Genomic DNA, 57,671 nt, shown 5'->3' on the forward strand with positions numbered 1-57,671 from the left:
GGGATTTTAACTGGCCGGTATCAGGGTCAAACAAAATCACTGTGGATTGGTGGTTAGTCAGGTCTTTTTGCACATTACCCGGCCAGTATCCCCCTGATTTTAAGCCAAGCACCATACCGTCACGGTCGAAGCCCGATTTAAAACCATAGAGGGCATCCGCATGACCAATGGCTTCACGTATTACCGGAAAGTTGTAGGCGGTATTTTTCGCCATTGCAGAAAATACGTTTTCTACTGCGGTAAAGGCATCTGCTCTACCCATAACTTCTTGGCAAACCGCTTCTGAAACAACTGATACGCCCTTGTTAACGGGTAAAGAGTTTTTCTGTGAATGGTTTTCTTTTGAATCACTCATAATTAATGTCCTAAAAAAGGGAAAACTCTCAGCAGAAGCTGAGAACATCTATACCCGTTACCATTCAAGCACTCTGAAACATGCAGCTTGATGGTTACGGGTATGTAACTATATAAAACTGTTATTAGTAAGCTTTACCACGAGCAGAAACTGGCCATAAGGTTTCTACTTTTCCATTACGTACACCAACATAATAATCGTGAACGTTACACGTTGGATCACAATGTCCAGGGACGAGCTTTAGCTTTTCATTAATTTTTAGTACGCCGTTAGCATCTGAAATAACACCATGTTCATCAGAACACTTGATGTATTCAACATCATCACGACCAAAGATGTACGGTAAACCACTATCTACTGATTGCGCTTTAAGACCTGCATCACAAATAGCTTTGTCAGCTTTGGTGTGGCTCATAACAGATGTTAAGATAAATAATGAGTTTTCAAATTCTGAAATTCGCTCACCTTTTTCATCATGAATGCGTTGGTAATCAGCATCCATAAAAGCGTAAGAACCACACTGTAATTCATTGAAAACACCTGAATTACCTTCAAAGTAATATGAGCCTGTACCGCCACCACCAACGATGTCACACTCAAGCCCTTCTGCTTTAAGCATGTCGATTGTTCGAGCAACCATTCCAACAGCGATGTCAATCTTCTCTTTACGTTCTTGGTAGCTTTCCATGTGCTGCATAGCGCCTTGGTAAGCTTGAATACCAGAAAAAGTTAAACCTGGTGTTGCAGCAATCGCTTTAGCGATATCAACAACGGGCTGGCCTTCACTTACACCACAACGACCCGCGCCACAGTCAATTTCAACTAAACATTCAATTTGCGTATCATGTTTATTAACCGCAGCTGCTAATTCAGCAACATTCTCAAGATCATCAACACAAACCAAAGTACGAGCGCCAAGTTTAGGTAAACGTGCTAAACGATCAATTTTTGCTGGTTCACGTACTTGGTTAGATACTAAAACATCTTTAATGCCGCCACGTGCAAAGACTTCGGCTTCTGATACTTTTTGACAACATACACCACAGCTATCACCCAGCTTTTCTTGTAAAAATGCTATATCAACAGACTTATGCATTTTGCCATGCACACGATGACGAACACCCATCTCTTTAGCGAATTGTCCCATCTTGGTGATGTTACGCTCTAACGCGTCTAAATCGACAATCAAACAAGGTGTTTGAATGTCCGCTTCATCCATACCCGGAAGGGCCGGAACGTCATAACCTACTTCTAAATCATTTACTTTTGTCATCTTCTTCTCCAAAATTTTAATTAGTATTTAGATAATTTTTAGATCGAGCTTTTGTATAATTTTTAATTTGAACCAAAGTTTTAATTTTTTTGACGGCTGAACTTATTGGCTTATTTATTCATCCAAGGCAATTTGTCTAAATCGACATTACCGCCAGTAAGAATTACCCCGATACGCTTGCCTTTAAATACCTCGGGATTTTTCAAAATAATCGCGAGTGTTACCGCGCTGCTTGGCTCCACTACAATTTTCATGCGGATCCAAATAAGCTTCATTGCCGCGACAATTTCATCTTCGGTTGCCGTTAAAATATCGGTGACATGGTTTTTAACAAAATGCCAAGTCAGATCTTTAAGTGGAACTTTTAGACCATCGGCAACTGTCTCTGGAGCATCGTCAGCAATGATATGACCCGCTTTAAATGAGCGCGCAGCATCATCTGCATTCAAAGGCTCTGCCGCATAAATTTTGATTGTCGGATTAGTAGTAGAGAGTGTTAAGCAAGTACCTGATATCATGCCGCCGCCGCCAATTGGCGCTACCACAGCATCTAAATTAAGTACCTGATTAACGAGCTCTTTTGCACAAGTGGCTTGGCCAGCGATAACGCGTGGGTCGTTGTAAGGATGAACAAAGTCTGCACCTGACTCAGCAACAACGTCAGCAAAGACGGCTTCGCGTGAACTAGTAGAAGGCTCACATTCAACAATGACTCCGCCATAGCCAATTACGGCATCTTTCTTAGCTTGCGGCGCTGTACGCGGCATCACTACGGTAACGGGTATGCCACGTCGTCCAGCGGCATAAGATAACGATAATGCATGGTTACCTGATGAATGTGTAGCCACACCAATTTTTGCTTCAGCGTCAGTTAAACCAAAAACAGCATTACAGGCTCCGCGCACTTTAAAAGCGGCTGCCTTTTGCAAGTTTTCACATTTAAAAAATAACTCAGCACCTGTTAATTCATTAAGGAAACGTGAGGTTAATACTGGGGTTTCGTGAATATAGGGTTTAATACGTTCGTGGGCTACGAGTACATCCTCGTAGCTTGGAATATTCATGGTTTGGTTAGGTGAACTGCTCATAGGTGCCTCTTAATATCTCTTGCGGTATTAACCGTCATATTAGTCATGGCTTTAGCCGTGACATTAATCGTGTGGTAATACCAACCTCACTAACTTAGTGATCATTTCTACTGGTTAAATAGCCAACTACTTCGTTATTTATTTAACAATTAGAACAACTAGTTATTGCAATAAATGCCTTATATTTCGCCATTTTTCCTGCGTATAAAATAGATCACATAATTAATGAAACTGGTATAAGTCGTATTTATCTATATGAGTCTTAAGGTGACTCGTAATTTGTAGCTGATGTTTATTTTCTTAGTCATTTTTTGCTTCTATTTCACCTTATGGAAAACAACTAGTTCAGGCAAACAAGATGAATTCCACCATGTGAAACAATGACTTTGTATACCGAGTAATGCCTTCCACACCACTGATAAATAAGGGGGTATATGAATATCGAGTTCAGTGCAATTTACATATTCCACTATGTGAAATCGACGAACTCGCATTAATGATGGCTTTTGTCGGTTTAAGCTATATATTTAAATCAAAACCAACATAAAGTTGACACAAGAGTCAAGAAAGGGGATGTTATAACAATCCAATTAATTAATAATTCAAATTTAATGAGCGTAAACCTTCAAAAGCAACAATGTTATTGGGTGTTTAGAGCATTTAAAAAGATCACTTAGTTAGTTTGATATTCGATAAATTTTTAAACTGAGCGGCAATATTATGACTAAAGTTAAACCCGAATCTCGCATTCAAGTAATAGATAGAGCAGCCACATTACTCGATGCTATTTCACGCTATACCATGCCGGTAACACTAAAAGCGCTTAGTGCCGATACTAATTTAGCGCCATCTACTGCTTTTCGAATATTACATTCTCTTATCGATAATCACTTTGTTGATCGAGACAATTCAGGTAAGTACCAGTTAAGTGGTCGACTCATTAGACTCAGTAATTATCAATCTCAACACGTAGATTTTCGCAAAGTGGCATTACCTTATATGGAAAAACTACGAGATAAGTTTGGTGAAACGATTAACCTCACCACGCGTGAAGGCGATGTGATCATTTACGTAGAAAAAGCCATTCCCAATAGAATGATGCATGTTCAACAAATTATTGGTAGCCGAGCGCCGCTTCATGTAACAGGCGTTGGTAAAATGATGTTAGGCATGGAAGGCAGCGAAGGAATTAGTGGCTATGCCCATCGCACAAATTTGCCAACCTATACTCGTAAAACATTTTCAGACATAGAAAGCTTAGAGCGCGAGTGTATGCACTGTGTTGAGCAAGGATTTGCCTACGATAACGAAGAAGCCGAAATAGGTGTAGGTTGTATTGGCGTGCTGTTATATGACAGATACGGTGAAGTTGTTGCTGGGTTATCGGTGTCAGCACCAATAGATAGACGTAAAGATGAATGGGTCAAACACTTAGTCAAAGCAGGTAAGTCAATTTCCATTGAACTTGGCTTTGTTAAAAACCAACAGCCAATTAAAGAAACCAGTTAAGCAAAGTTTACAACAGCAAGGGTATTTTCTCACCGCCAATATTTTATCTCTGCGGCATACCCACCCCCCATCACAACGGAGCTTGGGGTAATACCCAAACTACTGCAAACAGCATGGTTCAGTTGGAATTAGAAACGTTTTAGGCAAGGCATTGGTTGAAGAGAATGGTTGTTCCCTTCTCAAAATTAATAACGCAGCCAAAAATGTTTCTAAACCAACCCTGTGGGGATTTCTGAGCAATTCATGAACCTCGTTGCATCCGTTTTTAAGGGAATGACCATTAATAAAAAGATGCGCCTTGCTCATGAGTTGCTCACTATCCTGAACGAGCATTTTGAAGTGGCTTGGGTATAAACCAGATTTAAAATTAAAGAGTGGAAACTATGTTAACAATAAATAGACTAAACCAAACGGAAGCAAAAACGATAATTGACGGCGCGGTGAATAAAGCCAATGAACTTGGCGTGCCTATGTGCATTGCCGTGGTAGATGAGTCAGGTAATTTAATTGCCTTTGAACGCATGGATGGCGGTAAAGTACACAGTATTACCATTTCACAAGATAAAGCCTTTACCGCGGCATCAGCGCGTAAGGGTACCCATGAATTTAATAAAGCCTGCATTCCAGGACATAAAAATAATTTATTTGGCATTCATACCGCTCTAGGTGGCCGTATGTGCATTGTTGGCGGTGGTTTGCCCATCACCTTTAATGGCAGCGTTGTTGGTGGTATTGGCGTGAGTTCAGGTTCACCCGAGCAAGATTTAGGCTGCGCGCAAGCCGGTGTTGATAGTTTTAGTAAAACCTATGGCTAACTAATCAAGCGAAAGTGAGTGTTACACTTTGAGGTATATTCATCTCAGTATGACTCACTTTTGCCTATTTCAAAACTCACACACTACCTCGGTAAAACCCAACCTGATGACAACCAACGTTACCCCTTGCCAGATTAAATTTTGTTTTTACCACCGAACTACCCTACTATTTAGTCTTAATACCTCAGTTTAACAATCACTTCGGAAATATATTAGTGCTACGTCCTTCAAATAAAATCAAAATAATTATCGCTACAATACTGCTCGTTATCATTGCATCGGTTATTTACAGTGTTACTCAACAGGAGCCTGAGCTCCCTAAAATGACAGTACAAGAGAAAAAAGCAAGATTTAGAGCGTTAATCATTCCTGCTGTTAACATTGTTTACACGAAACTAATGGCTAGATATGAAGAGATTAAAACAACACTTGATGCCGGTAAAACGAGTGCTGAGATTGAAAAATTAAAAGTAGAATACAAAGCCACTACCAATGAAAAATTGCTCATGGCACTTAAACCTCACCCTAAAAGTATTGCCATCGCACAAGCGGCAATAGAAAGTTCTTGGGCTACCTCACGCTTTTTTAGAGTCGCTAATAATATCTTTGGTGTTTGGTCTTTTGACAAAAATGAACCTAGGGTTGCTGCTTTAAAAATGCGTGGCGACAAAACTATTTGGGTAAAGAAATACAATTCTATTGAAGATGCTATAGTCGATTACTATCGCACGGTGGGACGTAGCAGCGCTTTTGCTGAGTTTAGAGAAGCTAGAATGCAAACAAACGACCCTTTTATACTGGTTACTAAATTGGATCGTTATTCTGAAAAAGGTAGTCTTTATGGTGAAGAGCTTACTTCAATTATCAAGTTCAATAAATTTAATAAGTATGACGCTGACTAAATCAAGCTAACTACTAAAAAATTCAGTTTATACGCCATAAGCTGACTTTTTTAGTAGTAACGGCCGCTTCAATTAGGTTTCACTAAAGCATAAATCGAACGTAATTGGCGTGTTGAGAGCACCCAACCAGCGGCTTACTTTGAGACGAAATAGGACATCATAGTCAATATATATTAAACTCAATAGCACTAGCCCCTTGGAGGTAGTAATAACTGGTACTTTTTATTCATTATTCGCGATAAAATTTAGCCCTAGTGTTATTACATATTATTTGAAGCGCACCTAACCCCATTTAATCCTTAGGCTAAAAATGAACAATAGTTATTACGTTAAGACCTTATTCTCATTACTATTTTTTTCCAGCACATTATGGTCCAAACCGTCTCACCCTACAGATAAAGTCGTTATACCAACAAATAACTGGTCAAGCCAGCGGGTATTGTCAAACGTTGTTGGTCAGTTAATTGAAAATTTAGGTACCCCGGTAGAGTACATAAACATTAGTGCTGACCGACAATGGGGAGCACTGAAACGTGGAGTTATTCATTTTCAAATAGAAGTATGGGAACCGTCAATGGGGCAAGAGTTCAATAAGCTTGTCGCTAACGGTGATATTATTGATTTAGGAACACATGAAGCCAAAGTAGTAGAAGATTGGTGGTACCCAAAATATGTGGAAGATTTATGTCCTGAATTACCCCAGTGGCAAGCTTTAAATAAATGTAGAGCACTTTTTAAGGGGTCGAAAACAACGGAAAAAGGTATATATTTTGGTGGCCCATGGAATTATGGTGATGCTGATATTATTCGAGCGTTAGGGCTAAAGTTTGCCATTGAACGTTTACCTGATGAATCAGCATTGTGGGAAGCACTTACCCTTGCGATTGAAAAAAAGCGCCCTATCCTCTTGTTAAATTGGAGCCCTAATTGGACCGACAATTATATCGAAGGTGAATTTGTCAATTTTCCTCTGTATACAGAACAGTGTGAAAATATACCCGAGTGGGGACTCAATAAAAAATTAGTTAAAGACTGTGGCAACCGCAGAGGCGGATGGTTAAAAAAAGCAGCGGCGCCAAATTTAAAACAAAAATTTCCTTGTGTATATCACTTAATTCAAAACATTAGTTTTACCAACCGTATGATTACCGATGCATCTTCTTTAGCGGTTATAACAAGGCTTTCAGATCAGGACGCCGCTAATGAATGGTCAAAGAAATATGCTAAAGATATCAAAAAGTGGTCATCGTTAGAGTGTCAGCAATAAACCTCAAAACACATTATTACTGCACGCATAACTACTGCATACACTGTGTTGCTTCCTTAAGATTAAACTTGGCATAAGTCAGCAATAAAATGCCACACGCAACGATAAACGCAGTTAAATATAAAGCGTGATTATAAGTCTGAAACTGTTCGATCAATGCAACGCTATATAATGGTGCGATAATTTGCCCCACCCCGTAAGCCGCTGTTAATGCCCCCATGATAAAGACTGGGTTTTTCTTTGATAGTTGACCGCCAAAATTCATAAACAAAGCAACTAAACCAATAAATGTGGCACCAAAAAGGATACCACTAATAAGATTCATAATTATATTGTTAGAAAATATCGGGATTAAAATCCCGATAATCTGCAACAGCATGGCGACCATCATAATATTAATACTGCCAAAGCGATGTGCTAATCGCATCCATATAATACAAGAGGGGATTCCGGCAATACCTGCGACTAACCATACCCAGCCACCATAACCTGACAAACCATCTAATGAGTTCACTATGTCAGGCAAAAAGGTTGATTGTACGACCATACCAACACCCTCGGTAAAGTAGGCCAAAATAAGAATGATGACCATAGGTGAAAAGAGTGATTTATCAAATTTATGTTTAATTACGTCATTGGTAGGTTGTTTTTCAAAGCGTAAAATATAAGCGGAATAACATGAAAAGAAGCCGCCAAGAATAGCCAATATAAGCCATGCATCTTTCCAGTCTCCACCATAACTAAAGACACCCCGCATCACTAGGTCCGTAATGACGATTGAAAAGCCCAAACCGCTAAAGTGTATGCCCATTGCTTTAGTTTTATTGGTCGATTGTAGCTTCAGCATGACAATAGCAGATCCTACAACAAGCGCCATTGCAGCACCAAAACCAGCCAAGAATCGGGCAATAACCCACACTATATCGTTTTCAGTAATACCTAAAACAAAAGAACAAATGACACAAAGCACTAACCCTAATCGGAAATATTTTACCTTGGTGTATATATCTTTAATAAAAATAGAAAAAACTGATCCGCTTAAATAACCGAAGTAATTTATTGAGGCAAGCACACCAGCAAAAGCTATGTTGATCGAGTCTTCCAACATTGCCGGCAAAAGTGAAGTAAAAACAAAACGAGCGACACCAACACCCACAACAAGAGCTAATATACCTGCCAATAAAATTGCATTATTACTCTCTCGGTTGAAGTGCGCCATTTTGCTCCATAAAGATGTTCCTTGCGATATGTTGCAGTGTATAACCAACTGAGATAAATAAGTAAATCACCAATGATGATGAGTAACATATAAAATGTAGATGTGAGTTCAACTGAGTTGTAAAAATAATAACGGAGGATTACTTTTTGCTAGGAAAATTAGTATCATTCTCCAAGCCAAATATATTTAGCCTTTTTAACAATTCGATCAAATTCTGCTTGATTAATTTTTCCTGTGATTAAGTCATCTTGAGCAGGCCAAGCAACTTTCATGTACTCATACTCAATGGCAGCAAGAATGTAACCTAATTTTTGCTCGCTAATAGCACCATTTTTATAGTGCTGCATGGCAATTTTTTTATTCCATGCTTGATCTTTAGGTGGTTTTGGCAAGGTAAAGTCTTTTTCTAACAGAGACTTGTCAGAAAGAGCATAACCTTGTTCAATAGAGTCTTTAGCACACTGATACAGCATATAATCAATGGTGTCTTGCATGCCATAAAAGTGCCAATCAACGCCAGCATAGCATTCGCCAATCACTTTACCGTTATCATCCATTATTTCAATTTGACGGCCTGAACAGCTGATAAGAAATAGTGCTGACAGTGTTATTAGTAAAATTTTAAGAGTCATCAGCGCCTTTATAAAATATTATCGATTAATCGGTGAGTTGCCATAATATATGGAGTTATTGTAATAGTGCTTTATCTAAAATTGCCAACGAAGAGTTTCAGCTATTAATTGTCCTGACAGTGATAAAAATGACATTGTCGCTTTTATTCAATCCCTCAACGTATTAAAACCCTACTATATGAATCATACAAGTAGATAGTAGGTAATAAACAATGTTTAAAATTAAAACAATTGAATCGCTAAGCGACTTAACGCAATTAAAAAAAGCGTATTTTGATAGCTCGATTGTGCCACTCGATGGCATGTGGCATTTTGGTTTCGCTCCTATGGCTAAACACTTTGGCTTTTATGTAAATAAAAACCTAGTAGGATTCTGTTGCGTTAATGATGACGGATACCTGCTGCAATATTATCTTCAGCCGGAGTTCCAACTGTGTTCTCAGGAATTATTTACATTAATTTCGCAGCAAAATAGTTCCGTAATAGGTGAAGTTAAAGGCGCATTTGTTAGCACCGCAGAGCTAAATTATCAGGCTTTATGTTTAGATAACTCAGCGACATTTAAAGTGAATTCTTTGATGTACCAGCACAACACAAAGTTGGCTGATAGAAATCTTGAGATGATTGATATGCAAATAGCTGGTACTGAGCAATTAACAGCGTTTGTTACCTTTGCAGCAGCCAATATCGGTGCTCCCGAGCAATGGCTAACGCAATACTACGGCAATTTAATTGAGCGCAAAGAACTTTTTGGTTATTGGCATAAAGGGAAATTATTAGCTGCAGGAGAATGTCGTTTATTCGATCAATATCAAACTGAATACGCTGACTTAGGCATGATTGTCGCACAATCTAACCGTGGACAAGGTATCGCTAAAAAAGTTTTAACCTTTCTAACTAAACATGCCGCTACCCAAGGATTAACATCTATTTGTTCCACCGAAAGCAATAATGTGGCCGCTCAAAAAGCCATTGCCCACGCCGGCTTTACCTCGGCTCATCGTATAGTACAGTTTGAGTTCAAGCACGCATAAAAATAACTATATTTATAATATACCCGTTACCATCCAAAGTGCAGGATTTCAGTGGGAATTAAAATGACTTTAGGCAGGGCAAATAATTTAAACATAGTCATTCTATGGTTTGATTATTTAACGCCGTATAAAGTCAATTTAACACCATCGAAGAAGCGCTTGAGCAACATCACTTAATCGTTGCTGTGATTCACAATGGAATAACCATTATTTCATCACAGCGCCTTGCATTGAAATTGCCCAAGCACTCTGAAACCTGTATCTTGATTGGTGACGGGTATAGTTAGCATAAAGTGGTTGCGTTATATTGATCAAAAAAACTATCAAGGTGTGTGATGATACATTGGTTGAAAGTCCCTAATAATCCAGAACTTGCTAAATATATAGCCTGTTATTGGTTTCTTGATAAATTGCCTAATGCTGAAGGTCATAATGATTATCCGAAGCTTAACCCTGACCCAGCATCACATTTAATTTTGGCGCTGCCACAGCAAAACTTTCGATACAAGAGTGATAATGGTGTTACTCAAATGGATGGTTGTCACTGGTTACACCCTCATGGGAAAACCTATGAATTAGATCATGCTAAGGCTGTTGCCTGTATTGGCATTAAATTCCATGTCGGCGCACTATATTCATTACCCACTTTTATGGACTTGCAAGAACAGACACCGCAAGCAGTGGTCGATACTGTTGAAGCGATTTCTGTTGAGAACATTAATTTTGCACAGAGCAATTTTGATGACCATAAGTTAAGCGATAATAATCAACTAAATGAACATGATTTAGTTATTCTGGCACGAAATTCCCCTGATGACTGCGCTAAAATGCTGGACAAGCTATGCCTGCCTTGGCTTTTAAAAAACCACGAGGATAATCATAGTGAACTGACAAGGAAGGTACTACCACTGTTGGCTAAAGCTGCAATTAATTCATTAGGAGATACCCTCTTTTGTTCACAACGCACCTTAGAGCGTAGTTTTTTAAAAGTTTCAGGGGTAACGCTTAAGCAATGCCAATCAATGAATAGGCTAGAAGCTATTTTGGAATTTCTCTATCAACGTGAACAAAGTGATATTGACTGGGTAGATATTGCTTATCAGTTTGGTTTTAGTGATCAACCTCACCTAATTCGATATTTAAAAAAACAACTCGGATTAACGCCCCAAGACTATGCCCTACAACGGGGTTTTACCATTGATGTTTATGGTGGCGTTGATTCACTGTAGCGCTATTATTTTATACCATCATTTGTCCTGTTCAAACGTTCAGCTCAGATCACCATGTGATCGAAAAGTTATGTTGAGCAGTAGTATTTCCTAGTGCCTCCAGTGTTTTCACTTCACTTAACAGTAGTTGCTCGGTTTTAATATCATCACTAATTTGTAGATATTCTTGCTTTTCGACAAGTTTAATATCTGTTGCTATGCCATGGTAAATTTTATTGTCTTTGCTCGTCACCTTGATTAGGCTTCGACGCATACAGACAATTTCAAAATAGTCATGAGCATCACAACTTATATTGTTTGCCATTGAATACTATCTCCTTTACTTAAGACTTAACTAGCTGTTAGATAAATTATACCAATCAGATTAATTAATGGCGCAATTTATTATAAGGACAAATAGTCAAGAACACTGCACTTGGTTGTGCAATAGCTGGTTAGTCGGATTGGTATTATAAGCGAATAATACTATGCCCCTGATTAGCGATATTATCTTGCACCTCAAGGTCAGCAAGTTCACTATGGCAAAAATTGCAACGGCTTTGCTTAATATTATCTATTTTCACGCCTAAACTTGCGAGATACTGTTTGGCATATTGCTCTACTTCCTTAATATTTTCATTATTCACCAAAACATCAAAATGGATATATTGACCAGAATCCGTCATTACATGGGTATCAAAAACATGTATTTGCATACTCACTACTCCTACAAAGTTATTGGCTTTTGCCCGGTAAGCTTAAATCACCAGATGCGACATCAAATACATCACTAACACACAACAAAGGCGCATGTACTTGCTGATTTATTTTTAAACCTGCGGTGACACCATCAAAAGAAAAGCTTTCTGGAAAACCTAGTGAAGATAGAGGTACTCGCACTAAGACTTCAGATTTCGCTAAGCTAAAATCAAATCCAGGACTGTCAATAAAGATAGGTAAATTTGGCCAAGTCAGTGGTAATTTAGGTGAGCTACCTTGAGCAATGTCTTTAACTTTTAAAGCGCCTTCACCACAGGCATTATCTGGCACAAGAACTACCCAGTGGCTATGCCATTTATCTCCGTCATTGGTTTTATTGCCATCACCATCTTCATCATATAAAGGAGTGTCATCGAAGTCAGGATGTACAGTTAACGCTAAAGAGAGAATGCCTTGATCCGCTTCAAAGCCTACAGCAGAGCTATTAAGTGACGTTGGCCATACATAACTATAGACCTCGGCGCCGGCTAACTGACCCTTTTTTTCGGGCTGTTTATTACCAACTTTACCGGTTACCGCTTGTTGGAATATTAAATGACTGCCTTGGGTAATTACCTTGGCATGAACAATGTCAAACTCAGTAGCAATGGCCGAAGATATCGGTGCTTGAATATGACCGCTGTGCTTATTGTGAGCATAGGTAGTTGTTGTCAACAGCACGGTGCTCAAGGTTGCTGCGATAAATAGCTGTGAAGTTTTCATGATTAATCCTTTGAGTTAATTAAACGATAGTAATAAGTGCTTAATGCTTAACTTGGCTTATCTCCACCAAAATAGTTTCGATTCGATACCAATATATTTAAGCATAATAAAACTCTACTTGTCAAATATGTTTTGACTCGATACTATTAGAGAATGAATGATGAACTATTTAATTTAATCGAGCGTTTAGCCAATTTATTACGGCAAGAAACGCGACTTGAAGGGCAAAGCTTAGGGTTACAACCTATACAGCAAGAGGCTTTGTATTACCTATCGACTTGTAACCGTTACTCAGATACCACCTTAGCGGTCACTGAGTTTTTAGGGTTAACCAAAGGCACGGTATCACAATCGTTAAAAATTCTGGAAAGCAAAAGCTTAATTGCTAAAGTAAAAGACAATAAAGATAAACGCATTACCCATTTAAAAGTAACTGAAACCGGTCGCGAGTTTTTAATGAAAACTTGCCCTCCACAAAAGTTTACTGATGCTATTGCCGGTTTGTCTGTTGATGAGGAGTTTGAAACCAAAACATTACTTAAAAAAGTATTAAGTAACTATCAACTCGCTACTGGTCGAACTGCCTTTGGGGTCTGCAAGCATTGTAAATTTAATCGCAAGACCAGTGACGGCATTTTATGTGATTTAACCAAAGAAGCTTTAAGCAGCGATGACATCATGCTTATCTGCAGAGAATATGTCGTTTAAGCATGGTCTAACAGTCTAAAATTCCAGTTTTCTACTTCATTGTTTGCTAAGCGTTGCACAATTTTTTCCATCCAACTATCAGATAAGGTGCTTTGTTTTTTTAATGCCAACAGCTTTTGATTATTGAGTGGGTCACCAAAAAATGTCTCACACACCTCAGTAATTGTCATTGCATTATCAACTCGGGCGATTAATTCCAACGGTTCATCGACACTGACCATGCCCGGCTGAATAACGCGATATAACCAGCCACTGCGACTAACATCCTGCATATCGACCGATAAGTTATCGATGCCCCAACGTTTATTTAGCTTAAAACAAGGAGAACGAGGCTGACTGACTTCGATAATCGCTTCTCCCCATTGATAACGGTCGCCTAAATATACAGTCTGTTCTGTCATACCTGTTGAACTAATATTTTCGCCCATGCCCGCAGCTTGCCAAGTATTATCTGTATTATATTTCTCTTGCCAATAGGCATAATGCTCAGCTGGATATTGATGTAACGCACGCTCAAGCCCACCATGATGAAGTTTATCAGCACACTCATCACCTGCTAATCCATCGAATGATAAATACAGACTAGTGTTTACCGGCTGCTTGTCTATCGCGGTTTCAATACCGTAACGCTCCGCCACTTTTCCGCAATAAATATTCGTTAGATAGTGTTTATTTTTCATGCGCTAACCTTTGGTTAAATTATGCTTTTCGTGGCAATTTTTGTACTGCTGAATAATAGAAAAATAAACACGCCAAAAACCATAAATCTTTAATAAGAAAATGCCCCGTCGTTGATAATAAGGTCTCACTTGATAATGAACCAGAAAAACTTATTAAAAAGGTCTGAGTTACCACAAAAACCATACCAGACATCAAAATTGCTGGCACAGTCAATTTCGGCGAATATATCGCTAAGATTAACATAACCACTGCAATTAAATCATACACGCCAATGATATTTGACGTTGTTTGTATGCTGAAAATATTATACAACCAGCCCATAAAAGGAGAGCTTTTTACTAACCCTTCTATACCTTGTGCTTCGAGTAAAGTGAACTTCATACCACCAATCCACAGTAAAACGAGTAACACCGGCAAGATGCTAATCCAGGCTGTGATCAGAGGAGAAAACGTGCGTTTTACTAGCAACATTCCTATTGATAATAAGGCGAAATACTTAATAACCCCTTGGCCAGAGCCAATAACAGGAAATCCGCCCATAGAAGCTATCCACATAGAATCACTTAACAAAGAACCTAAAGGCACTATGCTTATTGCGATCAGTAAATATCCTAATATAGATCGAAAGTTAGGTTGTTTTATAGATAAGAACGCCAATACCGCACTCGAAATAAAAGCGAAAGCGGCAATCGAATTAAATACTTGGGCGGGTAATATATCGGAAATGAGATAAAAATCTGTCGTTAAGGTTATATGCTTATGGGAACCCAACAGTAATATACTTAGCCCTAACAGTGCAGTAGAAATACCAATTAAGAGTAAAGTAGCGTTAAGGTGTAGCGTCTTCATATAGATCCTGAGCGTATTAAAATAATAAGTGCCAATAAGACCTGATTAACTGATTTTTATTTCGTTTCATATGAAAGGATTAATTCATCCATAAATCCAAACAATAAAGCATTCATAGCCAAGCTGCTGCTGGACCTAATAATCTCAGGTTTTTGTATATAGTTATGGTGACCGATTCTTTCAAATTCATCGTGAGAGACCGTAATTAAATCCGCCAGCGATGCAGCGGTGAATTCTAAGTGGCATTGAAAACCATAAACTAACGGTGAATACTCAACGATCTGTCTCGGACAGCCGGCACTTGTTGCCAACACTTTACTCGTTGGCGTTAAACCCGGCATGTCGTTATGCCAATGACCTACAATTTCAGTCGCATTAAAATGTGATAAATGTGGATGCTGTCTACCCGACTCAGTTAACGCTATAGGGAAGTAACCTATTTCTTTGTTGGGGCTTTGTTCGAATTTAGCCCCTAATGACTCACCAATGAGCTGAGCGCCCAAACAAATACCTAACACTGCTTTATCACTTTCAATACAGCTATGGATAAAAGATACCTCTTCACTTGCGTTAAAATAAGGAGATTCTTCTACTGTCGTTGCAGGGCATTGTGGTCCACCTAAAACTATTAACAAGTCAATAGCATTACTCTCTTCAGGTAATGCTTCTCCCAGATAAACTTTACTACTAGTGACGCTATAATTTCGCTCTTCTGCCCAGCTTAAAAGTGCCCCTGGTCCTTCATATGCTTCATGGATAATAAAGTGTACTTTCATCATTTGATCTCTCTAATAACGCTTGAATTAATATTGCTAACTGACGTCTTATGCTAGCATTGCTTCTACAATCTCAATATCTACATTAAGACAGTAAACAATGACAATCCGCCAAACAAAAGAAGCTAATCTGTTAATTAGTGAACGCGCTGATTTTCAAGTAACGGCAAAAATAGAACAAATGGCGAAAGGTTACATTGATAGATGGCACCAACACCCATGGCACCAAATTGCATTTCCGTTTGAAGGCATATTGCAAACCAAAGTTGCAGACAGTCAGTTTGTCATTCCTCATAGTGGTATGTTGTTTATTCCTGCCAATACACCCCATGAATCCTTTGTCGTGACGGATACAAAATTTATCGGCATTTACCTCAATCCTCGATTTCATAATCATTTCCCACTAATAGCTAAAGCCATATCTGTAACGCCGTTTCTAAGAGAATTAGTCCTACATATCAATCATAGTGTCAGTAACTCGATCGTTTCAGAGGAGGAATTATCTAAATTAGTGGCTGTACTGATTGATCAAATATCGAGTGGAGAGTCATACCAAATGAAACTATTACTGCCGAGTGATAGACGGTTGATGATTATTTTCAAAGCATTGATGGCAGATCCACAACTCAATACAAAGTTATCGGACTGGGCCAAGCAGGTGGGCGCATCAGAAAGAACGCTCTCAAGATTATTCACCAAAGAATTAGGTATGACATTTCCTCTTTGGCGCCAGCACCTGAGATTAGTTTCATCGTTGAACTTACTGGAAACTAACCTTTCTGTGCAAGAAATTGCATTTAAAGTTGGCTATAACGCTGACTCATCATTTATTTATGCATTTAAAAAATTATTCCAACAAACACCGCAACAATATCGTCATAGTGGCTTTAAGCTTAGTTCTAGAATAAACGATAAATAGTACTAGCTTGATAGTATTGACTCATCCAATCAGACTCACTAAGGGATCTTTTTAAATGGGCAGTTAATTAGTGTAATTGGTATTATTCTGCCATTAAAGCATCCCATCAACCCTCAATGGATTGATCAAGCCTGAGCAATAAGTTTGCAAAAAAAAGCATCGAATATTCGATGCCTGTCTATATGGATATTAGAGTATTACCAATGCTAGAAGTAGTAACCTATCTGAATATTAAGTTGGTGTTCCCATTCAGTTGAATCGCCTACAAGCGTACCATTATTAAAAGGTTGGTTTGTACCAGCAACATAATCAACCCAGCCAAAAATTGGCCCTGCAGTTACCCCTACCCCAAAAACATTCATCTGAGTATCTTCTTTAAAATTTCCAGATTTATCAGTCATTACAGTGTAATCATTATAGAAAGTGAGATTATCAAATGCGCCAAAATCGACATCATAAGAATACGCGAGGTTTATGTTATATATGGTCGCCGAGGTAGGCATACTATCGTTATAAGCATAAGCCCCAACAGTAACAAAATCATCACCATTGTCTAAATCATAATCGTAATCGGTATATTGAAGCATCAAGGTAAAGTTATTCATGTTGCTTTTTAGATGTAGTGCATAGGCAGTACGGTCGCCAAGCGAATCAGTGGCGCCTTCAAGCTCCCCTGTTAAAAAAGAGCCACCAACTTCGGTTTTAACAACGTCGTTATCAAAGGTGTAGGTGTATCTAAGATTAATAGTATTACTTTCACTCAGACCCACAGTAGGTGCAGCAAAAGGGTCTATGATAGCGCCGTTTTCATCAAGGTCAGTTAAACCAACAACATCAAAACTGTAACGGGCATTGGTACCACTACCACCTGCTTCATCATTAAGAAAATAAGCAAGACGAATATCGTGATTGTCGAATTTACCGATAAATTTTAAACCTGCATCGTAGTCATCTTCCAGACCGGCATAAAAAGCATCACTAAAGAAGAAGCTATTCGAGTTATAGTCTAAGTTACCAAAAGGTACCTTGGTGACACCTATTTGCCCCTCCCAGTTCTCATTAAACTGATATGCAGCATAAGCATGATGAACTACATCCATATACGTATACCAACGATATTCAGCTGATAATCTAATATCTCCAATGGTACCGTTGAGGTCAAGGCGAAAGAGAGAAAAATCTAAATCTCCCCCTCGATCTTTATTTGAGTCGCTGTAGTTGTAATTCACGCGAACCGCACCGCCGATTTTTATGTCGGGTGTCAATGACGATATTTTCTTTTGGTCCTCTGTGTCCTGCTTCTCTAATTTGGCAATTTTCTTTTCAAGTTGCTCTATGCGTTGCTCTGAAGTATCAGCCCAAACCGCCGTTGAGCTGGTAAGTAAACAACCAAGTAATACGCTATTGTAAATTTTCATGTATTCTCTCCAATTAGTTAGTCTTTATTTTTTTATAGTTTTTTTTATGTTTTACTTAACAGCTAATAATTAGCTGTTAAGTGCTTGTCAACTGAGAGTCCATTCGAAATTAATGGAACTAGAATTAGCCCACTAATTGTTGATAAAGTTCAGGATCTGTTGCCCCCTCGGTACCAATAACTAATACTTTACTTTGAGCATCTAAATTCAATGCTTTGGCAAAAGTATCCTGCGCACGTGCATTGATAGCAGCGGCTAATCCTGGTACGGCAGACTCTCCCGCTTCAATTGCAGGGTCTCCTTTATACCCTTTGGCTAATAAGCTCATCGTGTCGGCAATAGCGTCCTCACTCAGCGTCATAAAATCATCGGCGCCGTTTGATAATATTTGCCAAGCTAATAAAGATACTTCACCGCAAGCGAGTCCTGCCATTAAGGTATCGAGATCGCCCTTAACCACCACAGGTTCACCGGCTTTAGCACTAAGCTGCAAACAGTTAGCCTGCTCTGGTTCTACCACGACAAATCTTGGACGGCGATCGCCCCAAAGATCCCAGAAATAGCCTGCTACTGCTGAGGCCAGTCCGCCGACGCCACCTTGGACAAAAACATGGGTAGGTATCTCACCATCAAGCTGTTCCACCGTTTCAGCCAGCATCACGGTATATCCTAAGGCAACGTCTTTCGGCACTTCCATATAACCTTCGTAACTGGTATCGGAAACGATGATCCGGCCATGAGCCTTAGCATCTGCACCAGCCTGACGAACAGACTCGTCGTAGTTGCCGGTAATACGAATAACTTCAGCGTCAAAGGCTTCCATGGCGACTTTTCTCCCTTCAGAGACATCGCGATGAATATAAATAATGCAGCCGCAACCAAACATTTGTGCTCCCCACGCCACTGATCGTCCATGGTTACCATCAGTTGCACAGGTAACAACGATTTCTGCAACGTCTTCTTTCAAACGTCCTTCTAACAAATCTGCAATGCTTGGGCGTTTGCCTAAACGTTGCTCTAATAAATTTTGCAGCTGGCAAGCAACGGCATATGCACCGCCAAGCGCCTTAAAACTTTTGAGGCCAAATCGTTCTGATTCATCTTTGTACCAAATAGCGGCCAAACCAGCGTCTGTTGCCATATCAGATAATGAATGTAATGGCGTAGTTGAATAAGCTGGCCATGTTTTTATGTTGGCAATCACATCAACAGATTTTTCGACGCTTAAAACGTCTCGCTGTGCGTCCGAATATTGGTTTTCCCTATGTGCTGCAGGGTTAGCAAAATGGGTTAGCCTACTATTTTGTTTTAACATATTTATAAATGCCTCTAGTTGTCAGATGATTTTTCGAACGACCTAAAATCTAGTAAAATGAATAACCAGATTGAACTGGATTAAACAAGATCGATCACAATTAGCCTTATTGGTATTTCTAAATAAACCAGACTATTAAGTACGGTATTGCGATGAATTAACCTTTAATGTCCATAGCAAAGTAACTATGACAATAAGTTTACCTATAGCCGTTGCGGACATTCTTTCAAATTGACAATGTGGGTGAGGAATTACATTTAAATAAGGGGGGTTGATGAGTTTTATCTGCAACGAACTTTATGAAAATAGGTGCGTTCCACTCTACAGTGCTACCAGAGTGGCTTACGATGAATTAGTGGGTAACCGTTGTAAGGAAATATATGGCCAGTTTTATAGCCCACTTATTTAGTTATAATATGTGGGCTATAAAATGGAGGAAGAAAGTCAACGCCGTATCAATGCAGTAGTACTGATCGTTAGGCCTCTTTAGTGGTTAATATCGTTTGTGCTTTCAAACGCACAACATAGCAATACAAGAGCAATGCAACTAAGACAATAACACTACCTAATAAGGTTATGTTACTTGGCGTTTCACCCAACCCCAGCCACACCCATATTGGCGCAATAATCGACTCTAACAATAAAAACAAACTGACTTCCGTAGCACTGATATAACGTGGCGCAATTTGTAATAAAACAAACCCAATAGGCATAGCAATCGCCGCAGAAAGAAACATAGCACCTATTTCGTCAGGTCTCGCCGCCACTACACTGGTATTGAACCAGCCAAGTGCAATAATAAATAAGCCACCAAAAATAAGTCCCGGTGTAATATCCAGTGAAGCGTATCGTCGTGCCCAGTTAAAGTTTATTGCCATAAAAATGGCACACCCCATAGCCATCATGTTACCAAATAAACTATTGCCGTCATCACCATCGCTGACAATAATAGCCATACCGAGTAAAGTCATTGTAATCGTAAGTCCAACAGGTAAACTAATTCGTTCGCCTAACCATAACCAGGCGATCAATGCTGCAAAAACGGGCGCGGTACTGATAATCATCATTGCTGTTGCTGCGCCAGTTTGTTGCAATGCCTGCGTATAACAGTAAGTATTCATCGCGAAGAAAAAGCCAGTGATAATGCCGGGCCATCCCGCATTAATGAGTGCACGCACTGCGTTGCTGCGATGACGAACCAATACGATAAAAGAAAAACCAAGTGAAAAAAATATGCCACGCCACAATAATACTTCACTATGTTCGATGGTGACCCAACGCAAAATTAACGCGTCAGGCGTCAATAACAATACACCTAATAAGCTATAGAGCATCCCTGTCATTTGCTTAGATTGATTTTGTTTACTTTTCACATTAATCCTTTATTAATCAAATGATTGTGGTATTTGATAATATTTCTATTAATACAAAGAAAATAGGCTCTGCAAAGCAGAGCCTATTAAAAGAGACACCTCAGTTTAACGCGTAATAATAGGGAGTTTTTCCCATGCGCGTTTATGTAACATTTCACAACCTTTTTCGGTGATCAGTATATTCTCTTCGTGAACCATCACTTTGCCCGGCGCAAATGTCATGCCAGGCTCTAATGTTAATACCATTCCAGGTTGTAAAATAACATCACCACCTTTCACATTAGACGGCCATTCTGTTAACTGCATGCCAAGGCCATGTCCCATTCGGCCAACATCGTTACCCAGTGAGCCAGCGGCTTCTAGTACCGACCACATAGCTTTCCAAACATCACCAGTTGAGCGCCCTGGTGCAGCAATATCAAGACCGGCTTCAGTCGAAGCATATACTGCTTCATAAGCATCATGGGTGGCTCTATCAACGTCACCAAAAGCAAAATTACGGTCAAAATCACTAAAGTAACCATCAAAATTGGCGCCGGTATCGATGATCAATAAATCACCTTGATCGAGTCGTCGGTCAGTTGGCCCCATAATAATATTGTCGTATCCGCCTTGTCCCGAGGCCGAAATCAAGTAAGGACAAGCATCCGCACCTAAACGTAACATCTCTAAATGCATCGCTTTACAAGCTTGACGTTCAGTCATACCCGCATGTAAGTTCTCAAGCAAAAAGTCAAAACCCGCTGCCGTAACATCACAAACAAAACGAATTTTATCGACTTCCGCAACGGACTTTATGCTGCGTAGTTTACGGACAATCTCGCTAACATCGACCATATCGTGTTGATTTAAGCTCGCCTGCAATGTTTGATAATTGGCAATCGGCATACGTAAATGTGTTTCAGGGCCAAGCATCGCACCTATGCATCTTGTTTGCTTAGATACTTCAGCTAAGGTATCAGCGAGTAAGCTAACACCGTCATCTTCAGGGCGTGGCGATGGCCAGGTTCGAACATCATCAATCCAAGTATCATCAAAACCGGCGGCGCCTATCCCTGGAACTACAGCAATAGGTTGCCCTTTTGCAGGAATGACTAAAAACCAAGGTCGTGTTGGGCTTTGCCAAAACTGTGAAGCAAAACCACTGAAATAGCGAAATTCATGCTCCGTAGAAAAAAATACGGCATCGATACCCTGCACAGACATTTGTTGCTGCAACTTGCCAGTACGTTGTTCAAACTCACTACGTTCGAACCCTCTTGATGGGGCGATAAATTCATTTTTCATTTTATTACTCACTTTTATATTTTCTATTTTATTAGTAGCTTAGGCGTTATTTGGCAAAAGCTTGGTCACGTAAGAATAAGGCTATTTCCGGGAAATAGATTAACAAAGCCGACATCATAAAGAGGATCAAAATAAAGGGTAAGGTCCCTCGTATTACTTCCAAATACGGCTTATTAAAGATTGCTATCGCGGTAAAAATGTCACAACCAAAAGGTGGTGTTGCCGAGCCAACGGCCATTTGAAGGGTGATCATCACACCTACCAATACAGGGTCAAGCCCAACCGCGGTGACTATAGGTACAAAAATAGGGGTCAAAATAACCAAGACCACTAACGAGTCAACAAACATACAACCAACAAAAAAGGATAGGGCTATTACGAACAATACATATTCTTTAGAGGCACCCTCTAAGTCTAGTGGCGCTAAGAGTTCCATCGGAATTTGTTCAAATGAGATATACCATGAAAAGGCCTGTCCCATACCAACAAGAATAAAAACTACCGCTGTGATCAAGCCAGTGCTTAACGCCGCATCAATAACATCTTTATACTTTAACTCTCGATAAATAAAACACTCGAGGATAATCGCATAGAGCACAGAGAATGAGGCCGCTTCAGTCGGCGTTACCGCCCCAGAGTATATTCCTCCGACAATCAATGTCGGGAAACCAAGTGGTAACAGTGACTTTTTGATGGCGACTAGCTTCTCTGCCATGGTTGATTTTTTTACCAGCGTAATGCTATCGCCTTGGTAAACGGTATAAAAATAACAATACGCAGAAAACATGACCGCAAGTAAAACTCCCGGACCGATCCCCGCAATAAACAACTCACCAACACTGGTATTTGCTAGTGTTCCGTACAAGATCAAACCTATGCTCGGTGGGATCAAAAAGGCAATATCGCTGGCATTGATGATTAAAGCCATGACGAAACTATCTTTATAGCCCGCTTGGAGCAATTTAGGACGCATGATCTGGCCGACAGATACAACCGTTGCTTGGGTTGAACCTGAAACAGATCCAAACAAAGTACAACTAATACAAGCGGTTATTGGTAGGCCGCCACGTAGATGGCCAACGAATGATTCAATTAAACCTAAAAGATTGTGCGCGGTATGTCCCCGAGTCATTATGTCTGCAGCTAGAATAAACATAGGCACAGCAATTAAGGCATTTGGTGATATGCCAGTAACCATCTGCTGTATTATCACACCAGTGTCTATGCTAGAAAAATGGACCAGACCAATAAGTGCTCCCACCGATAATGGCACTACCATAGGGAAACTTAGAAACAGCAATACAATCATCACAAAAACTAAAGTAAAGGTAATGACATACACATCGAGTTCACCAGTAATGATGTTAGAAAAAAACTCAAAAACAGCACTCATGATGGTTCACCTTTTTCAACAACTTCACGTGAGATATAAATTTCTTTATGGGTTATATTCAAAAAGAAGGCGATCAAATACTGCAAACCTGCGATGCCTAACCCTAAGGGTATTATTGAATAAATAATATAAACGGGGAATTGTAGCGCTGGGCTTAAACGATTGAGATCCTTTAATTCGATGACGTAAAAGATTGCCTTGTAGGCAAGATAAAACATCAATAGGCCAGTGGTGATTGATATCAATGTGGTAATAACTTTTTTTGCGTAATAACCTAAAGAATCATAGACTGCGGTCATTCGAATGTTACGACCTTTACGCACCGCATAAGCAAATCCGACAAAGGTGATTGTTACAATCAAGAATTGGTTTAGCTCTTCAGCAAAGAATAAGCTCTTACCAAAAGCATACCGTCCGATAGCATTAGCGGTAGAATTGACCATCATCAAAAGAATCGAATAGCAAACTATATATTGCTCTATCAATTCAGTTGTCTTACTGATGGTAATGAATATTTTTTTCATAAGAACACCTTGCACACCACACTACGGATGCTGGATTTTTTCATACTAAAAATGATGAACAATCCATATATACAACTGCTTATTAGCAAAGTTATAGAGCACCCACCAGAGAGATTTGATATAAAATGTGGGGAATAGCCTAACTATTCCCCACATTCATCTAGTAAATTACTGTTTTGTCGCTTCCTTAACTTCTTTGATCAAATTTTTCACGATTTTTTTAGCACTAACACGAGCTTGCGCTTTTTCTGACTCTTGATAAGTATTTTCGACCACATCATAGAATGTTTTATTAATTGACTTACTTAACTTTTTGAAGCGCGTACGTTCTTCTTCATTGAGAACAATAATCTTCAAGTCGGGACGCTCAGCGATTATTTTGTCCAGATTTTCTTGGTTTATACGGATTTGATACTCGTGAGCAGCTTGTTCGGCAACAACGATAGCCTTGCGTACCATGGTTTTTTTCTCAGGCGATAGCCCATTGAACCATGTGCTATTGGTAGAGACCGTGCTGACGTATGGCTGTTGGCCAGGAAACATCAAATAATCTTGAACTTCATGCCACTTAGCGTTGTAAACAAAGTAAATGGGGTTAACCATGCCATCCACTGTTTTAAGTTGTAGCGCACCATATACTTCACCCCAAGACAATGGAGTAGGGGTAGCACCAAATGCTTTGTAGGTTTCTACCGGAATAGTCGAAGTAAATGTACGGATTTTATGGCCTGCAAAATCTTCAGGACTGCGAATCGCTTTGTTGGCACCCCAAACCATTTCACCTTCGGACATCATGGTCAATAACTTCAAATTTACTTTTTCGAAACGATTAGCCAAGTCACCATAGATAGTTTTACTGGTGGTCAGTACTTTACGCACAACATCAGTATCAGTGCCTAAAACATACGGTATACTCAGTGCTTGAACTTCAGGTACATAAGAGCCTAAATGACCAGTCCCTACTGAGACAAACTGAATGGTTCCTTTAGCTGTCAGCTCAACAATGTCGTTCTCTGTACCTAATTGACCGTAATAATAAACTTTTACTCGAATATCACCGTCGGATTCTTTTTTGATGGTTTTCGCGAACGTTTTCGCGAAAATGTCTTGTACATCTTGTTTATCTTCTTCAGAGGCGAACTTCCAAGTTTCAGCACTCACACCTAAGCTAAGACTTAGTGTTAATAAAGCTGCTAGTAATTTATTCATTTTATTTTCCTTACTTTTATTATGGTTAGAATTAATGTAATGGTTAAAATTAATGTAATAGTTATTTCAATTGATCTGATACAAGTTGCACCCAATATTGCGCACCAAGTTTAAGAATATTGTCATTAAAATCATATTCAGGGTTATGTAGAGCACATCCTCCGACAGAGTCGACACCGTTACCCAATAACCCATAACAACCGGGTTTAACACGTAACATGCTGGAGAAATCTTCTGAGATGGTTAAAGGAAGGCAATTCCGTTCAACATGCTCGTCTCCAAAGACAGCAACAGCCGCTTGGATAACATGTTCAGTTGGCGTGCAGCTATTAACGGTTGGGTAAAAAGTATTGAGAAAATTGAATTGATATTGCGCACCAGCAGCCTGACAAATACCGGCAACTATACGCTCCATAGCTTGTTCTATTTTGACTAAACTATCTTCGGTAAAACAACGACAGTCACCCTTGATAATCACCTGTGATGGGATCACGTTAACTGTGCCGTTAGTAATAAATTCCGTCGCTGACACCACTGCAGTTTCTTCAATCGCATTTAGATTTCTCGAAACAATCGTTTGCAGGGCCATTATAATTTGAGAACCTACTACTATAGGGTCAATGCCGCGATGCGGCATTGCGGCATGCCCACCAACACCTTCTATTACTATTTCAAAGCTACTTTCACTCGCCATTAATGAACCTGGGCGAACAATAAATTGCCCCTCGGCAAGCCCTGGCATATTGTGTAAGCCATATATAGTGTTAATTTGAAAACGCTCAAACAAGCCATCATCTATCATCGCCTGTGCGCCTTTCCCGTGCTCTTCATCAGGCTGAAAAATAAAATGCACAGTGCCATTAAAGCCTTTATTTTCGGCTAAATGGCTGGCAGCACCAAGCAGCATTGCCGAATGACCATCATGCCCACAGGCGTGCATTTTTCCGTCATGGCAAGAACGGTGTTCAAAGCTATTTTGTTCATTAATATGAAGTGCATCCATATCGGCACGTAAGCCAATACTGGCATCGCCGGTACCACAACGTAAGACACCAACAATACCTTGTTGACCAATATTGCAAGTCACTTCAATACCAAAGCTTTCAAGTTTTTCGACAATGAAATTAGCGGTTAATGGTAAATCAAAACCACACTCAGGGAAGCGGTGCATATGACGGCGCCATTGCGTCATTTGAGTAATTAATTCTGTATGTAAAGTCAAAATTCAGTCTCCAATCGTATTATTTAGATTGTTGTTCAAGTGTTAGCTCAGTTGCTAATTCATCACAACTGACCAACTTATCGCGCAATAATGCGCCAAAACCTGTGATAGCCTTAGGATATTTCACCAGCTTCAAGCTATGCCATACGAGGGCTTGATTACTACTCACGACTGGAATCTCCAATCGCTGTTCAATTTCATCAATGACCACTGACGCCCTTAATGCGGTACACGAAATAAACAACAAATCAGCAGTAGGTTCGCAACAAGCGACCGCCTGATCGGCTATATCCTTTGGCGTTATATAAGTCATTGCGGTGTCGTCTTCAAATCCAAAACCCGAAATACTCAATACCTCGTAGCCCTGAGCGGTAAAAAAGTCGGCAATATCACGATTAACGGCTTCAGTATAAGGCGTTAAAATTGAGATTCTTTTTGCATCAAAATGCTCAAAAGCCGACATCACTGCTGTTATAGGATTGGTTACGGGTACACCAGGGCGAGTTTGATGGATTAGTTCGCTAACCTGTTCAACGCCAATAGCAACCGTACCTGAGGTACATGCATAAATAATCGCATCTAGATCTGTACCAGGTAAAATCGTATCAGCAGTTGCACTAATACCAGGCGCCATTTTTTTCAAATTTTCGATAGTCAATGGGTTAACATTTTTCACTCTGCTAGTGAAAAACTGAACATCGTTAGGATACATTTGTTGTAGATCAGCCTCGATGTTAAAGTCGGTTGCGAGTGAAATGACTCCGATTCGACCACCTGAGGCCAGATAGTCTAATGGTTGTTGATGTTGAACCGTTGTAAATTTCATTATCGCCTTACCTTGTCTGAAAACTAAAATATTGAGCAATTTGTACTAGAAAAATATGATGACTAAAGTCAGTCTCAAGATGTTAATAAGAGTACTGAATGGAGCATGCTTATTATATTACGTTACATTTAATGCAGAAATTAACGGATTAAGGACCATTAAATGATGGCAATCCGCAAAATCACACTTAAAACACATTAATTCACTACATTTTTTTAAATCGCAAGAAAGCGCCGGATTAGCAGTCACGGGTAAAAATATAATAATGCTCACCTTCCATTAAAGTGTTGGGGGGATGTTTACGCATGCCTCAAACTCATTAAATTGAGCGAAGCACATACTTAAAAGGGGACACAGTGGAGGTAATTAAAAAAAGGGATATTTTCATTGGTTATTTAATATCATTTTTAATGAAGGCATAACACAATAGTCAGCAACAAAAGGGCAGAAAATATGGCACGAATGAATAAAGTCGCACTCAGTTTATAGAAGAGTTGACTAATGATTATGGGATGAAAGTCTTGAGGTTGGTTTCACATCAGTATAAATTGGGGCTGTTTCCTCTGCCTTTAATATAGGCAAAATTGTATTTCGTTTAAACAGGTTGATGTCCCTTATGAATAACGCTAAAACGGCACCCCTTGATAACTTCGATCGCAAAATATTAGAAATTGTTCAGCAATCCAATAGAGAAACCTCTGATCGAATAGCGGAACAAATTGGTCTCTCTCCTGCGGCGGTACAACGGCGCATGAAACGAATGCGTGAACAAAATGTAATTCAGGCAGATGTCTCGGTTGTTAACCCACAAGCAGTAGGTCTTGGTGTTACTATTGTTGTAGAAGTAACATTAGAGCGAGAGCGCTCCGACTTACTTGACTCGTTTAAAAAAGAAATGATAAGCAACCCAGCTGTTCAGCAGTGCTTTTACGTAACTGGCAGTGCTGACTTTATTTTGATCGTTACGGCGGTTGATATGGATGACTACGAATCTTTTACGCGCGATGTGTTTTTTGAAAATCACAATGTTCGTAATTTTCAGTCAAATGTAGTGATGAATCACGTAAAAAAAGGCCTTACGGTGCCTGTTAATCTCGAAGATTAATCACAGATTGTAACGGGTCAATAGGCTTAACTCGGATTGGAATGGCAATAATAATGTTGTGTAAAATCCAACTGCCACAGCAATTTTTGGCTGTTTCGAGGTAACAACAGAATTACCTCTTGGCGAGAAATTTCTAACTAATAGTAACGTAAGAGCAGACTCACTAAGTGATCTTTTTAAATAGTCTACATATCCAATAACATCATTGCTTATGTTGCTCTGAAGTTGAACAATTAATTAATCTGATTGGTATTACCCTAGGTAGAGTAATTTTAGTGTTGGTTATTTTAAAGTTTCACCTGTATTTTATGGTAATGCGTGACCTCGCGCACAAAGCCATAATGCATACCAATGCTCTCTCGTTAGGTTAATGTTATCAATATCAGCACAGGCTTTAATGCGTTCAACATTTGTTGTACCGATTACCGGTTGAATGTTCGCCGGATGACGCTTTAACCACGATAATACTACGGCCTCTTTACTCACTTGATACTCCGCAGCCAAGTTACTAACCAGCTCTGCCGTTTGTTGAATATGGGGTGGCTCTTGAGAAATATCACGTCCGCTAAACAAACCTTGGCTTAAGCAACCCCACGATTGCAACTGAATATTGTTTTGGCGACAATATTCAATGGTACCTGCACCATAATTTACCGACGGTTCTCCTGAATTTCCTGACGTTACGCCTTCTTCTATCCAAGCCAAATGGCTTAAGCTGAGCTCAACTTGGTTAACAACTATAGGCTGTGATAATGCTGACGATAAAAATGATATTTGATGATGCTGCATATTAGAGACACCAAAATTTTTAACTTTCCCGCTAGCCGTTAACGTATCAAAAGCTTGGGCGATTAACTCAGGTTCCATCAGGGGATCGGGGCGATGAAGCATTAATATATCTAATTGCTCTATGTTTAACCGAGACAGACTTTTTTCAACGGACTTTATAATCCACTCCGGTGAACAATCATAACGTTGGGGCCCTAAATCATCTTCAAATCTAATGGCGCATTTTGATTGAATAGAAATTAACGATCGTAATTCAGGACGTGCTTTTATTAATTCACCAAAAACTTGTTCAGCTTTACCGAAAGTATAAATGTCAGCATGGTCAAAGACCTTAATACCTGCATCAACAGCTGCATCAACAACTTCATGGGCTTTTTTTATATCGACTGCACTAATAGGATTTTTATCCCAAGTGCCGCCTAATCCCATACAGCCAAAGACAATCGAGCTATTGTTTTTGATTACGCCAGATAACGGGTATTTATTACAATTCATTTAAATTCCTATAGAGAATGGTTGCTAGGATCACGGCTGTTTATACCATTTACATTAATTTAGTGATCAAGATTCAATGAGGATAAATCTTCAAGTTCAAGGCGCGTGATTGAGCAATAGCTGGCTATTGGAATTGAGCGCAACGCAGAAATTGTAGAGGTAGACCATTTGAAGATGGGCAATTAATTAGTGTAATTGGTATTATACGGCTTTGTCCTTTTATATTTGCATTGTTCACTAAAACATTAGCAAATAAAATATGACAAAAAAATAATCATTGTTTAGTATAAAAAACAATAGTCGATAATTGATTTAATCTCATGATGAAAGAACACAAAAAACTTGAACGTTTAATGCTCTTTAGTGAAGTCGCTGAACACTTAAGTTTTACCACGGCAGCTGAAAAACTAAATATTTCTCGTGGCCACCTTTCCAGTCAAATTAAACGTTTAGAGCAAGATATGGAGATGGTTCTGTTGATTCGCTCAACACGAAGTGTCCGCTTAACCCCTGAAGGTGAACGTGTTCTTACTGGTATGAATAAGATCCGTCATGACCTATTAGAATTAGAAAGAAGTGCTGAACATGAAGGCAATAAAATAGAAGGTCGAATAAAGATTACCGCACCAGGGGGATTTGCTGAACGTTTTTTATTTGATATTTTTTCACAGTTCAAACAATTACACCCTGCCATCGAATTTTCACTTAATTGCAGCTATACCCGATTTGATTTAAACAGAAGTGATTTTGATTTCGCCTTTAGAGCAACCAGTGAACCGCCGCAAAACATGGTCGCTAAACATTTAATGTCTTATCAACATTGTTGCTGTGCATCCCCGAAATACTTTGACAGCAAAGGGGTGCCAAAAACGCCCGCTGACTTAATAAATCATGAGTGCCTTAAAGGGCAAGAGCAAACTACCTGGCAATTTCAACAAGAAGCGGTACAAACACAGGGTTGGTTGGAAGTTAACGATAATAATATGTTAAAAGGACTCGCATTAGCGGATAAAGGCATTATTAGAGTGCCTAAATATTTAGTAGACAAAGAGGTAAAGTCAGGAAAACTTAAGACGATATTTGAAGAGCAAATGCCAAGTGGTTCGATGATTTATATAATACACCCTCAACGTATTCACCCATCAAAAAGAATTTCAACCTTCTTAAATTTTACTCAGCAGTACTTTGCTAAATAATATCTTGATCGCTATTTTTGCATTTCAATTGGACTAATTTATTGAGTCGCTTGATCTTATATCGTAAATAGCGCCCCAACTATTTATCACGACCTTACCAAACTAAATATCTATTGCTCTGATTAAAAAATACGTTGGCCAAATTTCTCGTACTTGAGATTCCCACTTGGGATCAATTCTGCCACTCGCCATTTGTAAAAGCCAATACCTTGCCCATGTTCGAACAACCTTTCCTGATTTGCTTAACTTTAGTGGCGAAAATCGTCGTTGATAACTATTTCCTTCATACTCAACAACCGAATTATTTTTGGCTCTTTTATATAAGAAATCTAATGCTGAGCTAATTAATTCTACTTCTGTTAATTCCATTATCCCCTGTTTTTTTAAACACGCGAGTATCTCGGCTTTCTTTATACTGACCTGCATATAGTCATCTATATGCGGGGTATAAACCATGCCTGTTAAACCATAAATAGAGGCACGTTCTCTATCTGCTAGTGCTTTTAAAGGGCTGATTTGCTCATTAATATCATATAATTCACTGATATTATGTAGCTTGGGGGGCGATTTAGACAATGGTTACGCTCTCATAAAATTTCATAGTTTTTCATTAACTTGGCGGATCAATATTATTGGCAATACTATTGTTTAAGCGAAACCAGCCCGCTATAGAGTATCGGTCACGTTTTGCGGCTAATACTTCATGAGGAAATTCTTCACTTAAAAATACCACTATGGTACCAAAACTAGGTATGACGGTAATTTTACTGTTATCAACCACTACTGAGGAAGGGGTGTTTTTATCATAAATGACTAACTCACCACCGTCCGATGAAGCCCAATGGGGATTAAGATAGACCACAACAGATAACACACGATTACCTTCACCTTTAAACGCGTCTTTGTGTTTCTTATAAAAATCGCCTTTCGCATAATGGGCAAAATGACTTTCAAAAGAAAATAGCCCCAAGAATAAACGTCTATTTAAATAGGCTTGTAGTGACTCCGCCCAGTTTATCCAAGCACAACCTGCCTCGCTATCATCGGTTATCCAACTTATTGCGTCTGTGCGAATAAAGTCGTTAATCATATGATCTTTAGTTCGACCTATACCTGCACGTTTAAATTCGTCAGTGGGCAGTTCGATGATATGTTGTGATAACAAGCTGGTTAAGTTTGTAGGCAAAGCGTAAGGACGAATACTGTATCCCTTGTCGACGATGTCACCGGATATTGATTCGAACAGTGATGTGTCACCGCCAGAATATGTTGTTTGAGCTAGGCTCAACGACAACCTGTCTTGAGAGGTAAAATTAACATTTAATTGATAATTTAATAAAAAGGAATATAAACCATAATAGCATTTTGCATGGATATAAGCCTGAGCTTTCCAAATAAAAAGCACTCTAATTAGAGAGCGCTGTTACCCGCCACGAACTTTCAATACTTATATTGCAGATTGTAATTCGATACTTGGTTAGAGCTTTTGCAACCCCTTGTTCTTAAAGGCTTCAACAATGAAGGTTTTGATATCAGCCAGTCGGTAGGGTTTTTCAATTTTATGGTCAAAGCAAGTATCCATCGTTACATCGAGTTCTCCCGTGATCAAGATTTTTATCGAATCACTGCTAATTGCTTTAGCGACATCAGTTCCATTTTGTTTTTTTAATCGGTAGTCAATAAATATCAAATCTGGATTGTTATTATTGCAATACTCTATGCCGGGTTGTTCGTCAGTAAAAACCGCTAGGTCAATTTCATCTGAGTGTAGATATTCTTTGAACATCTGGCATAACATTTCTTCGTCATCAATATAAACAACCTTGATTGGCATATTATTCCTTACTCACTTTGTTATTCAATTTAGGGAAATGAATAACAAAAGATGTATTTTTGTTGTTATTATCGATCGAAATTTTGGCGCCATGATTATCTAAAATCCCCTTTACGATAGATAAACCAAGCCCAGTACCTTCCCCGGTATTTTTTGTAGTAAAAAATGGTTCGAATATTGATAACTGTTTATCTATTGGAATGCTGATGCCAGCATCGGTAATTGAAATGATGTAATCTTGTGTCGTTTCGGTGACTAAGATATCAATCCATTTGTCAGGAAGTTCTGATAAAGCATCGATAGCATTATTAATTAAGTTTACAATAACTTGTTCAATTTCTATTTCGTTACACAGAATATTACTATCTTCGATATACTCACATTGCAGCTCTATCATACAAAGTTTTAGTTTGGGTCTAGTGAGCACTATCGCTTCACTAATCAGATTTTTAAGCGAGCAACTAGTATGTTGGATTGCTTCATCGCTTCGGGAGAATTTTTTCAGACTCTTAACGATATGAGTAATTCGATCACAAGACCTTAGAATAATAGCGGATTTTGCTAAAATATCTTCTGGGGATGCCGTGGTATTAGTTAGTTGTAATAATTCAGCGTAACCAGAAATTATACCGAGTGGATTATTTATCTCATGGGCAACACTTGCTGATAGCTCGCCAAGTGCTGCAAACTTTGCGTTCATAATGCTTTTTTGTCTTTCTTGATTATACTTTATCTCGGTAATTTTACGTTGATGAATGTCTTGAATAGTGCCCGATATTGTTTCGATTTTTCCATCTTTATAGTTAGCTTTACCATTGGTATATATCCATTTTATATTACCTTTTGGTGTTCTGGCTTGTAGCTCTAAACCATAAGATTCGCCAAATTCTATCGCCCTGCCAACAGCATTCTCAATAATGGGCTGGTCTTCAGCAATAAATAGCTGCAATCCTTCGGGTAACATCGGCGATAATCCGTCAACTTGTTCAACGTCTAATATTCTAAAGGTTTCATTGGTCCACGTTAGCAAGCCGGTAGCAACATCCATTTCCCAACCGCCAATTTTTGCTGCTGAACTTGTTTCACTGAGGATCTCAAGGGCCTTTAAGCGATCATGTTCACTATTAACTTTGTCGGTTATATCTTGCCTTATGGCAATGTAATTAGAGATTTTCTCATTATTATCGAATATAGGTACTAAAATGCTTTGTACAAAGTAGTACTCACCATTTTTCTTGCGATTTTTTATAGCGCCTGACCAAATCTTTCCTGATGATATTTTTTTCCATATCTCACTAAAGAAAGAGGCTGGGTGATGGTCCGAATTGATTAATTTGTGTGTATTACCTATTAATTCTTCTTTTGAATATCCCGATATTTGACAAAAATTATCATTAACTTTGGTGATAACACCACTTATATCGGTTTCAGCATAAATAGTTTCTTGCGCTAATGCGCGTTGCAAGTGTTGCAGTTTATTTCGAACTTTAACTTGCTCGGTAATATCACGAGCAACGGCATAGATAAGTCCTGAATCACCCTCAAAATAACCATTCCATGAAAATGTTAAATAGTGATTGTTTTTATGCCGGTATCTATTTTCAAAAAATAAAGAATCTTGTCCTGAGTTTAATTTGGCAAATTCTTGAGCTGTTTTATCGACATCATCTGGGTGTATGAAATCAAGGATGGGCGCGGAGAGTAACTCTTCTTCGCTATAGCCTAGTACTTGGGTGAATGAGGGGCTAATGGTTTGGAAATGGCCCTCTGTATTAGCTACACATAACATATCAATAGATAGGTTAAAGAATTTCTCGTAGATATTCTGTTCTGCTTCAATTGGCATCGTTAAAACTCTATAAAAGCTACTATTATCAATAGTCGTAAAATTGAATTAATAAGATGCACGCTGTAGTTAGGAGGTCGCCTTTTTTTGCTCGACAAGTTGTTTGATTGTCTTTTCTAAAAGCGTAAAGTTAAGCGGTTTTCCAAAACAAGTTTCAGCCCCTAATGCAACTATCCTACTCACATTATCATCAGTTAATGCGCCAGTCATTGCAATAACTATAATATTTGCGGTTGCTGGCGTACTTTTAATGCGGTGACAAATAGAGAATCCATCCATCCCTACCATCATTAAATCTAGCATGACGACATCAGGCTTAACAGTATGCAGCAAATCACCTGCATCAAAAGGATTGTAAGCTATTTTTATTTTAGCGTAGGGAAAAAGGTTTTCTAGAAACTGAGTGAGCATGTCTGCAAACTCTTTATCATCTTCAATGATCAAGATAGAAAAATCATTTTTTACATTGATTTTGGGGGTAGACATTAAAGATAAAATGTCATTTCGATCAAACCGCCTATGTCCACCGGGTGTAGAAATAAAAGGTAATCGACCAATTTGAGCCCAATGACGAATGGTCGTTGGCGCAACATGTAACAATTTAGCCGCTTCTGCAGGGGTTAACAGAGACTTTTTACTGATATCCAATCCAATAATCCTTAATAAAAACAAGCCCATTTCACTATAGCAGTATACCATTCCCTAATATTAACCTAGATCAATGTAGCTATTTTATTTATTGAGCTTACATGAAATTTCAGCTATATTTCACCAATATTGTCGCTTTTGTCGTTTTTGTCAATGGTACGATATATTTTTGTTACTCGGATGTAATTATCATTACTTTATCTAAAAGGAATTAAAAATGACAAAAAGAAACCAACCGCTCATTAATGAGGAAGTTAATTTTCAAAGCGGTGTTGAATTAATTTCGACTACAGATAAAAACGGCGTGATTACCTATGCAAACCCAGAATTCTGTCGAATTGCTGGCTTCTCTCTTGATGAACTTATCGGACAACATCATAATGTTGTAAGACATCCCGATATGCCATCTGCTGCATTTAAAGATTTGTGGAAAAACTTACAGTCAGGTTTACCATGGCGTGGCGTTGTTAAAAACCGCTGTAAAGATGGTCGATATTATTGGGTAGACGCCTTTGTCACGCCTATTTTTGAATTTGGTCAGCTCGTCGGTTATCAATCGGTTAGAACACGTTTAGATGATGCAACCAAGAAAAATGCTATTTCGTCTTATCAAGCATTACAAAAGGGTAAATCATTAACGAAATGGTATCAAAACACCACCATTAAAAACCTAGTCTATTGGTCAGCAAGTATTACCACGCTCATAAGCGCCATGTATTACCCCTATATGATGTTCTTATTGCCTGTACTGCCCTTCATAACCTATAAAAATGAAATAATCGACACGCCTAAATACCTTAAAAATCTAGTACGTGATTATGACAGCGTTTCACGTTTAATTTATTGTGGCACTAAACCTCAAGGCATTGCAGATTTTCATTTAAAGGTTGCTGAAGGTAAGATAAAAACAATTTTGGGTCGCATCATTGATAGCAGTAATTTACTAAGCTCGGGTGCTACTAATCTTGAGCAAGCAGCACAAATAGCTAAAGAAGGTGCAGAGCAAGAAACGACAGAGCTACATCAGGTATCGACAGCCGTTGAAGAAATGGTTGCCACCATCGATGAAGTTGCGAAAAATACCACTCTCACCTCCCAAAAAGTCAATCAAGCACATTCAGATTGTCAAATTGCTACAGAAGCGATGCACCTCACCATGGAAAAAGTGAACCTATTAGCTCAGGACGTGGCTGACTCAGCGTCATCAGCAACAGAGCTGGCGAGTGAAGTAGAAAAAGTTGGTAGCATCATGCATGAAATTCAAGGTATTGCAGACCAAACAAATTTATTAGCGCTAAATGCTGCGATCGAAGCGGCAAGAGCGGGTGAGCATGGCCGCGGTTTCTCCGTTGTGGCCGATGAAGTAAGGGCATTATCAAGCAGAACCCACGCAGCAACAGAACAAATACAAACCTCAATTTCAGAAATGCAAAGTACATTATTGTCTTGGGTGCAAACAATGACCAAAGGTAAAGAATCTGCTGAAAGTTGTGTTGAAAAAGCTACAGAAGCTCATAACGTTGTTGATAAGGTCTATTCATCAATCACTGACATTTCTGACTTAGCTATTCAAATATCAACCGCATCAGAAGAACAGAGCATGGTATCGCAAGAAATCAGCCGCAATATTATGAACATCAGTGATGCTTCCCAAAATAATCTCCATCAAGCCAATACCGTCGAAAGCGAAACGATAAACATTAAAACAAGAGCCAACGCCCTTGGGGCTTTAGGCCAAGCTTTTAATGGATAAAGCTGATGACTGATTATGCAAGCCTATTAATGTCTTTAACCAGTGGTTCAGCGCTAGATTCTGGATCTATGGAGCAGTTAATACAAGAAGGGCTTTATGTTACCCCTGCTTTATTTTCTGTCGACCGTGCAGCACTGTGGGTATTAGATAAAGACGAACAAGCTTACCTTTGTGAAGCTGATTTTTTTGATGGCATGATTGATCATAGATCATCTCAACGATTAACTAAAAAAGAAGATGCAGAGCTTTTCTCTTTTTTAGAAAGTACCTCTGAAATAATTATTAATAATTATTTCACCTATGAATCATTTGGTTTAAATACCAGCAGAATATTATCACGGTTTCAGCTCTGTTCACTTCTGCTTATTCCCTTACAAATCAAAGGCGAAAATAGAGGTTTTATATTTCTAGGTGATAGTCAAAAAAATATCGAATGGTCTCCCGATGTGCTTTTTGCCAGTAGAATTTTAGTGCAGTTATTTGAACGAGCGCTATTAGCACTAGATAATTCAGTCGCTGAAACTAAGCTCCAACATCAATATCAGTTGATGAGTGAAATAGAGAAGCTTGCCAAAATTGGTGGCTGGGACTACGAAATATCAACAGGAAAAACACATTGGACAGAAGAGACATATCGGATTTATGGCTTATCACTTGATGAAGAAATAACGCTAGAACAGGCCGCTAAATTTTACAGTCCAGAAGTTCAAAAAACGATAAAAGATGTCTTTGAATTAGCTGTAAATCAGTTGATACCTTATCAGGTAGAGTTGCCTTTTGTTGATGCTCAGGGCAACCATAAGTGGGTAAAAACAACAGGGCAAATAAGAAGTAATGCTCAAGGCGTTGCAACCCATGTTTACGGTGCATTCGAAGACATAACCGAACAAAAACAACTTCTCGACTCAGAAAGATCGACCAGTGAAGACTTAAAAACAATTGTTGATAATTTAAACGATAGTATTGTCACTATTTCAAGTAAAGGCATTATTTTATCCGCCAATAGGATGGTAGAAAAAACATTTGGCTATTTACAGCAAGAGTTGATTGGCCAAAACGTTTCAATATTAATGCCAAAGCCCTTTGTTTCTCAGCATGATAAGTATATGCAGAACTATCTCAAAACAGGTCATGCTAAAATCATTGGAGTTGGACGAGAGCTTCCTGCGATGAAAAAAGATGGCACTAGTTTTCCGATGGAATTATCGATATCAGAAGTATTGCACGGAAATGATAAAGTTTTTATTGGCATCGTTCGAGACATCACAGAGAGAAAAAAAGCAGAAAAAGATATTCATCAACTTGCTTATTTTGATGAAACTACCGGGGTAAGGAATCGTTACTCGCTTGAGCGTGATTTAAAAAAATGTTTCGATAAATCCTTACTCTTAAATGAAAATATCACAGCAATGCTTATAAATTTAGATAAGTTTTCTCAAGTTAACTTAATTTATGGTGATGATACTGGCGACGTCATTTTAAAAGAAACCGCGACCAGACTAAATGAACGTTTACCTTCTTGGGTAGTTACTTATAGAAGCAGTGCAGATAGTTTTTATGTGCTTATCAATCCAAGTGCAGCTGCAGGCTTAGATGACGCACGTATCATGACCAATGAAGACTTAGCCGAGAAAATTCTTAAAGAGATTCATCAAGCAATTACCATTAATCAGCATGTAATTAATGTGCAAGCAAGTATAGGAATATTAAATATTCCTGCTAAAGATATAGACTACATTGATATCAAGCCATTACTAGAATTAGCTGTCTTTAATGCTAAAAATAAGGGTGGTGATAATTATGTTTTTGCTAGCAATAATGATACCTGCTCACTTAAAAGGCATTCAGAATTATCATTAGCGATGAAAAGTAACCTGTTCATCCGTGAACTCAATATTGTGTTACAGCCTCAATATTCCACACAGGGTAAAATTGTTGGTTCAGAGGCATTGGTACGTTGGCAGTCTGCATCACTAGGAGGAATATCACCCGTTGAATTTATCCCCTTAGCAGAAAAGAACGGCGCTATTATTGAATTGGGTAATTGGATTATCGATAAAACTTGTAGTTTGTTAGCGCAAAGGCGAGTGTTTTCAAAAGAAACATCCCCTATATCTGTCAATATAAGTGCCAAACAAATTGCTCAGCCAAACTTTGTCGATAACCTTTTAACTAGCCTTGATAATTACCAAGTCCCCTACTCAGAGCTGGTACTGGAATTAACCGAAAGTGCACTGGTTACCGACTTAAAACTTGTGGTCAGTAAAATGGAACTATTGAAAAGCAAAGGTATTCTCTGCTCAATTGATGATTTTGGTACCGGTTATTCAAGCTTAAATTATATTCATCACCTACCAATAATCGAACTAAAAATTGATAAGTGTTTTGTTGATGATATAAAAAATGAAACAGATGATGTGCCGATCATCAATACCATATTACAGATGGCAAAGTCTTTAAAACTCAGGGTGGTCGCTGAAGGTGTTGAGTCTAAAGCACAACTAAATTATTTAGCTGACCATGGTTGCGATGTTATACAAGGCTATTACTTTTCTAAGCCGCTAAATTCTACCCAGTGGTTAGATAAATGGAAAGAAAAGTTAAGTGATTAAACATTTTGATTACTATTACGCCAGCTGATAGGGTATGTCTTATGGAAGTATTGATATAACTTAAAGGGAATTAATCAATGGCTGATAATAAAACCCATCTTGTACAACAATCTCGTCGTCAATTTTTACGCAAAGCAAGCATGTTAGCTCTAGGAGCGTCTCCATTACTTAGCTTAGCGGCAACCGACAATAATGAAGGCGTTAGCCTTGCCGGAGGCATGAGACCTTTAGTTAAATACCCGGGAAAACGGGATTTGATCTTGGTTCATAGCAGGCCGCCCCATTTAGAAACACCTTTTTCTGTCTTTAATGAAAGCCTTATTACCCCAAATGACGCATTTTACGTTCGTTATCATCTTGCAAACTTTCCTACCGAAATAGACTTAAAAAAATATAAACTTAACATTAACGGCGCGGTTAACAAAACACTCCAGCTTAGCCTTCAAGAACTCAAGTCAATGGCAGAGCCTGTTGATGTTGTTGCAGTTAACCAATGTTCAGGAAACAGCCGAGGTTATTCATCACCACGTGTTTTTGGTGCTCAACTAAGTAATGGTGCCATGGGAAATGCACGCTGGACCGGTATCCCTCTTAGAACAGTGTTGGAAAAAGCAGGTGTATCACCTGAAGCAATGTACGTTACTTTTAATGGTCTTGATAAGCCCGTATTACCCACCACTCCTGACTTTATAAAAGCACTAAATATTGAACATGCTCTTAGCCCAGAACCATTACTTGCATGGGGAATGAATGGTGAAGACCTGCCATTTTTAAACGGTTACCCTTTGAAGCTAATTGTTCCAGGCTATTTCGGTACGTATTGGGTTAAACATTTATCTGAAATCACGGTATTAGATACTGAATTCACCGGTCAAGATTCCTATTTCATGAATACCGCTTATCAACTGCCCGACAACGACTGTCTATGTGTTACGCCAGGCAGTACTGCTGAGAAAAACCGTCCGATTTCAACACTGCCAGTTCGTAGTTTTATTACTAATATTTCTGCTAACGATACCCTCTCTTCAGCTAAGCCAATTGAACTTGAAGGCATTGCCTTTGACGATGGCTCTGGTATAAAAAATGTCGATATATCAATCGATGGCGGTTTAACTTGGCTTACCAGTACCTTAGGTGAAAGCCTGGGACGTTTCTCCTTTCTTCCTTGGAAACTTACCGTAAGTTTTGCACAAAAAGGAAAGGCAACTGTCATGGTACGAGCCAGTAACAACAATGGTGAAGTGCAACCACTTAGAGCAAGCTGGAATCATGGTGGCTATAGACGTCATGCCATTGAATCAGTCGCCATTAACGTTATATAGAGGTAGCCCCATGTCTAACAACAAATCACTTACTACTTTATTGAGTTCTAGTTTTATTGGCTCCTTGTTAACCATTGTCGTTCTTGCAGGTATATCACCGTCTGTTAGTCAGGCATACGCAGCAGTTGAGACTACGATAAAAAAGATAACGCTGCCAGCAAGTACAATTACTCTACCCAAATCAACATTGCCAGGCTATAACCTAGCCCTGCAAAAATGTACTATTTGCCACTCCGTTGATTACATACATCATCAACCTCCTGGCATGGATCAAAAAGCATGGACAAGTGCGGTACTAAAAATGCAACACTCTTATGGAGCACCGCTAAGTGAAAGCGATATTAACAGTATTGGCGCTTATCTATCGGTTGTATATGGCTCAGCCAAAGCTGATGATCCAACAATTATTAGTGCTTCTCAATCGCCCATTAGTACGCCAGCCTCTGGTGAAGCACTCGATGTACAAGTATTGCTAACTAACAATGGATGTACGGGCTGTCATGATATAAATAAGACCATTGTTGGTCCTGCATTTAAGGCTATTGCCAAAAAGTATAAGAGCGATACTGGTGCTATTAGTAAGTTAGTCGTCTCTATTCGAAACGGCGGCACTGGAAAATGGGGAAATATGGCTATGCCGCCAATGAATGTTAACGAAAAACAAGCGCAGGCATTAGCAGAATTTATACTCCAACAGTAACTCACAAAACTCGAGAAGAGCCACCACTACCAACATCTAGCGGTTACTTTCATCCACCACTATTGTGATAGAAATCAATTCAATAAAAAACAGCCTCACTAGAGGCTGTTTTTTATTATTCATTTATTTAAGTTAAGCTAAGTTATACCCATAGTATTAGTTAACTTTTATAAACAGAATTAATTAATCGGTCATCATTATTCTACTGTCATTCTTATTGCGCTAATTTACTTGGCTAACTTAACTGACTGCTCGATAACATCAACAGCAATGGCAGCTGCACCAGCTCTTCTAGGGTCTGCTGCTCCTAAAAATACGCCATTATGTTTCATGATGGCTTGTAAGCTACCCAATGAACTAGATACTTTGATGTTGTAACCTTTCGCTTTTAAGATATCAACGGTATCAGCAGGGATATTCCTCTCAACAGACAACACATCAGGTTGCCATTGATGATGCACTCGTGGTGCATTGGTCGCTTCAGCAATATTCATTTCGAAATATAAAACATTAACCAATTGTTGAAATACCGAGGTGATTATTTTACTGCCGCCAGGCGTACCGGTAGCAAGATAAGGTTCACCATCTTTTAGCACTATCGTTGGCGTCATAGAGCTCAGCGGACGTTTATTTGCTTCAATGGCATTAGCTATACCGCCAATTAAACCGTAACTATTTGGACTACCCGGTTTTACCGAAAAATCATCCATGGTGTTGTTCAATAAAATTCCTGTACCTGGAATAGTAATACCACTACCGTAATTGTGATTTAAGGTATAAGTACTACTAACCACATTACCTGAGGCATCCATAACAGAAAAATGCGTGGTATCAGGGCTTTCATATTTACTGGGTTCACCGGCTTTAATATCACTTGATGGGGTTATTTTATTCCGCTTAATATTTTTACTGAGTTCTTTTGCATAGGTTTTGCTAGTTAAGCCCTTACTCGGTACGTTGACAAAAGCAGGGTCACCTAAAAAGGAACTTCTGTCGGCATAGGCGCGCTTAAATATTTCAGTTTGCAGATGTATTAGTGCTGCAGAGCCTTGCTGAATGTTCTCTAAGTTAAGTGTTTCAAACATATTTAACATTTGAATAAGGTGAACGCCACCTGAACTTGGCGGTGGCATAGTTAAAATTTCAAACCCTTGAAATGTGCCACGAATAGGCGCTACTTCATTCACTCTATAATCCGCTAAGTCTTTTGCAGTAATGAGGCCATTGCCCTGCTGCATTGCTGCAACAATTTTTTTTGCAATATCCCCTTGGTAAAATCCAGATTTACCCTGCTCGCGCAAGTAGGCTAAGCTATCGGCAAGATCTGATTGCACCCAAACTTCGCCTGCTAGATACGGCTGGCAGTTTTCTTTTAAAAATACTCGACATGTTTCTGAGTTAGCTGATAAAAACATTTGTTCTTTGTAAAAGAAACGCGCCATATCATCATCAACAACGATACCCGCTCTAGCAAGTTTTTCTGCCGGTTTAATTACTTCAGACCAAGACATTGAACCATAGTTTTCAAGGGCATAATGTAAACCTGCAACTGTGCCTGGTACACCCGAAGCGGATAATGTTTTCAGTGATTTATTTACTATCGGGTAACCATATTTATCAAGAAAAACATCTTTGTATGCTAAAGCAGGAGCTGTTTCTCGATAATCAATGGCAATTGTTTTCTTTTCATCACCTAAATGAACCAGCATAAAACCACCACCAGCTAAGTTTCCAGCGCGTGGTAAAACAACGGATAATGCAAAACCTACCGCTACCGCAGCATCAACTGCGTTGCCGCCTTGCCTAAGAATATCTGCCCCCACTTCACTGGCTATTCGCTTTTGACTCACCACCATGCCCTTTCTGCCGATGACAGGATGAGAGATATCGTGATAATCAACCAATTGCCATAAACGAGGCAGCTCAGCTTTGCTAACTTGCTGGACTGGCGTAGTGGCGACACTGTTAGTAGCGACGAACGATAAAAAACAACAAGTTAATTTTACTACCATATCTCGAAGATTTTTTTGGGAGTGGGCACTGGAGAATAATCGATTATGAATATTGGTAATAAAATTATTTTTCATAGTTATTTCTTTATGTCATAGGATTTTCCACTAAGGAAAAATGGTTGGAGGAACTGCCCAGATTCTACTAGACAGTTTGTAACTCAGAAAATTTTCATCATCAACATTAGCAGGTAAATACCCTTATGTATTAATGACACTTTTTAGCATTGTAAAACATTTCAATAACGTTACGCAGCTATGCTTTGTATCATGACGTGTCGAATCGACATTAAGTAAAAACGTAAACTTTACTTGGTAGGTTTTTCAGATATCCAAAGTTTAATGTTTCCCTTAACAACAACAACATCATTTTCATCATATGCAGTGATATCGACAAGCATATCACCAGGCTGCCAATCTTCTGCATTAACCTTTGCTACACATCGAATATCACTACCTGCTTTTGCGGTGTAATCAACGGTCATTCCTTTTGGTATCCAACGTAGGTGCTTAGGTACCGATGCTTCTGCCATTACCCCCATTGCCATTTCTAAACCATTACAAATAGCGATCACATGCACCGTTTTTATATGATTAAAAACCTTTTTTCTTTTTTTTATAAGACAAGTGCACTGATTCGGCACTAATTCTGAAATTTTAGGGCTAATAGTCGCAAAATAAGGCGCGATGCGGCTTACCATAATTGAAAATAGTTTATTTCCAAAAGGGTATTTTTCAAGTTTATTATATAGCGATAGAGTTTTATTGGTTTGGTTCATAATCTGCTTTTAACGGTTATTTTCAAGAGTTTTCAATGCTAGGTGAAGGTAACTTATCATTAGCTCAACTTCACTACAAACTAATGAAATAGTTAACTATACCCGTTCCACTTGAAGATGCAGGATTCAGCTGGAATTATAAACGCCTTTAGGCAAGGCATTGATTGAAGAGAATAGTTATTCTATTGTCGAAATCAATAACGTGGCATAAAGCGTTTATAAACCAGCCCTTTGGGGAGACCTGAGCAAAAAATATTCATCGTTACATTTGTTTTTAAGGGAATAACCCTTAACAAAAAAATGTGCCTTGATTATGATTCGCTCCGGCTTCCTGAAACGAGCATCTTCAAGTGGAGCGGGTATATATATAAATTTTATTTAAGTTGTTTTTAATGATTATAAATTTAACAACTGCATTTCCTTCGTTCTAGTATCGGTGATAGCAGTTTTCGATCTGAACCATCAGAATGATATTTATTCATTTTTAATGTAATCTGGTCCTGAACGGCAACAAGACTCTTTGATAAAAACTAAAGGAAATAATAATGAAAAAATCAATCCTACCAATAGCCGCTTTAATATTCAGTACTTATATAATGCCAGCTACGGCACAATCAGATTGCGGGGACATCACAATAAGTGAAATGAACTGGGCCTCAGGACAATTGGTAACATCGGTATCCAAATTCATTTTAGAACAGGGATACGGCTGTAACGTTCAAACCATCCCGACATCTACCGTTCCTTCCGTTGTATCTCTTGCTGAAACGGGTAAACCTGACATCATTACCGAACTATGGATCACCGCAGTGCCTCTGTATAAAGAGCTTGAAAAACAGGGCAAAGTAATCACGGCAACTAAGGTTCTTTCTGATGGTGGTACTAACGGTTGGTGGATTCCGAAATACCTTGCCGACAAACATCCGGAGCTGAAAACCATAGAAGGCGTCCTGGCTAACCCCGAACTGGTTGGCGGTCGTTTCCATAATGCACCAAACGGCTGGGGCATGAGAACCACGAACGACAACTTGATCAAGGCATTCAACTTTGCTGGCAATAAGATGGATGTTTTCAACCATGGCTCAGGTGAAACACTGGCCGCCTCTATTGCATCAGCTTACGACGCCCATGAACCATGGTTCGGCTACTACTGGGCACCGACGTCTGTCTTAGGTAAGTATGAAATGGTTGCCGTAGATATGGGAGCTTTCGATGAGACAGCTTATGCCTGCGCTGAAAGTAAAGAATGTTCTAATCCGCAAAAAACCTCTCTGCCAAGCGCCACGGTAGTGACTGCAATAACAACCGATCTGGCTACACGTGAGCCAGAAGTGCTGAACCTGATGAAGAAGCTCTCCTTTACTAACAAGCAGATGAGTCAATTACTGGCTTGGCAAGAAGCTAATAAATCCTCTTCTGAAGAGGCTGCAGTTCATTTTATTACCACCCAACAGGATATCTGGTCAGCGTGGCTCAGTGAAGACGCCCGTAAAAACCTTGCGTCACTGCTGAAATAAACTGCATTAACGATGGGACCAGTAAGCAAGTATTGATACTGATCCTATCCTCCCACACACATATTGATAACAAATATTGCAACAAAATCAAGATGCCCTAAATACAAAGCAACAACAGTTACCCTGATAAGGAATTATCCGAACAGGGTAAAATAAACAGGAAATATTTAATATGTCATTTTATGACTCGCTATTCGATTCACTTGGGTTACAGGACTGGTGCAGTAACGAAGCTAAAGGCGGGCCAATGACAATGGCTGAACTTTTAGCAAAAAGCAAAGGCTCTGCGGTAACCGAAGACACTTCTCTGTGGAATGTACCTTTCCCATCACTCGATAACCTCCATGGCGCTTGTAACAGCATCCCTCGTACGCGAGATATGACTTCAGGTGTCGAGCAACTTTTTCTCAATGTGAAAAGCAGCCTTCAGTTTGTACTTGATCCCCTAACACAGCCTCTGAGCTGGCTATTGGATGGCTCTATCTGGTTATTCGTTGCTACGCCTTGGTGGCTTTTGATCGGATTAACACTTATCGCTGTGCAAATGATGACTCGTTCAAAAGGCGCTACCTTGCTGACCGCTATCACTTGGTTTTTCCTCGCCTTTATCGACCATTACTCTTACGCTGTGCAAACTATGGCGATTATCTTTGTCTGTACGGGGATCAGTGTTTTACTCGGCGTTCCCATCGGCATAGCGATGTCAAAATACGATAGGTTTCAAAAAGGTGTCATTCCGATTCTTGATATGCTGCAAACCTTGCCCTCCTTTGTCTATCTCATTCCACTCATCTTCCTGTTTAGTGTCACCGAATCCAAATTATATGGCATTGCGATTATTATGTACGCGATAGTTCCAGTAATTAGGCTCACTGATTTGGGTATACGATTAGTCGATAAAGATATTATTGAAGGGGCTAATGCCTTTGGTATGAGCGCCCGTCAGAAATTGTTCAATGTTGAACTGCCACTGGCACTACCTAACATTATGGCCGGCGTTAATCAGACTATTATGATGTCACTGGCGATGGTGGTTATTGCTTCACTAGTCTCTGCACCGGGTCTTGGTGTCTTGGTATTGCGGGGAATTAATAACCTTGAGCTCGGTGTGGGGCTAGTCTCTGGTTTCTGTATCGTAATTTTGGCCATCTTGCTCGATCGTGTAAGTAAAGCAACGCTAGCACGGATTGATGTCTCTCAATCTAACACCTAAGGCAGTGAACAATGACAGCTAATATAAAAATATCTATCAAGAAGCTCTATAAAATATTTGGCCCTGACCCTGAAATGGCGCTGCAACATGTTAAAAATGGCGTTGAAAAACCCGAACTTTTGGAACAGCACGATCATGTATTGGGTTTGAAAGATATCAACATCGATATTTTAGATGGCCAGGTCACTGTGATTATGGGATTGTCTGGCTCTGGAAAGTCTACTTTGATTCGGCATTTTAACCGGCTGATAGAACCCACTGATGGTCAGATCTTGATTGATGGTATTAATGTGATGGACCTATCTAATGAAAAGCTGCGTAAAATGCGACAGTCAGATATGTCGATGGTGTTTCAGAACTTTGCCCTTCTGCCTCATAAAACAGTATTGGAAAATGCAGGTACGGCTCTGCGAGTCAGAGGGGGTTCAACAGAAGAGGCGGATCTAGAAGCTAAAAAATGGCTCGACCGAGTAGGTTTGACTGGCTTTGAAGGACACTATCCACATCAGTTGTCCGGTGGTATGCAGCAACGAGTGGGTATCGCCCGAGCGCTGACCTCAAACTCGGCAGTGATGTTAATGGATGAAGCTTTTTCAGCACTGGACCCATTGATCCGTAATGATATGCAAGATCTACTGCTAGAACTTCAAAAAGAGCTGCACAAGACGATTATCTTTATTAGCCATGATCTAGATGAAGCGCTTAAACTAGCTGACCATCTGGTTATCCTCAAAGATGGTGAAGTAATTCAACAAGGTGAACCCCAGCATATTCTATTAAACCCTTGCGACCCTTACATTGAAAGTTTTGTCAGCGAAATTAACCGGGTACGAGTACTGCGAGTACGTTCAGTGATGCAACCGCTACCTGATAACTCCTTAGATACAGCTGGCAGTGTAGACGTCAACGCTACGCTAGAAGATGTGATCTCTCATTCAGGTGGCGACACTAACAAGGTGTACTTAGTCAAGAAAGAAGGCGAAGCTGTAGGGACTATATGCATGAAAGACTTAGTGCGTGCTCTGGTGCCCAGGGTTCCCTCCCAAAAAGAAACTATAACGGCTTAGAGGCAAGGCATTGATTGGAGAGAATGGTTAATCAGGAGAACATGCTCCTGAATAACCCTTATTTCATCACCGCGCCTTGAATACAATTGTTTTAAATATAATGACTTAACTTTCGACTATCAACCGTCTAATCCATATCAAACATTATTACGTTAAATACTTCGAAAAATTCTCGACCACATAATCCTTAAACGCTTTTAAACGCAGTGGCTGATGTTTATCTTGTACGTAAACTAAATAAAATGGAGTGGGCTCTACCTGCCAATGATCAAATAGTGGTACCAATAAACCTTGTTCAAGTTCTGTTTTACAATATAACTCTGGCACTCTAATGATTCCGTTGCCTGCAATAGCTGAAGAGACCATCACTCTGCCATTTTTACAAGTAAGATTACCCGCTACCATCACTTCAACTTTTTTATTGTTGTCGCTATTAATGAACATCCAGTTTTTTAAACTGCCTGCAATACATCGATGACGTACTAAATCTTTTGGGTCATTCGGTTTATCATTTTTTGTTAAGTATTTAGGGCTCACATAGGTATTTATCTTTATATCGGTAAGTTTTCTAGCAATGAGTGATGAATCCGCTAATTCCCCCATACGAAAAACGAAATCAAATTCCCCTGAAACTAAATCTACTCGCCGGCTAGAGAAGTCTAGCTCAATATTAATATCTGGATGCAGCACCATAAAATCACTTATCAAGGAAGCAATGATCTCTTCTGCAATGTAACCACCCACGCAATTAATGCGAATATTACCTGATAAAGAATCAGCACTTTCAAGCACTCGTTCAATAGCATGAGATATACCATTGAGTGACTGTTTGCAGCGTTCATAAAACGCTTTGCCCTGTGCCGTTAAATGCTGCGTGCGGGTAGTCCTTATCAATAAACTAACACCGAGACTAAATTCTAATTGAGCTAATTGCTTGGAAATATGTGACCTTGAACACGCTAATTTTTCACCTGCTTTCGTAAAGCTACCTTGCTCAGCCAGCACAACAAAGGTTCTAATATCAGAAAGACTCACGTGTTTTTTCATACGACCTCTTTGTCAACTCATAGTCAACAGATGTAACTGTTGATGCATATATATCACCAAAGAATAGTAAAGTAAACGATGATAGTAGTTGGTTATTCCACTCATAAAATAGCCTCTAAGTCACCGCTATTGCTAACTTAGGGTGAGAACGGATAGCTATACAATGTACTAGAAAGCAATAGATTGGTAACTCTTAGTCATCAATGATGTAAGTAAAGTGGCATATATCATTACCTGAAGTTTCTCTATTATTAACTCAACAGACAAAACTCTATGACGAGGTATAATATGAAAAATTTAGTAGTTATTACTGGCGCAAGCTCTGGCATTGGTGAAGAGTTAGCGAAACAAATGAATGCACAAGGTCACCCTTTATTGTTGCTAGCAAGAAGAGTCGAAAAACTTGAAGCCCTCGGCCTTTCAAATACCCTCTGCATGAAAGTGGATGTAACTGATAAAGAAGCTTTCCAAAATGCAATTAACATCGCTACTGATAAGTATGGCCCTGTAGACTTACTGGTAAATAATGCCGGTCTTATGTTACTTGGCCAAGTAGATGTTCAAAATGCAGCTGAATGGCAAGCCATGTATGACGTAAATGTAATAGGGTTATTAAATGGCATGCAAACCGTGTTACCCGCCATGAAAAAACGAAATACGGGTACTATCATCAATATTAGTTCGGTTGCAGGCAGAAAAACATTTGGTGATCATGCTGCTTATTGTGGGACTAAATTTGCTGTTCATGCTATTTCAGAAAACGTTAGAGAAGAAGTGGCTAATAACAACGTAAGAGTTATCACCATTGCCCCAGGTGCTGTTGAAACAGAATTATTATCACACACCAGCTCTACTGAAATCATTGCTGGATATGAGTCTTGGAAAAAAGAAATGGGCGGTGTTTTAGCGCCGATTGATGTCTCTAACGCAATTTCATATGCCTATAATCAACCGCAAAACGTTTGTATTCGTGAAATTGTTTTAGCACCAACTAAACAACAGCCATAGTTAAATATATATAAAATCAAAGCGCTTCATAATATTGAAGTGCTTTTCCTAAAATCGTTGCAGGTAAAACGACCAACAATATCAAACGGCCCTGGAGTTCTTAATACCCTATTCATAACAATTATCTTTGGTGTTACAACTACCTTACTATGCGGGTGAATAGGTATTTCCATCAGTTTTGGTTGGAGTGATCCTGCATTTTTTACTATGCTCTCAGTGCTCAGTTATTTTCAATTCAAAAAGCAGCGGCTCCCTAAGTAATAATGCAAAGTGCTACGCTTTATAATTTTAAGGCGCTTACTGTTTGCTCTTATATAAGTAAAAACACTTACAGTACTTCATTGTATTGTGAATAAAAACCAAGATAGACTCTTGTTAATATTATTAAGTAAATCAACTGGTTGATGAGTTATCTTGTGTCAGAATAGTTTACAGTTTACTTTAGCTCTATAAATTTCAACTTCCATTTTATTGAAATAACTATACTTTTTCAAACTGGTACGACTAGTGCTATAACATATGTAGAAATATTATAATTAATATTTACACGATTACTTGCCAGATTTATTTGAAATTTATTAAAGAGATACACTATGAACATAAAACTTCTTCCACTTATAATGTTAACAGCAACTCTAGCTTTCCTAACGCCAACGGCTAGTGCAAGTTTAATTCTTGGAACTGGTACTTCGGCATTAATTGGTGGCGATTTAACTGACCCTGAAAATGATGGTTTGGTTAATTCTAACGTTAACTATGATGCAACCTTTCGTTCAAGTGTAAACCCTGGTTTTGGTGGAAGAGAAAAGGCATTTAATGTATTTGATAACACCTTAACAAGTCGCAACGGTAAGTGGTGCTGTAATGGCGGAAACGTTTGGGTCGAAGCAGACTTTGGCACAGACCGTTATATATTAGACATGTTTACGTTATCTTCGGCAAATGACGTACCTAATAGAGATTCTGATCAATGGAGAATTCTAGGCTCTAATGATGGTATTAATTATACTGCACTTTATTCTTATGATGTAGCGGGCCAGTCAATTTGGGGCTCAGATCGTTTTGAAGTAGTGCAATTTTCAAACAACGATGATTATAACGCTAATACGGCTTATAGCATTTTCCGCTATCAATCGACTTCTGTTGTAAGTGGAACGAATCATCAGTTAGGTGAAATTGAATTTTTTGGTACTCAGATCCCAGAACCTACAACAATTGCTATTTTTGCCTTGGGCCTTATTGGTTTAGCCTCTCGTCAATTTAAGAAATAATATTAAAGATTCAAATTGTAGAGATTCTATAAAACACTGATTATAATGATCAGTGTTTTTTTATGTCTAAAAGTTAGTTATTTATAAATTAAAACAAAGTATTCATCCAAGGCCGAGTAGCAATGACTATACCCTATGAGTGCTGATTTCTTTCATTATCCCCTGTCTTTTCAACACCATTGAACACTGTTCTAAAGTAAGTTGTTTTACTTAACCATTCATTGAAAAATTTGCTGCATTTGGTAATCTAGTCAGCTGCTATAAATTTTTGACTGTGACAATTAGAGTTAAAATTAGCCTTTTTTACTTAGTTGACGCAAGGTAATGAAAAGCTTAAGGTCTTCTTAGAGCGAACAGAAAATATTAAAGACACTCCAATTTATGCTCACCCCATAAAATTAGCTAACCAAGTAAGTTAATGGATTATTCGAAACTTTGAAAAGCGTAGTAATGTACTTTCAGCGTCAAGGTTAAAACAACTACATATTTAAGTGAGCAATGGCGAACATATACATATCCCCTAAAGCGAGTTCATTCCTTCACTCCAATCAGTACTTATTAGCACTGTTTTTTGGCGTTATAGGGGCAATAGTCAACTTATATCCAATAGAGTTAGCTTTTAGTATTGCACTTGTTGTTGGTAATACCGCCTATATTGTTGCAGCTTCATTTTTACGTCCCGGTCTAACATTACTTTGCGCACTCATAAGCGTTATTCCACTTTATTTCTATTGGGGCCATCCGTTTGGCTTCCTTACTTTTGGCCTTGAAGCCTGGTTTATTTCAATGTTACGCGCAAGAGGTTGGTATGTACTTACCGCTGATTTACTTTATTGGTTAGTTATTGGTATGCCGCTTACCGCTTTACTTATTTGGAGCAACATGGAATTTGCCCAAAGTTTCGTGTTCTTTAGTGTCTTGAAACAAGCTATCAATGCAATGCTCTATACTTCCTTAGCTTGTATTTTACTGTTCACTTTTAATGACTATTTCCAATCGATAAAATCAAGTCAGCCGCCATTAGTTAAAAGTTTACCCAAATGGCTCTTGTATTCATTTTGGAGTATTTCTGCATTTTTTGTTATTTGTGTTTCATTGGTACTCAGTACTAACTTTAGTGAATTTCAGAAGGCACAACTTGAAAAAGAATTAGAAATTAACAATAACTATATTACCCATATTGGTAATAGTTATTTAAATGAACATCAACAAGCGATTGAAAATATCGCCTACCAACTATCTTACATAACAGACCCAGCAGAAAGAAAAAGGGCACTATCAAAATTTCACCATTTATATCCTGGTTTTTTGACCATGCTAACCGCTTCCAAGCAAGGAAAAATAGAGTTGGCCTCACCTAGTTCAATTATGGAAAAGTTAGTTATTGGTCAATTTTCAGTAGTCGACCGTCCTTACTTTATCCATGCTATGGAAGAGCAAAAATTATTCGTTTCTGACGTATTTCTAGGTAGAGCTTTTGGTAATGATCCAATTATTGCCATCAGTGCACCACTCTATCAAGGTGATGGGGTAAATGGCCCTTCAGGCATTGTTGAAGGCTCCTTGAATTTAGGAAAGTTTGGCCTTTATGACAAAATAGGCCACGATGAAAAGCTAATCAAAACGATTGTAACGGATCAAAATGACCGAATTATCTATTCTTCAGATAGTTTGCAACTAGAGACCTTATCTGAATTTAGTTATGAAGATCGTGCCTACAAAAACTCACTAAACTTAATCAGCTTAAAATCAGAAAAAAATGAAGGTGAAATGTTTATTCACAAGCAAACGCAATTAATGAATGACTGGAAAATTCACTCCTTGATAGAGCATAAGTTTTCTTTGAAAAACATAGAAGACTTGTACTTAGTTATGTTTTTAACACTGTTTGTTACTTTACTTGCAGCCAGTTTTTTTGCAAAGAGGTTCGCTATTCATTTAAGTCGCCCACTGAGATTCGTTATGGATGAATTATCAAAAGGCAAAAAAACAGGGGATTTCAGAGATGTTCCTTACGAAACGCCAACCGAAATTCAAAAACTTTACCAAGAGTTAAGGGTAAACCGTCTAGCACTGCTGGATAATCAAGAAGAATTACAAAAACAGGTATTTAAAAGAACAGAAGAACTTAACCAAGCAAACCGTAAATTAACTGAACAAGCTAACACCGACACGTTAACAGGCCTTTATAACCGTCGATATTTTGAAAAGAATTTTAAAATGATGCAATCCATTTTTTCTCGAAATAACTCCAACTTGATGTATGCAATAATTGATTTAGATTTTTTCAAAAACATTAATGATACCCACGGACATTTGTTTGGCGATTATTGTTTGGTTACCGTGGCAAACATGTTGAAAAAGTTTTTTAATCGCGATTCTGATCTTGTTGCTCGCTTTGGTGGTGAAGAGTTTGTCGTGGTTTCTCAATGTGATGATGTTGAAATACTTAGGTCACGGATGGATGAATTTCTGCAACAAATCGCTGCCTATGCATTTAAAGATGATGGTAAGGGGCCTATCACATTAACCATTTCAGTTGGCATCGCGGTAGGACAAGCGAAATATTCTAATCTAGGGGAAGATTGGTTTGCCGTTGCTGATGAGTGCCTTTACGAGGCTAAAGATAATGGTCGAAATCAAACAAAAATAACCGTGATAGATATTTCAGCTAAAGTAAATGTTTAACACCAATAAAAAAGCGACTACTCTGTGAGTAAGTCGCTTCTTTTTTAACACTGCTGATAGTTAGTGTAATGAGTTAACAACTCATCAATCACCATTTTATTTTGAAGTGATTATTCGACAGTAACTGATTTTGCTAAATTACGCGGTTGATCCACATCCGTACCTTTGATTATCGCTACATAATATGAAAGTAGCTGTAATGGTAGCGTGTAAACGATTGGTGCGATAATATCATCACACACAGGCACATTAATCACTTTCATGGTGTCATCACTAGCAAAGTTAGCATCGCTATCAGCAAAGACATACATTAAGCCGCCACGAGCTCGTACTTCTTCAACGTTCGATTTAAGTTTTTCGATTAAATCATTTTTTGGTGCTACCACAATTACCGGCATTTCTGCATCAATAAGCGCTAATGGACCATGCTTCAATTCACCTGCAGCATATGCCTCAGCATGAATATAAGAAATTTCTTTCAGCTTAAGTGCACCTTCCATTGCGATTGGGTACTGGTCACCACGACCTAAAAATAATGCATGGTGCTTATCTGCAAAATCTTCAGCTAAGTCTTCAATTGAAGACGCAAGTGCTAACACTTCATCAAGTTTTGCCGGCAACGACATTAATGACTGAGTAATTTCGGCTTGCTTGTCATCAGACATGCCGTGATGTTGGCCAATAGCTACGGTCATCATTAATAAACCAACAAGCTGAGTGGTAAAGGCTTTAGTTGATGCTACGCCAATTTCAGCGCCCGCTTTCGTCATAAAGGCAAGATCGGATTCACGTACTAATGATGAACCAGGAACATTACATATAACTAAGCTAGATTGATAACCAATTTCTTTCGCTAAACGCAAAGCAGCTAAAGTATCAGCTGTTTCGCCAGATTGCGAAATGGTAACCAATAAAGAATTTTTAGGTACAAAAGATTTACGGTATCTAAACTCACTAGCGATTTCAATATTACAAGAAACACCGGCAAGCTCTTCTAACCAATATCTTGCAACCATGCCTGAGTGGTAACTCGTACCACAAGCAATAATTTGTACATGCTCTACGTTTTTAAATATCTCATCGGCGCCTTCGCCAAACGTATTGATATCTAACATACCATTCACTAAACGACCTTCTAATGAATTACGGATAGCGGTAGGTTGTTCATAAGTTTCTTTTAACATGTAGTGACGGTATTCACCTTTATCACCACTGTCGTGCGACACGTTTGCATCTTTCGCTTCACGTTCAACAGGCTCGCCATTTGTATCAAAAATACTGACGTTAAATCGGCTAATTTGAGCAACATCTCCTTCTTCAAGGTAAGAGAATTTACGTGTTACTGGTAATAATGCCATGATATCTGAGGCAATGAAGTTTTCGCCTAAACCGTAACCGATAACTAATGGGCTACCAGAGCGAGCAACAATGATGTTGTCTTGATCGCGACTATCCATTACAACAGTGCCGTATGCACCTTCAAGCTGCTTAACTGTTTTCTGTACTGCTGATAATAAAGTATCACTGGTTTTTAATTCATGATGAACCAAGTGAGTTATAACTTCAGTATCAGTTTGCGATAAAAATTCATAACCTAAACCCTGTAGCTGACTACGTAAAGTTTGATGGTTTTCAATAATACCATTATGTACTACCGCAATTGTATTATTAGAGACATGTGGGTGAGCGTTCACTTCACTTGGAACGCCATGAGTAGCCCAACGAGTGTGTGCTATCCCAGTACCACCTGTTACAGGTTGTTGCTCTAATGCTTGGGCAAGTTCTTGTACTTTACCTAAACGTTTTGTGGTTAGTAATTCGTTATTGCTATTGATCACTGCAACACCAGCAGAATCATAACCGCGATACTCTAATCGCTTTAAACCTTCTACTAAAATATCTGCTACATCGCGTTGAGCTACTGCACCGACTATACCGCACATAATATTGATTCCTTTTTCATTTTTTACGTATTTGATTGTTTGAGCTTGGTTAACATCATTAACTTAAATAAGTCAGAGCGTTAACCTTTGGCGATAATTAATTTTACGCCTTGCTCAGTTAAGGCTATTCGCATTTCTTCTGAGAGACCATCATCTGTGATCACTGTATGAATTTGCTGCCAATTGAGTTCTAAATTAGGGATTTTCTTCGTTATTTTTGCCGATTCAACCATCACTATAACTTCACGAGCCACTTCAGCCATGACTCGGCTCAGGCCGATTAATTCATTAAAAGTCGTCGTTCCGCGCTTAATATCGATACCATCAGCACCGATAAAGAGCTGGTCAAAGTCGTACGATCGTAAAACTTGCTCTGCGACTTGTCCCTGAAAAGCTTCAGAGGTAGCATCCCAAGTTCCACCGGTCATCAATAATGTTGGTTCATTTTCTAAGGCATGAATTTCGTTAGCAATGCTAAGCGCATTAGTCATGACCACTAAACCTTTCTTATTCGCTAATTCGCTTACTAAAGCAGACGTAGTTTGACCGCTATCGATAATAATACGATTATGATCACGAATGAGCATGGCCGCTTTTTTGGCTATATGTAACTTTTGTTGAGACAGTTGGTCTACCTTTGCTTCAGTGATTTCACTTGGCAAAGCAACCGCGCCACCATAGCGCCTTAGTAATAAACCACTGGTTTCAAGAGCGGCGAGATCTTTTCTGATAGTAACTTCTGACGTATCAAATTGCTTGGCTAAACTGTCAACACTCACTTCACCCTGAGCATTTAAATCAGCAATTATATTATGACGACGTTGTTGAGTATTTCGTTTCGACATAGGATTTTATAGTTTACTTATATGATTAATGTATCTCGAATAGTTTCGAATTGCGTAACTTAGTTTCGCTATGGACCGTATTATGTTTCATACCGAAAGATATTGCAATTTTTAGTTCGCTTTTCATGATTAATCACGCATAAAATTTAGACATTAAAAAAGCGCTATAAAAATAGCGCCTTAAATAAACTGTTCAGATAATTAACTCTTTTTAACAGGTCGCTGCCAACCAGCAATATTACGTTGCTTGGCTCGAGTTAGTGCTAAATCATTATCTTCTACTTCTTTGCTAATCACTGAACCGGCACCAACAGTTGCTGAATTGCCAATAATTACCGGTGCTACCAATGAGCTATTAGAACCAATGAAAGCATTGTCACCAATTTCGGTGGTTGATTTATTTACACCATCATAGTTACAGGTAATAGTGCCCGCACCAATATTTACCTTAGTGCCAATTTCTGCATTACCCAAATAACTTAAGTGCCCTGCTTTGCTGCCGACACCCAGAGTAGTTTTTTTCATTTCAACGAAGTTGCCCACATGTGAGTCTTGTTTCATTACTGAACCTGGACGAAGGCGAGCAAATGGGCCTACCGAACAATCAGCTTCAATAATCGTATCTTCGATAATACTGTTTGGCTTAATTTCAACGTTAGCACCAATGGTACTGTTTTTAATAATACAGTTCGCGCCTATC

Annotated in this window: 52 protein-coding genes (2 of these 52 running past the window's edge); 20 read left to right on the forward strand and 32 right to left on the reverse strand. The window is 38.9% G+C overall.

Going from position 1 to position 57,671, the window contains the following annotated elements; genetic code table 11:
* From bhcD to bhcB, 3 genes are all read right to left on the reverse strand, one after another.
* Positions 1-355: the beginning of an iminosuccinate reductase BhcD gene (gene bhcD, locus CXF79_RS22425; RefSeq protein ID WP_101158014.1), read on the reverse strand. Its footprint begins 668 nt before the window's first position; only the first 355 of its 1,023 coding nucleotides appear in the window; the start codon lies at positions 353-355; the stop codon falls past the left edge of the window.
* Between the two features lie 124 nt (positions 356-479).
* Complete coding sequence (bhcC, locus tag CXF79_RS22430; RefSeq protein WP_011045606.1) at positions 480-1,628, reverse strand: 3-hydroxy-D-aspartate aldolase BhcC; 1,149 nt, start codon at positions 1,626-1,628, stop codon at positions 480-482.
* A gap of 110 nt (positions 1,629-1,738) precedes the next feature.
* Complete coding sequence (gene bhcB / locus CXF79_RS22435; RefSeq protein WP_011045607.1) at positions 1,739-2,716, reverse strand: beta-hydroxyaspartate dehydratase BhcB; 978 nt, start codon at positions 2,714-2,716, stop codon at positions 1,739-1,741.
* A gap of 720 nt (positions 2,717-3,436) precedes the next feature.
* Between bhcB and CXF79_RS22440 the strand changes: the two genes are divergently transcribed.
* From CXF79_RS22440 to CXF79_RS22460, 4 genes are all read left to right on the forward strand, one after another.
* Positions 3,437-4,225, forward strand: coding sequence for an IclR family transcriptional regulator (locus tag CXF79_RS22440; RefSeq protein WP_011045610.1), 789 nt, complete (start codon positions 3,437-3,439; stop codon positions 4,223-4,225).
* A gap of 383 nt (positions 4,226-4,608) precedes the next feature.
* On the forward strand, positions 4,609-5,040 hold the full coding sequence (locus CXF79_RS22450) for a GlcG/HbpS family heme-binding protein (RefSeq protein ID WP_011045612.1): 432 nt from the start codon (positions 4,609-4,611) through the stop codon (positions 5,038-5,040).
* A gap of 215 nt (positions 5,041-5,255) precedes the next feature.
* A complete protein-coding gene (locus tag CXF79_RS22455) occupies positions 5,256-5,942 on the forward strand; it encodes a glucosaminidase domain-containing protein (RefSeq protein WP_011045613.1) in 687 nt (228 codons plus the stop codon).
* Between the two features lie 310 nt (positions 5,943-6,252).
* Positions 6,253-7,209 (forward strand): ABC transporter substrate-binding protein, encoded by a 957-nt coding sequence (locus tag CXF79_RS22460; protein ID WP_011045614.1) that lies wholly within the window; start codon positions 6,253-6,255, stop codon positions 7,207-7,209.
* 31 nt (positions 7,210-7,240) lie between these two features.
* Here CXF79_RS22460 and CXF79_RS22465 read toward each other — a convergent pair whose 3' ends face one another.
* Positions 7,241-8,428 carry a YbfB/YjiJ family MFS transporter gene (locus CXF79_RS22465; RefSeq protein WP_101158016.1) on the reverse strand — a complete coding sequence of 396 codons (1,188 nt, stop codon included), beginning with the start codon at positions 8,426-8,428 and terminating at the stop codon, positions 7,241-7,243.
* Between the two features lie 164 nt (positions 8,429-8,592).
* Positions 8,593-9,060, reverse strand: a complete 468-nt coding sequence (locus tag CXF79_RS22470; protein ID WP_101158018.1) for a hypothetical protein — start codon at positions 9,058-9,060, stop codon at positions 8,593-8,595.
* 212 nt (positions 9,061-9,272) lie between these two features.
* Between CXF79_RS22470 and CXF79_RS22475 the strand changes: the two genes are divergently transcribed.
* Both CXF79_RS22475 and CXF79_RS22480 read left to right on the forward strand, forming a co-directional pair.
* Positions 9,273-10,094 carry a GNAT family N-acetyltransferase gene (locus tag CXF79_RS22475; RefSeq protein ID WP_011045617.1) on the forward strand — a complete coding sequence of 274 codons (822 nt, stop codon included), beginning with the start codon at positions 9,273-9,275 and terminating at the stop codon, positions 10,092-10,094.
* Positions 10,095-10,429: 335 nt separating this feature from the next.
* Complete coding sequence (locus tag CXF79_RS22480; protein ID WP_101158020.1) at positions 10,430-11,323, forward strand: helix-turn-helix domain-containing protein; 894 nt, start codon at positions 10,430-10,432, stop codon at positions 11,321-11,323.
* A gap of 49 nt (positions 11,324-11,372) precedes the next feature.
* Here CXF79_RS22480 and CXF79_RS22485 read toward each other — a convergent pair whose 3' ends face one another.
* From CXF79_RS22485 to CXF79_RS22495, 3 genes are all read right to left on the reverse strand, one after another.
* Positions 11,373-11,627 (reverse strand): Rho-binding antiterminator, encoded by a 255-nt coding sequence (locus CXF79_RS22485; RefSeq protein ID WP_101158022.1) that lies wholly within the window; start codon positions 11,625-11,627, stop codon positions 11,373-11,375.
* A gap of 145 nt (positions 11,628-11,772) precedes the next feature.
* Positions 11,773-12,018 carry a DUF2024 family protein gene (locus CXF79_RS22490; protein ID WP_011045622.1) on the reverse strand — a complete coding sequence of 82 codons (246 nt, stop codon included), beginning with the start codon at positions 12,016-12,018 and terminating at the stop codon, positions 11,773-11,775.
* A 19-nt stretch (positions 12,019-12,037) separates the two neighbouring features.
* Positions 12,038-12,784: a hypothetical protein gene (locus CXF79_RS22495; RefSeq protein ID WP_011045623.1), complete on the reverse strand. Its 747-nt coding sequence runs from the start codon at positions 12,782-12,784 to the stop codon at positions 12,038-12,040.
* A gap of 153 nt (positions 12,785-12,937) precedes the next feature.
* Between CXF79_RS22495 and CXF79_RS22500 the strand changes: the two genes are divergently transcribed.
* Positions 12,938-13,492 carry a MarR family winged helix-turn-helix transcriptional regulator gene (locus tag CXF79_RS22500; protein WP_101158024.1) on the forward strand — a complete coding sequence of 185 codons (555 nt, stop codon included), beginning with the start codon at positions 12,938-12,940 and terminating at the stop codon, positions 13,490-13,492.
* Here the strand turns inward: CXF79_RS22500 and CXF79_RS22505 are convergent.
* The 3 genes from CXF79_RS22505 to CXF79_RS22515 are packed head-to-tail and all read right to left on the reverse strand — an operon-like array spanning position 13,489 to position 15,798.
* Positions 13,489-14,172, reverse strand: coding sequence for an MOSC domain-containing protein (locus CXF79_RS22505; RefSeq protein WP_101158026.1), 684 nt, complete (start codon positions 14,170-14,172; stop codon positions 13,489-13,491). The two genes, CXF79_RS22500 and CXF79_RS22505, sit on opposite strands and share 4 nt — an antisense overlap.
* A 19-nt stretch (positions 14,173-14,191) precedes the next feature.
* Positions 14,192-15,022 carry a DUF417 family protein gene (locus CXF79_RS22510; RefSeq protein ID WP_011045626.1) on the reverse strand — a complete coding sequence of 277 codons (831 nt, stop codon included), beginning with the start codon at positions 15,020-15,022 and terminating at the stop codon, positions 14,192-14,194.
* A 56-nt stretch (positions 15,023-15,078) separates the two neighbouring features.
* Positions 15,079-15,798: a type 1 glutamine amidotransferase gene (locus CXF79_RS22515; RefSeq protein ID WP_041738217.1), complete on the reverse strand. Its 720-nt coding sequence runs from the start codon at positions 15,796-15,798 to the stop codon at positions 15,079-15,081.
* Positions 15,799-15,898: 100 nt separating this feature from the next.
* Between CXF79_RS22515 and CXF79_RS22520 the strand changes: the two genes are divergently transcribed.
* Positions 15,899-16,717, forward strand: a complete 819-nt coding sequence (locus tag CXF79_RS22520) for a helix-turn-helix transcriptional regulator (RefSeq protein WP_101158028.1) — start codon at positions 15,899-15,901, stop codon at positions 16,715-16,717.
* Positions 16,718-16,923: 206 nt separating this feature from the next.
* Here the strand turns inward: CXF79_RS22520 and CXF79_RS22525 are convergent, their stop codons facing one another.
* From CXF79_RS22525 to CXF79_RS22565, 9 genes are all read right to left on the reverse strand, one after another.
* On the reverse strand, positions 16,924-18,135 hold the full coding sequence (locus CXF79_RS22525) for a carbohydrate porin (protein ID WP_101158030.1): 1,212 nt from the start codon (positions 18,133-18,135) through the stop codon (positions 16,924-16,926).
* Between the two features lie 124 nt (positions 18,136-18,259).
* Positions 18,260-19,450, reverse strand: coding sequence for a diaminopropionate ammonia-lyase (locus CXF79_RS22530; RefSeq protein ID WP_011045630.1), 1,191 nt, complete (start codon positions 19,448-19,450; stop codon positions 18,260-18,262).
* A gap of 476 nt (positions 19,451-19,926) precedes the next feature.
* Positions 19,927-20,823, reverse strand: a complete 897-nt coding sequence (locus CXF79_RS22535; protein ID WP_011045631.1) for a DMT family transporter — start codon at positions 20,821-20,823, stop codon at positions 19,927-19,929.
* Positions 20,824-20,928: 105 nt separating this feature from the next.
* On the reverse strand, positions 20,929-22,110 hold the full coding sequence (locus CXF79_RS22540; protein WP_101158032.1) for a M24 family metallopeptidase: 1,182 nt from the start codon (positions 22,108-22,110) through the stop codon (positions 20,929-20,931).
* A gap of 46 nt (positions 22,111-22,156) precedes the next feature.
* Positions 22,157-23,503 (reverse strand): TRAP transporter large permease, encoded by a 1,347-nt coding sequence (locus tag CXF79_RS22545; protein WP_101158034.1) that lies wholly within the window; start codon positions 23,501-23,503, stop codon positions 22,157-22,159.
* A complete protein-coding gene (locus CXF79_RS22550) occupies positions 23,500-24,027 on the reverse strand; it encodes a TRAP transporter small permease (protein WP_011045634.1) in 528 nt (175 codons plus the stop codon). The genes CXF79_RS22545 and CXF79_RS22550 overlap by 4 nt, the downstream gene beginning before the upstream one ends.
* Before the next feature lie 168 nt (positions 24,028-24,195).
* Entirely contained in the window at positions 24,196-25,236 is a 1,041-nt protein-coding gene (dctP, locus tag CXF79_RS22555; RefSeq protein WP_011045635.1) for a TRAP transporter substrate-binding protein DctP, read from the reverse strand.
* A gap of 61 nt (positions 25,237-25,297) precedes the next feature.
* Positions 25,298-26,458 (reverse strand): M20 aminoacylase family protein, encoded by a 1,161-nt coding sequence (locus CXF79_RS22560; protein WP_232769291.1) that lies wholly within the window; start codon positions 26,456-26,458, stop codon positions 25,298-25,300.
* A 19-nt stretch (positions 26,459-26,477) separates the two neighbouring features.
* Positions 26,478-27,284, reverse strand: a complete 807-nt coding sequence (locus CXF79_RS22565) for a maleate cis-trans isomerase family protein (protein ID WP_011045637.1) — start codon at positions 27,282-27,284, stop codon at positions 26,478-26,480.
* Between the two features lie 607 nt (positions 27,285-27,891).
* Here CXF79_RS22565 and CXF79_RS22570 point away from each other — a divergent pair.
* Positions 27,892-28,389 carry an Lrp/AsnC family transcriptional regulator gene (locus CXF79_RS22570; RefSeq protein WP_011045638.1) on the forward strand — a complete coding sequence of 166 codons (498 nt, stop codon included), beginning with the start codon at positions 27,892-27,894 and terminating at the stop codon, positions 28,387-28,389.
* A gap of 306 nt (positions 28,390-28,695) precedes the next feature.
* On the opposite strand, the gene CXF79_RS22575 is transcribed toward CXF79_RS22570, so the two are convergent.
* Positions 28,696-29,673, reverse strand: coding sequence for an aldo/keto reductase (locus tag CXF79_RS22575; RefSeq protein WP_101158036.1), 978 nt, complete (start codon positions 29,671-29,673; stop codon positions 28,696-28,698).
* 320 nt (positions 29,674-29,993) lie between these two features.
* Between CXF79_RS22575 and CXF79_RS22580 the strand changes: the two genes are divergently transcribed.
* On the forward strand, positions 29,994-30,869 hold the full coding sequence (locus CXF79_RS22580) for a LysR family transcriptional regulator (RefSeq protein ID WP_198560110.1): 876 nt from the start codon (positions 29,994-29,996) through the stop codon (positions 30,867-30,869).
* Positions 30,870-30,971: 102 nt separating this feature from the next.
* On the opposite strand, the gene CXF79_RS22585 is transcribed toward CXF79_RS22580, so the two are convergent.
* The 5 genes from CXF79_RS22585 to CXF79_RS22605 form a co-directional block, all read right to left on the reverse strand.
* Complete coding sequence (locus CXF79_RS22585; protein ID WP_011045641.1) at positions 30,972-31,445, reverse strand: hypothetical protein; 474 nt, start codon at positions 31,443-31,445, stop codon at positions 30,972-30,974.
* A 34-nt stretch (positions 31,446-31,479) separates the two neighbouring features.
* Entirely contained in the window at positions 31,480-32,163 is a 684-nt protein-coding gene (locus tag CXF79_RS22590; RefSeq protein ID WP_101158319.1) for a 2OG-Fe(II) oxygenase, read from the reverse strand.
* A gap of 183 nt (positions 32,164-32,346) precedes the next feature.
* Positions 32,347-32,703 (reverse strand): response regulator, encoded by a 357-nt coding sequence (locus CXF79_RS22595; protein WP_101158038.1) that lies wholly within the window; start codon positions 32,701-32,703, stop codon positions 32,347-32,349.
* 1 nt (position 32,704) lies between these two features.
* Positions 32,705-34,549 (reverse strand): PAS domain S-box protein, encoded by a 1,845-nt coding sequence (locus CXF79_RS22600; protein ID WP_101158040.1) that lies wholly within the window; start codon positions 34,547-34,549, stop codon positions 32,705-32,707.
* A 69-nt stretch (positions 34,550-34,618) separates the two neighbouring features.
* The gene (locus CXF79_RS22605) at positions 34,619-35,197 is read right to left on the reverse strand and encodes a response regulator (RefSeq protein WP_011045645.1); all 579 of its coding nucleotides are present in this window, start codon (positions 35,195-35,197) and stop codon (positions 34,619-34,621) included.
* A gap of 217 nt (positions 35,198-35,414) precedes the next feature.
* Between CXF79_RS22605 and CXF79_RS22610 the strand changes: the two genes are divergently transcribed.
* The 4 genes from CXF79_RS22610 to CXF79_RS22625 all read left to right on the forward strand — a co-directional run bounded on the left by CXF79_RS22610 (position 35,415) and on the right by CXF79_RS22625 (position 41,584).
* Positions 35,415-36,950, forward strand: coding sequence for a methyl-accepting chemotaxis protein (locus tag CXF79_RS22610; RefSeq protein ID WP_101158042.1), 1,536 nt, complete (start codon positions 35,415-35,417; stop codon positions 36,948-36,950).
* Positions 36,951-36,955: 5 nt separating this feature from the next.
* Entirely contained in the window at positions 36,956-39,562 is a 2,607-nt protein-coding gene (locus CXF79_RS22615; protein ID WP_101158043.1) for a sensor domain-containing protein, read from the forward strand.
* A gap of 77 nt (positions 39,563-39,639) precedes the next feature.
* Complete coding sequence (gene sorA, locus CXF79_RS22620; RefSeq protein WP_101158044.1) at positions 39,640-40,884, forward strand: SorA family sulfite dehydrogenase catalytic subunit; 1,245 nt, start codon at positions 39,640-39,642, stop codon at positions 40,882-40,884.
* Between the two features lie 10 nt (positions 40,885-40,894).
* Positions 40,895-41,584 (forward strand): c-type cytochrome, encoded by a 690-nt coding sequence (locus CXF79_RS22625; protein WP_157825909.1) that lies wholly within the window; start codon positions 40,895-40,897, stop codon positions 41,582-41,584.
* A 227-nt stretch (positions 41,585-41,811) separates the two neighbouring features.
* Here the strand turns inward: CXF79_RS22625 and ggt are convergent, their stop codons facing one another.
* Complete coding sequence (gene ggt, locus CXF79_RS22630) at positions 41,812-43,671, reverse strand: gamma-glutamyltransferase (protein ID WP_101158046.1); 1,860 nt, start codon at positions 43,669-43,671, stop codon at positions 41,812-41,814.
* Between the two features lie 230 nt (positions 43,672-43,901).
* The gene (locus CXF79_RS22635; protein ID WP_011045651.1) at positions 43,902-44,372 is read right to left on the reverse strand and encodes a hotdog fold domain-containing protein; all 471 of its coding nucleotides are present in this window, start codon (positions 44,370-44,372) and stop codon (positions 43,902-43,904) included.
* 545 nt (positions 44,373-44,917) lie between these two features.
* Between CXF79_RS22635 and CXF79_RS22640 the strand changes: the two genes are divergently transcribed.
* The 3 genes from CXF79_RS22640 to CXF79_RS22650 all read left to right on the forward strand — a co-directional run bounded on the left by CXF79_RS22640 (position 44,918) and on the right by CXF79_RS22650 (position 48,169).
* Entirely contained in the window at positions 44,918-45,889 is a 972-nt protein-coding gene (locus CXF79_RS22640) for an ABC transporter substrate-binding protein (protein ID WP_011045652.1), read from the forward strand.
* A gap of 247 nt (positions 45,890-46,136) precedes the next feature.
* Complete coding sequence (locus CXF79_RS22645; protein WP_232769292.1) at positions 46,137-47,102, forward strand: ABC transporter permease; 966 nt, start codon at positions 46,137-46,139, stop codon at positions 47,100-47,102.
* 11 nt (positions 47,103-47,113) lie between these two features.
* Positions 47,114-48,169, forward strand: a complete 1,056-nt coding sequence (locus tag CXF79_RS22650; RefSeq protein ID WP_101158047.1) for a betaine/proline/choline family ABC transporter ATP-binding protein — start codon at positions 47,114-47,116, stop codon at positions 48,167-48,169.
* Between the two features lie 147 nt (positions 48,170-48,316).
* On the opposite strand, the gene CXF79_RS22655 is transcribed toward CXF79_RS22650, so the two are convergent.
* On the reverse strand, positions 48,317-49,216 hold the full coding sequence (locus tag CXF79_RS22655; RefSeq protein ID WP_101158048.1) for a LysR family transcriptional regulator: 900 nt from the start codon (positions 49,214-49,216) through the stop codon (positions 48,317-48,319).
* Positions 49,217-49,504: 288 nt separating this feature from the next.
* On the opposite strand from CXF79_RS22655, the gene CXF79_RS22660 reads away from it, so the two are divergent.
* The 3 genes from CXF79_RS22660 to CXF79_RS22675 all read left to right on the forward strand — a co-directional run bounded on the left by CXF79_RS22660 (position 49,505) and on the right by CXF79_RS22675 (position 54,183).
* Positions 49,505-50,224, forward strand: coding sequence for an SDR family oxidoreductase (locus tag CXF79_RS22660; RefSeq protein ID WP_101158049.1), 720 nt, complete (start codon positions 49,505-49,507; stop codon positions 50,222-50,224).
* A gap of 593 nt (positions 50,225-50,817) precedes the next feature.
* Complete coding sequence (locus CXF79_RS22670; RefSeq protein WP_101158050.1) at positions 50,818-51,495, forward strand: PEP-CTERM sorting domain-containing protein; 678 nt, start codon at positions 50,818-50,820, stop codon at positions 51,493-51,495.
* Positions 51,496-51,993: 498 nt separating this feature from the next.
* Positions 51,994-54,183 carry a sensor domain-containing diguanylate cyclase gene (locus CXF79_RS22675; protein WP_101158051.1) on the forward strand — a complete coding sequence of 730 codons (2,190 nt, stop codon included), beginning with the start codon at positions 51,994-51,996 and terminating at the stop codon, positions 54,181-54,183.
* 110 nt (positions 54,184-54,293) lie between these two features.
* On the opposite strand, the gene glmS is transcribed toward CXF79_RS22675, so the two are convergent.
* The 3 genes from glmS to glmU form a co-directional block, all read right to left on the reverse strand.
* The gene (glmS, locus tag CXF79_RS22680; RefSeq protein WP_101158053.1) at positions 54,294-56,126 is read right to left on the reverse strand and encodes a glutamine--fructose-6-phosphate transaminase (isomerizing); all 1,833 of its coding nucleotides are present in this window, start codon (positions 56,124-56,126) and stop codon (positions 54,294-54,296) included.
* Between the two features lie 80 nt (positions 56,127-56,206).
* Complete coding sequence (locus CXF79_RS22685) at positions 56,207-56,971, reverse strand: DeoR/GlpR family DNA-binding transcription regulator (protein ID WP_011045662.1); 765 nt, start codon at positions 56,969-56,971, stop codon at positions 56,207-56,209.
* Positions 56,972-57,172: 201 nt separating this feature from the next.
* Positions 57,173-57,671, reverse strand: partial view of a bifunctional UDP-N-acetylglucosamine diphosphorylase/glucosamine-1-phosphate N-acetyltransferase GlmU gene (gene glmU, locus CXF79_RS22690; protein ID WP_101158055.1) — the 3' portion only. 887 nt of this gene lie beyond the right edge of the window; the window shows 499 of its 1,386 coding nt (coding positions 888-1,386); the start codon falls outside the window, past its right edge; the stop codon is at positions 57,173-57,175.

The organism is Colwellia sp. Bg11-28, assembly GCF_002836245.1.
Taxonomy (GTDB): Bacteria; Pseudomonadota; Gammaproteobacteria; order Enterobacterales; family Alteromonadaceae; genus Colwellia; species Colwellia psychrerythraea_A.

Bases quoted from the DNA above. Each gene is read 5' to 3' on its own strand.
- CXF79_RS22685 (WP_011045662.1), bottom strand. From the start codon at position 56,971: ATGTCGAAACGAAATACTCAACAACGTCGTCATAATATAATTGCTGAT.
- CXF79_RS22465 (WP_101158016.1), bottom strand. From the start codon at position 8,428: ATGGCGCACTTCAACCGAGAGAGTAATAATGCAATTTTATTGGCAGGT.
- CXF79_RS22635 (WP_011045651.1), bottom strand. From the start codon at position 44,372: ATGAACCAAACCAATAAAACTCTATCGCTATATAATAAACTTGAAAAA.
- CXF79_RS22655 (WP_101158048.1), bottom strand. From the start codon at position 49,216: ATGAAAAAACACGTGAGTCTTTCTGATATTAGAACCTTTGTTGTGCTG.
- CXF79_RS22510 (WP_011045626.1), bottom strand. From the start codon at position 15,022: ATGAAGACGCTACACCTTAACGCTACTTTACTCTTAATTGGTATTTCT.
- glmS (WP_101158053.1), bottom strand. From the start codon at position 56,126: ATGTGCGGTATAGTCGGTGCAGTAGCTCAACGCGATGTAGCAGATATT.
- CXF79_RS22575 (WP_101158036.1), bottom strand. From the start codon at position 29,673: ATGAATTGTAATAAATACCCGTTATCTGGCGTAATCAAAAACAATAGC.
- CXF79_RS22675 (WP_101158051.1), top strand. From the start codon at position 51,994: ATGGCGAACATATACATATCCCCTAAAGCGAGTTCATTCCTTCACTCC.
- CXF79_RS22525 (WP_101158030.1), bottom strand. From the start codon at position 18,135: ATGAAAATTTACAATAGCGTATTACTTGGTTGTTTACTTACCAGCTCA.
- CXF79_RS22440 (WP_011045610.1), top strand. From the start codon at position 3,437: ATGACTAAAGTTAAACCCGAATCTCGCATTCAAGTAATAGATAGAGCA.
- ggt (WP_101158046.1), bottom strand. From the start codon at position 43,671: ATGAAAAATAATTTTATTACCAATATTCATAATCGATTATTCTCCAGT.
- CXF79_RS22595 (WP_101158038.1), bottom strand. From the start codon at position 32,703: ATGCCAATCAAGGTTGTTTATATTGATGACGAAGAAATGTTATGCCAG.
- CXF79_RS22640 (WP_011045652.1), top strand. From the start codon at position 44,918: ATGAAAAAATCAATCCTACCAATAGCCGCTTTAATATTCAGTACTTAT.
- CXF79_RS22480 (WP_101158020.1), top strand. From the start codon at position 10,430: ATGATACATTGGTTGAAAGTCCCTAATAATCCAGAACTTGCTAAATAT.
- CXF79_RS22530 (WP_011045630.1), bottom strand. From the start codon at position 19,450: ATGTTAAAACAAAATAGTAGGCTAACCCATTTTGCTAACCCTGCAGCA.
- bhcB (WP_011045607.1), bottom strand. From the start codon at position 2,716: ATGAGCAGTTCACCTAACCAAACCATGAATATTCCAAGCTACGAGGAT.
- CXF79_RS22580 (WP_198560110.1), top strand. From the start codon at position 29,994: ATGATGAAAGAACACAAAAAACTTGAACGTTTAATGCTCTTTAGTGAA.
- CXF79_RS22625 (WP_157825909.1), top strand. From the start codon at position 40,895: ATGTCTAACAACAAATCACTTACTACTTTATTGAGTTCTAGTTTTATT.
- CXF79_RS22500 (WP_101158024.1), top strand. From the start codon at position 12,938: ATGAATGATGAACTATTTAATTTAATCGAGCGTTTAGCCAATTTATTA.
- CXF79_RS22615 (WP_101158043.1), top strand. From the start codon at position 36,956: ATGACTGATTATGCAAGCCTATTAATGTCTTTAACCAGTGGTTCAGCG.
- CXF79_RS22645 (WP_232769292.1), top strand. From the start codon at position 46,137: ATGACAATGGCTGAACTTTTAGCAAAAAGCAAAGGCTCTGCGGTAACC.
- CXF79_RS22670 (WP_101158050.1), top strand. From the start codon at position 50,818: ATGAACATAAAACTTCTTCCACTTATAATGTTAACAGCAACTCTAGCT.
- CXF79_RS22520 (WP_101158028.1), top strand. From the start codon at position 15,899: ATGACAATCCGCCAAACAAAAGAAGCTAATCTGTTAATTAGTGAACGC.
- CXF79_RS22505 (WP_101158026.1), bottom strand. From the start codon at position 14,172: ATGAAAAATAAACACTATCTAACGAATATTTATTGCGGAAAAGTGGCG.
- CXF79_RS22570 (WP_011045638.1), top strand. From the start codon at position 27,892: ATGTCCCTTATGAATAACGCTAAAACGGCACCCCTTGATAACTTCGAT.
- CXF79_RS22485 (WP_101158022.1), bottom strand. From the start codon at position 11,627: ATGGCAAACAATATAAGTTGTGATGCTCATGACTATTTTGAAATTGTC.
- CXF79_RS22600 (WP_101158040.1), bottom strand. From the start codon at position 34,549: ATGCCAATTGAAGCAGAACAGAATATCTACGAGAAATTCTTTAACCTA.
- CXF79_RS22495 (WP_011045623.1), bottom strand. From the start codon at position 12,784: ATGAAAACTTCACAGCTATTTATCGCAGCAACCTTGAGCACCGTGCTG.
- CXF79_RS22660 (WP_101158049.1), top strand. From the start codon at position 49,505: ATGAAAAATTTAGTAGTTATTACTGGCGCAAGCTCTGGCATTGGTGAA.
- sorA (WP_101158044.1), top strand. From the start codon at position 39,640: ATGGCTGATAATAAAACCCATCTTGTACAACAATCTCGTCGTCAATTT.
- bhcC (WP_011045606.1), bottom strand. From the start codon at position 1,628: ATGACAAAAGTAAATGATTTAGAAGTAGGTTATGACGTTCCGGCCCTT.
- dctP (WP_011045635.1), bottom strand. From the start codon at position 25,236: ATGAATAAATTACTAGCAGCTTTATTAACACTAAGTCTTAGCTTAGGT.
- CXF79_RS22475 (WP_011045617.1), top strand. From the start codon at position 9,273: ATGTTTAAAATTAAAACAATTGAATCGCTAAGCGACTTAACGCAATTA.
- CXF79_RS22490 (WP_011045622.1), bottom strand. From the start codon at position 12,018: ATGCAAATACATGTTTTTGATACCCATGTAATGACGGATTCTGGTCAA.
- CXF79_RS22650 (WP_101158047.1), top strand. From the start codon at position 47,114: ATGACAGCTAATATAAAAATATCTATCAAGAAGCTCTATAAAATATTT.
- CXF79_RS22470 (WP_101158018.1), bottom strand. From the start codon at position 9,060: ATGACTCTTAAAATTTTACTAATAACACTGTCAGCACTATTTCTTATC.
- CXF79_RS22550 (WP_011045634.1), bottom strand. From the start codon at position 24,027: ATGAAAAAAATATTCATTACCATCAGTAAGACAACTGAATTGATAGAG.
- CXF79_RS22460 (WP_011045614.1), top strand. From the start codon at position 6,253: ATGAACAATAGTTATTACGTTAAGACCTTATTCTCATTACTATTTTTT.
- CXF79_RS22565 (WP_011045637.1), bottom strand. From the start codon at position 27,284: ATGAAATTTACAACGGTTCAACATCAACAACCATTAGACTATCTGGCC.
- CXF79_RS22515 (WP_041738217.1), bottom strand. From the start codon at position 15,798: ATGAAAGTACACTTTATTATCCATGAAGCATATGAAGGACCAGGGGCA.
- CXF79_RS22540 (WP_101158032.1), bottom strand. From the start codon at position 22,110: ATGAAAAATGAATTTATCGCCCCATCAAGAGGGTTCGAACGTAGTGAG.
- CXF79_RS22450 (WP_011045612.1), top strand. From the start codon at position 4,609: ATGTTAACAATAAATAGACTAAACCAAACGGAAGCAAAAACGATAATT.
- CXF79_RS22545 (WP_101158034.1), bottom strand. From the start codon at position 23,503: ATGAGTGCTGTTTTTGAGTTTTTTTCTAACATCATTACTGGTGAACTC.
- CXF79_RS22610 (WP_101158042.1), top strand. From the start codon at position 35,415: ATGACAAAAAGAAACCAACCGCTCATTAATGAGGAAGTTAATTTTCAA.